Origin of the sequence: Nocardioides sp. SYSU D00038 (genome assembly GCF_016924665.1) — a bacterium.
In the GTDB taxonomy this organism is placed as follows: Bacteria; Actinomycetota; Actinomycetes; order Propionibacteriales; family Nocardioidaceae; genus Nocardioides.
In genome coordinates this window covers 225,119-282,789 of record NZ_JAFFJT010000005.1, presented here as the reverse complement: position 1 = coordinate 282,789, position 57,671 = coordinate 225,119, and the positions used below count along the sequence as shown (strand labels likewise).

Sequence of the window (57,671 nt, the reverse complement as noted above, 5' to 3'; positions counted from 1 at the left end):
GGTGCTCGACGGCAGCGCGCAGGACGTCCGGCTCAGCGGCGAGGACTTCCGGTTCCTGCTCGGCCCGCTGCCCAGCGACTGGTTCACCATCGCGAAGGTGCGCTGAGCCGGGCTAGGACAGCACCAGCACCAGGTCACCGCCGTCGACGGCCTGGGTGCCGCCGAACGCCACCCGCTCGACGGTGCCGTCGACCGGGGCGGTGATCGAGGCCTCCATCTTCATCGCCTCGATGGTCGCCACGGTGTCGCCGGCCGAGACCTTGGCGCCCTCCTCGACCACGACCGTCACCACGCCCTGGAACGGCGCCGCGACGTGCCCGGGCTTCGAGGTGTCGGCCTTCTCGGCGACGGCGGCCTCGGCGGCGACCGAGGTGTCGCGCACGCTCACCGGGCGCATCTGGCCGTTGATCAGCGCCATCACGGTGCGGAAGCCGCGCTCGTCGGGCTCGCTGATCGACTGCACGCCGAGGATCAGGGTCTTGCCCTCGCTGAGGGTGACCTCGTGCTCCTCGCCGTGCCGCAGGCCGTAGAGGTAGTCGAGGGTCGGCAGCACGGAGATGTCGCCGTAGGTCTCGCGCGACTCCAGGAACGCCTTGGTCGGGCCCGGGAACAGCAGCTCGTTGAGGGTGGCGCGGCGGTCGGTGCGCAGCCCCTCGGCCTGCTCGGCGGTGAGCTCCTCGGCCGGCGGCGTCCAGCTGCGGCCCTCGAGGGCCTTGGTGCGGAACGGCTCGGGCCAGCCGCCGGGCGGGTCGCCGAGCTCGCCGTTGAGGAAGCCGATCACCGAGTCGGGCACGTCGAAGCGGCCCGGGTCGGCGGCGAACTCCTCGGGGTCGGCCCCGAGGCCGACGAGCGAGAGCGCGAGGTCGCCGATCACCTTCGAGCTCGGGGTCACCTTCGGCACCCGGCCCAGGATGTCGTTGGCCGCGGCGTACATGTCCTCGACCTGCTCGAACTTCTCGCCGAGGCCCAGCGCGATGGCCTGCTGGCGCAGGTTGGAGAGCTGGCCACCGGGGATCTCGTGGCGGTAGACGCGGCCGGTGGGCGAGGGCAGGCCCGACTCGAACGGCGCGTAGACGCGGCGGGTCGCCTCCCAGTAGGGCTCCAGCGCGTTGACCGCGGCCAGGTCGAGGCCGGTCTCGCGGTCGCTGTGGTCGGTGGCGGCCACCAGCGCCGAGAGCGGCGGCTGCGACGTCGTGCCGGCCATCGAGGCGGTCGCGGCGTCGACGGCGTCGACGCCGGCGTCGATCGCCGCGAGCAGGGTACCGAGCTGGCCGCCGGTGGTGTCGTGGGTGTGCAGGTGCACCGGCAGGTCGAAGCGCTCGCGCAGCGCGGTGACGAGCGTGCGCGCGGCCGGTGCCCGGAGCAGGCCCGCCATGTCCTTGATCGCCAGCACGTGGGCGCCGGCCTCGACGATCTGCTCGGCCAGCCGCAGGTAGTAGTCGAGCGTGTAGAGCTGCTCGCCGGGGTCGGAGAGGTCGCCGGTGTAGCAGAGCGCCACCTCGGCCAGCGTGGTGCCGGTGGCCCGCACCGCCTCGATGGCGGGGCGCATCTGCTCGACGTCGTTGAGCGCGTCGAAGATGCGGAACACGTCGAGCCCGGTGGCGGCCGCCTCCTCCACGAAGGCGTGGGTGACCTCGGTGGGGTACGGCGTGTAGCCGACGGTGTTGCGGCCGCGCAGCAGCATCTGCAGGCAGATGTTGGGCACCGCCTGGCGCAGCGCGGCCAGCCGCTCCCAGGGGTCCTCGCCGAGGAAGCGCAGCGCGACGTCGTAGGTCGCGCCACCCCAGGCCTCGAGCGACCACAGCTGCGGCGTGGTGCGCGCGACGTGGGGCGCGACCAGCAGCAGGTCGCGGGTGCGCACCCGGGTCGCCAGCAGCGACTGGTGGGCGTCGCGGAACGTCGTGTCGGTCACCGCCACCTCGGTCTGGGCGCGGAGCTGCTGGGCGAACTCCTCCGGACCGAGCTGGAGCAGCAGCTGGCGGGTGCCGTCGGGGGCGGGGACGTCGAGGTTGGTGTCGGGCAGCTTGATCGCCGGGTCGATGGTCACCGGTGCCCGGCCGTGCGGCTGGTTGACCGTGACCTCGGCGAGGTAGCGCAGCAGCCGGGTGCCGCGGTCGCCGTGCGCGCGGGCGCTGAGCAGCTGGGGGTGGGTCTCGATGAACGACGTGGTGACGTTGCCGCTCACGAAGTCGGGGTCGGCCAGCACGGCCTGGAGGAAGGCGATGTTGGTGGAGACGCCGCGGATGCGGAACTCCGCGACCGCGCGGCGGGCCTTCTCGACCGCCTTCTCGAAGGTGCGGCCCCGACAGGTCAGCTTGGCCAGCATCGAGTCGAAGTGGGCCGAGACCTCCGCCCCGGTGTAGACGGTGCCGCCGTCGAGGCGGATGCCGCCGCCGCCGGGGGAGCGGTAGGTGGTGATCGTGCCGGTGTCGGGGCGGAAGTTGTTGGCGGGGTCCTCGGTGGTGATCCGGCACTGCAGGGCCGCGCCGCGCAGCTGCACGGTGTCCTGCGACAGCCCCAGGTCGGCCAGCGTCTCGCCGGAGGCGATCCGCAGCTGCGACTGCACGAGGTCGACGTCGGTGACCTCCTCGGTCACCGTGTGCTCGACCTGGATGCGGGGGTTCATCTCGATGAAGACGTAGTTGCCCTGCGGGTCGAGCAGGAACTCCACGGTGCCGGCGTTGCGGTAGCCGATCTCGCGGGCGAACCGCACGGCGTCGGCGCAGATGCGCTCGCGCAGGTCGGGGTCGAGGTTGGGCGCGGGGGCGATCTCGACCACCTTCTGGTGGCGCCGCTGCACCGAGCAGTCGCGCTCGAAGAGGTGGATCACGTTGCCCTCGCCGTCGGCGAGGATCTGCACCTCGATGTGGCGGGGGTCGACCACGGCCTGCTCGATGAAGACCGTGGGGTCGCCGAAGGCGCCCTCGGCCTCGCGCATGCAGGTCTCGACGGCCTCGCGCAGGTGGGCGGGGTCGTCGACGCGGCGCATGCCGCGCCCGCCGCCCCCGGCGACCGCCTTGACGAAGAGGGGGTACGGCAGCGCCTCGGCCGCCGCCACCAGGGCGTCGACGTCGGTGGAGGGCTCGACCGAGGCGAGGGTCGGCACACCGGCGGCCTTGGCGGCCGCGATCGCGCTGGCCTTGTTGCCGGTGAGGGTCAGTACCTCGGACGTGGGGCCGATGAAGGTGATGCCGGCGTTGGCGCAGGCCTCGGCCAGCGCGGGGTTCTCGGAGAGGAAGCCGTAGCCGGGGTAGACGGCGTCGGCGCCGGCCCGCAGCGCCACGGCCACAATCGCCTCGGGGTCGAGGTAGGCGCGCACCGGGTGCCCGCGCTCGCCGATCTCGTAGGCCTCGTCGGCCTTGAGGCGGTGCTCGGACCAGCGGTCCTCGTAGGGGAACACCGCCACGGTCCGGGCGCCCACCTCGTAGGCCGCGCGGAAGGCCCGGATGGCGATCTCGCCCCGGTTGGCCACGAGCACCTTGGAGAACATGGGCGTCACCGTACCGACGTCCGGGGCCTCCGCCGGTGTCGCGCTCCTCACACGAGACGGAACTGCTCGACCAGGTCGGGCAGCGCCTGCGCGGCGACGGACTCCGCGACGTCCTCGGGGACGTCGAGCACGGTCACCCGTTGCGGTCCGCCGGCGGTGGTGGCGACCAGCGTGGTGAGCCCGACCCGGCGCTGCCACCAGGTGGCCCGCAGGTTCCAGCCGATGACGTGCTCGGTGTCGAGCACCGTGCGCCGGCGGTCGAGCGAGCCGGACCGCGCGACCAGGTGGCCGTCGACCAGCGCGTGCCCGAGCGAGCGCGCCCGGTCGGCGGCCAGGCCGGCGGCGACCGGGAGCACCACCAGACCGGCGAGCCAGGCGGGGGCGGCGCCCAGCGCCACCGCGACGACCGGCAGCGCCGCCAGCCCTGCGGCGCCGCCGAGCGCGCGCGTCCACCGCCGCCGGGTGGCGGCCGGCCCGTGGGCGGTCAGCCGCGCGGTGAGCGGGCCGCGGGTGCCGAGCACCCGCGCGGCCACGCGGTCCACGACCTCGGCCGGTGCCGAGGGGGCGAGCACGTCGCTGTCGGTGCCGCCCAGCCCGGTCACGACGGCGCGCAGCCGGGCGGCGCGGGCCGGGCGCAGCAGCAGCGGCTCCGAGAGGGCGACCCCGGCGACCCGCTCGTCGTCGAGCGAGGTCTCGCGGGTGGTGAAGAGCCCCCGGCGCACGTGCCAGGCGCCGCGACCGTCGGGCGGGGTGACGTGGCTGAGCCGGAAGCCCCAGTTGGCGACCAGGTAGCCGACGACCGCGAGCACGGCGACCAGCACGAGCAGCACCACCGCGACCAGCGGCACCAGCACCGCGAACGGCAGCCCAGGCACCGCGTCGGCGACCTCGCGGGGGTCGAGCGACCGCCACACGTCGAGGACCTGCAGGCCCTGGGCCAGGACACCGAGACCCGCGGCGCCGATCACCACACCGCTGCCGGTGAGCGGTGCGTAGCGGGCCCACCACGGGTCGAAGCCGAGCACGTCGGGCCCCTCGGCGACTGGGACGACGTCCGCCGGCCGGTCCGCCCCGGGTGCGGCCGGCGTAGCGGCCCCGGCGCGCAGCAGCACCCCGCGCAGCTCGCGCGCGTGCCCGACCGGCAGGCCGTCGAGGTCGAGCTTCTCCTCGTCGCGCTCCGAGGCTGTGCCGGTGCCGACGCGGAGCGTGGTGAGCCCCAGCAGCCGGTGGATCGGCGAGCTGGTGAGGTCGACGGTGCGCACCCGCTCCAGGGGTGCCGAGACCACGTGTCGGTTGAGCAGCCCGCGCCGGAGCTCCACCCGCCCGGCGTGGATGCGGTAGGACGTCGTCAGCCACCGCAGCACGCCCAGCCCCACCGGGAGGGCGACCCCGACCAGGTGCCACGAGCCGGAGCCGGACATCCCGCCCGCCACGAGCAGGCCGAGCAGCACCGGCAGGAACCGCACCAGCTCGCGGATCGGGTGCACCAGCAGCATCCGCGGGTCGAGCCGCTGCCAGGGGGTGCCGACCGGGCCGGCCGCGGGGGGTGGGGCCGGTGTGCTCACGTGGCGTCGCCCTCGACCGCGTCGGCCTTGCGGGTCAGGTCGTCGACGAGCGCCCGGGCGACGTCGCGGTCGAGCCCCTCGATGGCCAGTGCGCCCGCCGCGGACGCCGTGGTGACCGTGACGGTGGCGAGCCGGAACAGGCGCGCCAGCGCGCCCTCGGCGTGGTCGACGGTCTGGATCCGCGACATCGGCGCGATCCGCCGCTCGCGCGCCCACCAGCCGGTCTGGGTGTAGACGGCGGTGTCGGTGACCTCCCAGCGGTGCACGAGGTAGCGCCACTGCGGCACCCCGACGGCGTACGCCGCCAGCAGCAGCCCGACGAGCGCGACGGCCCACCACGGCACCGGCACCCAGCCCATCGCGACGGCGACGGCGAGCACCGCGGTGACCACCACGGCCTCGACCGCCGCGACGCACCACCACAGGGTGCGGGCCCGGGGGCTGACCCGGTGCCGGGGGTCGCGCAGCGGTGCGGGCGGGCCGGCGGGGTCCATGGGGGCAATCTACGGCCCGCGAACCAACCGGTCCGGCGCCGCATCACACCCCACGACACACCGCATGCGAGGACGAGGAGTCGAACGATGCAGCGAGCACGCACCCCGGTGGCCACCCTGGCGACCAACCTGGCGACCACCCTGACGGCGGGACTGGCCGTCGGCCTGGCCACGGTTGTGACGTGGACGGTGGCGGCGTCGCCGGCTGAGGCGGCGGTCGTCACCTGCCAGGGACAACGCGCCACGATCGTCGGCACCCCGCGGGCCGACCTGATCACCGGCACGTCCGGGCGCGACGTGATCGCCGCCCTCGGTGGCGACGACCGGGTCGACGGCCGGGGCGGTGACGACCTGGTCTGCGGTGGCCGGGGGGCGGACCGCCTGCTGGGTGGTCGCGGCGCGGACCGCCTGCTCGGCGGCCAGGCCAGGCTCGGGTTCGACCGCGGCGGCGCGTTCCTGGTGCCCGACGTGCTGGTCGGCGGACCGGGGGACGACCGGCTCGACGTCGGTCGCGACCGCCGCGCCGACGCGGGCGACGGGAGCGACCGGCCAGGCTGGACCGGCATCCTCGACTACTCCGCGGCGCCCCACGACGTCGTCGTCGACCTCGCGGCCGGCCGGGTGACGGGGGTCGGCACCGGCACCGACACCCTGGTGCGGCGCTCCGGCATGCAGGTGCGCGGCTCGGCCCACGACGACACGCTGCTCGGCAGCGTCGGGGACGACTGGCTGGTCGCGGGCCGCGGCGACGACCACGTCGACGGCCGGGCCGGCGACGACCAGCTGGTCGCCGAGGACCTCCGTGACAGCGCCGCCGACGACGACGTCGTGCTCGGTGGACCCGGCGACGACGAGCTCGAGTCGCGGCGGGGCCGCGACGAGCTGCGCGGCGGGGGCGGCGACGACTCGCTGCTCGCGTGGTCGCGGCTGCCCGCGGTGGTCCACGGCGACGAGGGCGCGGACCAGCTGGTGGTGACGCTCACCCGCAGCCCCGGCCTGGTGGCGGACGGCGGTCCCGGCTCGGATCGGCTCGAGCTCGACTCGCCTGCCGGCCTCCCGGTCGCGCAGCTGCCCGGCCCGGTGGTCACCGTCGACCGCGGCGCCGGCCAGCTGCGCCGGTCCGGCGGGGTCGTCGGTGCGATCGCGGGTGCGGAGCGGTTCCACCTCTCCGGCGACATGGCGTGGGTCTACCTCGGCACCGACGCGGTCGACGACGTCGAGGGCGGCCTCGACCACGGCCTGCGCGCCCTCACCTACGGCGGTGACGACGTGGTGTGGGGCACCCACGGCGACGACTACGTCGACGCGGGAGGCGGCACCGACCGGGTCACGACGTACGGCGGCACCGACACCTGCCTGGCCGCCGAGGTGCGCTCGGGGTGCGAGGTGCTCAGCCCGCCCGCCGGGTGACCAGCAGCAGGTAGGCGCCGCCCGCGAGCAGCGCCCAGAACGCCGAGCCGACGCCGGCGACCGTGAGCCCGGAGGCGGCGACCACGAAGGTCAGCGCCGCCGACTCGCGGTGGTCGGTGTCGGCGAGCGCGGAGGCGGTCGCGTTGCCGAACGCGCCGAGCAGCGCCAGGCCCGCCACCGCGGCCACCAGCCCGGTGGGCGCTGCCACCGCGACCGCGGCGACCGCGGCCGCGAACGGCGCCATCAGCAGGTACGTCGTACCCGCGCTCACGCCCGCCACCCAGCGTCGGGCGGGGTCGGGGTGCGCCGACGGGCCGGCCGAGATGGCCGCCGACAGCGCGCCGAGGTTGATCGAGAAGGCGCCGAGCGGGGCGGTCGCGACCCCGACGGCACCCGTGTAGGCGAGCACGGGGCGCACCGGCGCGACGTAGCCGAACGACTTGAGCACAGCGGTGCCGGGGATGTTCTGGCTGGTCATCGTGACCAGGTAGAGCGGGAGGCCGATCGCCACCAGCGTCGGGACGTCGAGCTGCGGTGTGGTCCAGGTGAGCACGGGGGACAGGTGGCCGTGCTCGACGTCGGTCAGCGACCCCGACACCACGATCACGACCAGCGCGGTGGCGAACGCCGCGGGCACCGCCCACTGCCGGAAGAACCGCTGCCCGAGCGCCCACACCGCGATCACCGGGGCGATCGCGGCCGGCTCGTCGGGGAGCGCGACGAACGGCGCGAGGCAGAGCTGAAGCAGCACGCCGGCGAGCATCGCGTTGGCCAGCGACGAGGGGATCGCCGCCACCCAGCGGCCGAGCGGCGCGATCAGCGCGGTCAGGCCGTAGAGCACGCCGGCGAGCGCGAACGCGCCCACCGCGGTGGGCCAGCCGCCCTCGGGGGTGGCCGCGCCGGCCAGCAGGGCCGCGCCCGGGGTGGACCACGCCATCGTGACGGGCTGCCTGGTCAGCCACGAGAACAGCGCGCAGCCGACGCCCATCGTGACCGTGACGACCAGCAGCCCGGATGCTGCCTCGGTGGCGTCGGCGCCGACCGTGCGCAGCCCGGTGAGGACGACCGCGAAGGAGGAGGTGAAGCCGACGACCGCGGTGATGACCCCGGCCAGGACCGTCGGCGTCCAGCCCTGGGAGGTCGTGGTGTCAGTCCTTGAGCTCACAGATGACGGCACCGTTGGTGACGGTCGCGCCGACCTCGGCCTTGAGGCCGGTGACCGTGCCCGCCTTGTGGGCCTTGAGCGGCTGCTCCATCTTCATGGCCTCCATGACCACGACGACGTCGCCCTCCGCGACCTGCTGCCCCTCCTCGACCGCGATCTTGACGATCGTGCCCTGCATCGGACTGGTCACGGCGTCGCCGCTGGCCGCGGCACCCGCCTTCTTGCCGGCCGCCCGCTTGGGCTTCCTCGACCCGCCCGCGGAGCCACTGCCGAGCGTGGCCAGGCCGGCGGGGAGGACGACCTCGACCCGCTTGCCGCCCACCTCGACCACGACCTGCTGGCGCTCGCCGGCCTCCGGGGCCTCGGCCACGTCGCCGGCGTAGGGCTCGATCTGGTTGTCGAACTCGGTCTCGATCCACTGCGTGTAGACGTCGAAGGAGCCTCCCCCCGTGTTGTCGCCCGACGGGTTCGACGGGCCGACGTACGCCGGGTCGCGGACGACCGCGCGGTGGAACGGCAGCACGGTCGGCATGCCGTCGACGACGAACTCGTCGAGCGCGCGTCGCGAGCGCTCCAGCGCCTGGGTGCGGTCGCGGCCGGTGACGATCAGCTTGGCGACGAGGGAGTCGAAGGAGCCGGGGACGGTCTCGCCGTTCTCGTAACCGCCGTCGAGGCGGACGCCGGGGCCGCTCGGCGGGCTCCACGCCGACAGGGTGCCGGGGGCGGGCATGAAGTTGCGCCCGCCGTCCTCGGCGTTGATGCGGAACTCGATGGAGTGGCCGCGGATCTCGGGGTCGTCGTAGCCCAGCTCCTCACCGGCGGCGATGCGGAACATCTCGCGCACCAGGTCGATGCCGGTGACCTCCTCCGACACGCAGTGTTCGACCTGGAGGCGGGTGTTGACCTCGAGGAAGGAGATGGTGCCGTCCTGGGCCACGAGGAACTCGCAGGTGCCGGCGCCGTGGTAGCCCGCCTCGCGCAGGATCCGCTTCGACGACTCGTAGAGCTCGGTGAGCTGCTCGTCGGAGAGGAACGGCGCGGGCGCCTCCTCGACGAGCTTCTGGTTGCGACGCTGCAGGGAGCAGTCGCGGGTGGAGACGACCACGACGTTGCCGTGCTGGTCGGCCAGGCACTGGGTCTCGACGTGGCGCGGCTTGTCGAGGAACTTCTCGACCAGGCACTCGCCGCGGCCGAAGGCGGTGACGGCCTCGCGCACCGCCGACTCGTAGGCGTCGGGGATCTCCTCGAGCGTGCGGGCGACCTTGAGGCCGCGGCCGCCGCCGCCGAAGACCGCCTTGATCGCGACCGGCAGGCCGTTGGCCTTCGCGAACTCCACGACCTCGTCGGCGTCCTTGACGGGGTCCTTGGTGCCGGGGGCCAGCGGCGCCTGGGCCTTGTCGGCGATGTGCTTGGCCCTGGCCTTGTCGCCGAGCGCCTCGATCGCGGCGGGCGGGGGCCCGATCCAGGTCAGGCCGGCGTCGATCACGGCCTGGGCGAACTCGGCGTTCTCGGCCAGGAACCCGTAGCCGGGGTGCACCGAGTCGGCACCGGAGGACTCGGCCACCGCGATGATCTTCGCGATGTCGAGGTACGACTCGGCGGGTGTGGCACCGCCCAACGAGTGGGCCTCGTCGGCGAGCCGGACGAAGAGCGCGTCGCGGTCGGGGTCGGCGTAGACGGCGACGCTGCCGATGCCGGCGTCCTTGCAGGCCCGGATCACACGGACGGCGATCTCGCCCCGGTTGGCGATGAGGACCTTCTGCAACGGCTTGCTCTCCGGCACCTGCGCACACTCCTGGCTCTGCGGTCGACGTCCGCATCGCACCCTAGCGGCCGCTCGGGACCCCGTCCTCGGGGGGCGAGGGTGGCGTACGTCATAGGGCGCCACCCGGAGGCAGGCCCGGGCCGCTAGCGTGCGGGGGATGAGCGCTGTCGCCCCGCCCCTGCCGCCGCGGCGGCTCCGGTTCATGAACGAGGACGACACCCGCCTCGTCGACACCGGGGCGCTGCTGGCCCGCACGCTCTACGCGCACGGCCTCGGGGCCGGCCACCGCCTCCTCGACGTCGGCTGCGGCTACGGCCGGCTCGCGATCGGCCTGATGAGCACCGGCTACGAGGGCCGCTACAAGGGCTTCGACATCCTGCCGCTGCAGGTGCGCTGGTGCCGCCGCCACCTGACCCCGGCCGACGACCGCTACCGGTTCCGCCACCTCGACGTGCACAACGCCCGCTACAACGCCACGGGCACGATCGAGGCTGCGGCCGTGCGGTTCCCGGCGCGCGACGAGAGCCACGACTACTGCGCCCTGTTCAGCGTCTTCACGCACTTCTACGCCGACGACGTCCGCCGCTACCTCGCCGAGATCCGCAGGGTGCTGGTGCCCGGTGGCCGCGCGGTGACCACCTGGTTCGTCTGGGACGACGCTCGGCTGCCGGCCATCACCGCCGAGAGCTCGGCCTACCCGATGGTGCACGTGCTCGACGAGGTCACCCGCTACGAGACCGAGTCCGACCCGCTCAAGGCGATCGCCTACCGCGAGGACTTCGTGCGTGAGCTGGTCCGTGGGGCGGGACTGGAGGTCGAGACCCTGGTGCGCGGCCGCTGGGCCCACGACGGCCCGGATCCCGAGCAGTTCCAGGACCTGCTGGTGCTGCGCCGGCCGCCGCTCGGCACGGCGACCCGGATCCGGCGCCGGCTCGGCCGCCTGCGACGACGGCTGGTCCGGGCGGGCCGTGGTTAACAATCGCTAACCTGCGGCGCTAGCATGCGGCCATGACGCCGTTCGAGCTGTCCCGCGAGCACGAGGAGTTCCGTCGCAGCGTCCGCGAGTTCGCGGAGACCCGGATCGCGCCGCACGCGGCGACCTGGGACCGCGAGCACCACTTCCCGGTCGAGGTGGTGCGCGAGATGGGTGCGCTCGGGCTGTTCGGCCTCACCGCCCCCGAGGAGTACGGCGGTGCGGGGGAGGACGGCGACTTCACCAGCCTGTGCGTGGCGATCGAGGAGATCGGGCGGGTCGACCAGTCGCTCGGCATCACCCTCCAGGCCGGCGTCGGCCTCGGGATCAACCCGATCCTGACCTACGGCACCGAGGAGCAGAAGCAGACCTGGCTGCCCGCGCTGGTCGCGGGCGAGCAGCTGGCGGGCTTCGGGCTCACCGAGCCCGGCGCGGGCTCCGACGCCGGTGCCACCCGCACCCGCGCCGAGCTGGTGGGCGAGGAATGGGTCGTCAACGGCGCCAAGCAGTTCATCACCAACTCCGGCTCCTCGATGACGTCGCTGGTGACCGTGACCGCGCGCACCGGCACCCGCGACGACGGCCGCCCCGAGATCTCCGCGATCATGCTGCCGTCCGGGACGCCGGGCTTCACCGTCGAGCCCGCCTACGACAAGCTCGGCTGGCACGCCTCCGACACCCACCCGCTGTCGTTCACCGACGCGCGGGTGCCGGCCGACCACCTGCTCGGCGAGCGCGGCCGCGGCTACGCCCAGTTCCTGGCGACGCTCGACGACGGCCGGGTCGCGATCTCGGCCCTGTCGGTCGGCTGCATCCAGGCCTGCCTCGACATGGCGGTGCAGTACGCCGGCGAGCGGCAGACCTTCGGGGGCCCGATCGGCCGCAAGCAGGGCGTCGCGTTCCAGGTCGCAGACCTCGAGGTGATGCTCCAGGCCAGCCGGATGCTGACCTACCGGGCCGCGGCGATGAAGGACGACGGGGCGCCGTACCAGCAGTTCAAGCAGGCGGCCTCGGTGGCCAAGCTCTACGCCACCGAGTCGGCGGTGACCGCGACCCGGATCGCCACCCAGGTCTTCGGCGGCTACGGGTTCATGGAGGAGTACCCCGTGGCCCGCTTCTACCGTGACGCCAAGGTGCTCGAGATCGGCGAGGGGACGTCGGAGGTCCAGCGGATGCTGATCGCCCGCGGTCTCGGGATGCCGGTGGAGTAGCGCGCCCGCGGCTCGTCGGGCTGCCGGCGGGGTACTGCCGACCATGACACGGGAGCGCATCCTCGCCATCGTCCAGGCCGGCGGAAGCGGAGGCCGGATGGACGTGCTCACCCGTGAGCGGGCCAAGCCCGCGCTGCCGTTCGCGGGCGTCTACCAGCTCGTCGACTTCCCGCTCTCCAACCTCGCCCACTCCGGCATCAGCGACGTCTGGCTCTCCCTGCAATTCCAGGGCGCGACGCTCGAGGACGAGGTCGCCAACGGCCGGCCGTGGGACCTCGACCGGACCACCGGCGGGCTGCACGTGCTGCTGCCCGAGGAGGGCACCGGCACCCTCGACGAGGAGGGCTTCGCCCGCGGCAACGCCGACGGGCTGTTCCGCATCCGGCAGCGGATCGCCGACGCCGCGCCCGACGTGGTGCTGGTGCTCAGCGCCGACCACGTCTACCGGCTCGACTACACCGACGTGGTCGCCACCCACCGCGAGCACGACGCCGAGTGCACGCTGGTCGTCAGCCGGGTGCCGCTCGAGCGCGCCTCCGACCACGCGGTCGTGGAGCACGACGACGACGGACGGGTCACCGGTTTCGCCTACAAGCCCGACGAGCCGGCGTCGGACGTGGTGGCCACCGAGGTGATCGCCTACGACCCCGCGGTGCTGGTGGAGGTGCTCGAGGAGCTGCACCGCGAGGTGGGCGCCGACGCGCCCGCCGGCGACAGCGGGCTCGGCGACTTCGGCGACCACCTGGTGCCGCGGCTGGTCGAGCGGGGCCGCACGGTCGTGCACCACCAGCCCGGCTACTGGCGCGACCTCGGCCAGCCGCACCTCTACCTCGAGGCCCACCGCGACCTGCTCACCGACGACCTGGGCGTGCTCTCGGAGCCGGGCTGGCCGATCCTCACCCGGCAGCCCCAGCGGGTGCCCGCCCGGGTGCACGCCGGGGCGACCGTCGAGGACAGCCTGGTCAGCCCCGGCAGCCGGGTGCACGGCACCGTGCGGCGCAGCGTCCTGGGGCCGGGCGTCGTGGTGGAGGCCGGGGCCGAGGTGTGCGACAGCGTGGTCTTCGCCGACGTGGTGGTCCGCGAGGGCGCCGCGGTGCACTGGGCGGTGGTCGACACCGGCTGCGAGGTCGGCGCCGCGGCCGTGGTGGGCGAGCCGGGGACCGACGCCACCCGGGATCCCGACCGGGTCACCCTGGTCGGCCGCGACTCCACGGTGGGCCCGGGCGTGACGGTGGCCGGCGGGAGCCGGCTCGAGCCGGGGTCGAGCGCGTGACCGGACTCGACGGCGTCGAGGCCGTGGGCAAAGGGGAGTAGGTTGCCGGGCGTGCGACGTTCTCGGAGACGTACGGCACGCGTGACCGCAGCGGCGGCCACGCCGTTGGCCCTGCGGGCGCTGCTGGCCGCCCTGCTGGTGGTCGCCTCGGCGGGCTGCGGGGTCACCCGCGGCGAGGACACCCGCGACCTGCTGATGATCATCCCCAACGCGCCCGGCGGCGGCTACGACCAGACCGGGCGCGAGGCGGCGAAGGTGATGGAGGACGCCGGCATCACCGGCGGCTCGTTCACGGTCGACAACGTCGAGGGAGCGGGCGGCACCAACGCCTTCACCGAGATGCTCGGCGACGCGGGCGACGAGCACACGGTGATGACCGTGGGCCTGGGTGTCGTCGGGTCGCTCTACTCCTTCGGCAACGACGCCCGCCTCGGCGACGCCACCCCGCTGGCCCAGCTCATCAGCGAACCCGAGGGGGTGCTGGTGCCGGGAGACTCACCGTTCCGCACCATCGACGACCTGGCGGACGCCTGGCGCGCCGACCCGTCCGGCATCGCGGTCGGCGGGGGCTCCTCGCCCGGCGGGCCCGACCACCTCTTCCCGATGCAGCTCGCCGACACGCTCGGCATCGACGCACGCGAGGTCAACTACGTCTCCTACGACGGCGGCGGCCCCCTCACCAGCGCGCTGCTGGGCGCCAAGATCGACGTCGGCTTCTCCGGCCTCGCCGAGTTCACCCAGCAGATCGCCGACGGCGAGCTGCGGGTGCTCGCGGTCTCGGGCGAGGACCGCCAGCCCCAGCCCGAGCTGGCCGACGTGCCCACTCTGGTGGAGAGCGACATCGACCTGGTCTTCCTGAACTGGCGCGGGATCCTGGCGCCGCCCGACATCAGCGACGAGCGGCGCGAGGAGCTGATCGGCTACCTCGAGAAGATGCACGAGACCGAGGCCTGGCGCGAGCAGCTCGAGGCCTACGGCTGGACCGACGACTTCAAGACCGGCGAGGAGTTCGAGGAGTTCCTCGCCGAGCAGGACGAGCGGGTGTCGAGCACCCTGGAGGGGCTGGGACTGCTGTGAACGAGCCGACCGTCGAGCAGGCGCCCCGGGTCGACCGGGCGCAGTACGTGCTGGCCGCGGTGCTCGCCGCCGTCGGCGTGTACACGCTGGTCGACGCCCGCGGCCTCAACGTCGGGTTCGGCGACCCCGTCGGCCCGCGGATCTTCCCCTACGTCGTCGGCACCGGCATGGTCGTGCTGGCGGCGCTGCTGGCCGTCGCGACGGCCCGGGGCGACGTGGCGCAGGGCGAGGAGGGCGAGGACGTCGACCTCACCTCGCCGGCCGACTGGGTCACCGTCGGCAAGCTGGTCGCCATCCTGGTGCTCAACCTGCTGCTCGTGAACGTGGTCGGCTGGGCGATCACCGGGGCGCTGCTCTTCGCCGGCTGCGCCTGGGCGCTCGGCAGTCGGACCCTGGTGCGGGACCTGCTGGTCGGAACGGTGCTCTCGGTCGGCTCCTGGTACTTCTTCTACGTCGGGCTCGACGTGCCGCTGCCCCCCGGCATCCTCGACGGGATCCTCTGAGGCCGCCGCCGTGGACAACCTGCAGCTCCTCCTCGACGGCTTCCAGAGCGCAGCCACCCCCACCAACCTGCTCTACGCCGCGCTCGGCGTGCTGATCGGCACCTTCGTCGGCGTGCTCCCGGGGATCGGCCCGGCCATGGCCCTGGCCCTGCTGCTGCCGCTGACCTACGGCCTGGAGTCGACCCAGTCGCTGATCATGTTCGCCGGCATCTACTACGGCGGCATGTACGGCGGGTCGACCACCTCGATCCTGCTCAACACCCCGGGTGAGTCCGCGTCGGTGATGACCGCCATCGAGGGCAACAAGATGGCCAAGCGCGGCCGGGCGGCACAGGCGCTGGCCACCGCCGCCATCGGCTCGTTCGTGGCCGGGACCATCGGCACGGTGCTGGTCGCGCTGTTCGCGCCGGAGATCGCCGACCAGGCGGTCCGGATCGGTGCGCCTTCGTACTTCGCGATCATGCTGCTCTCGCTGGTGCTGGTCACCGCGGTGCTCGGCGCGTCGCGGCTGCGCGGCTTCATCGGCCTGTTCATCGGGCTCACCATCGGACTGGTCGGCCTCGACCTGTCCACCGGGCAGGCGCGGCTCACCGGCGGCATCACGCAGCTGGTCGACGGGGTCGACATCGTGGTGGTGGCGGTGGGGTTGTTCGCCATCGGGGAGTCGCTGTGGATCGCGGCCCACCTGCGCCGCCAGCCGCTCGACGTGATCCCGGTCGGACGTCCCTTCATGGGCCGCGAGGACTGGGGCCGGTCGTGGCGCCCGTGGCTGCGCGGCACCGCCATCGGCTTCCCGTTCGGCGCGCTGCCGGCCGGCGGCGCGGAGACCCCGACCTTTCTCTCCTACGTCACCGAGAAGCGGCTGGCCCGCGACCGCGACGAGTTCGGGCAGGGGGCGATCGAGGGCGTCGCGGGTCCCGAGGCCGCCAACAACGCCAGCGCCGCCGGGATGTTCGTACCGTTGCTCGCACTCGGGCTGCCGGTCACCGCCACCGCCTCGATCCTGCTGGCCGCGATGAAGACCTACGGCATCCAGCCCGGGCCCTCGCTGCTGGAGGACCAGGCCGACCTGGTCTGGACGCTGCTGGCCAGCCTGCTCATCGGCAACACGCTGCTGCTGGTCATCAACCTCCCGCTGGCGCCGCTGTGGGCGCGCCTGCTGCAGGTGCCGCGCCCGCAGCTCTACGCCGGCATCTTGTTCTTCGCCTCGCTCGGCGCCTACGCCGTCGACCAGAACCCCTTCGACATCGCGCTGCTGCTGGTCTTCGGCGCCGTCGGCTTCGCCGTGCGCCGGTTCGGCATCCCGATGCTGCCGCTGATCCTCGGCGTGATCATCGGACCGCTGATGGAGGTGAAGATGCGCGAGGCGCTCGACATCTCCGACGGCCACCTCAGCGGCCTCTTCGACGAGGGGCTCGCGATCGGCGTCTACGTCCTCGTCGTGCTGGCCGTCGTGGTGCCCGTGGTCGTCGACCGGGTGCGCTCGCCACGCACGCCCCACGACCAGCCAGGAGCGACGACCGAGCGAGAGGTGCCCCGATGACGATCGTGGTGGGCTACGTCCCCAACCGGCACGGTGAGGCCGCGCTCGATGCCGGGCTGGCCGAGGCCCGGCTGCGCGGTGGCGACGTGGTCGTCGTCAACGCCACCCGTGGCGACGCACTGGTCGACAGGCGCCACCTGGGCGACGCCGCCGCCGCCGAGCTCGAGGCGCGGCTGGCCGGCCTCGACGTCCCCACCTCGGTGCGCCGGGTGCTGGGCGCCGACGTGGCCGAGGAGGTGGTGCGGGTCGCCGACGAGGTGGGCGCGGCCCTCGTCGTGATCGGGCTGCGTCACCGCAGCGCCGTCGGCAAGGTGCTGATGGGCAGCGTCGCCCAGCGGGTGCTGCTCGAGGCCCGTTGCCCGGTGCTCGCGGTCAAGGCGGGCTGAGCCGGACCGGATGACGGGTCCGGCCCCGCGCCTGCCGTAGCCTCGTGCGCATGCCCGACCGGTTCCAGCGTCTCCTGCGCGAGGCAGGACGCTTCATCGCCGTCGGCGGGGCGGCCACCCTGGTGGCCCTGTTCCTGTTCAACCTGCTGGTCCACGGCTTCGGCTTCGGGTCGCCGCTGCGGCACAACCCGTTCGTCGCCTACGTCGTCGCCAACACGGTGGGGATGTTCGTCAGCTACCACGGCAGCCGCAGCTACGCCTTCCGCGACCGGACGTCGCGCTACGCCGACGGCGGCATGACCGCCTACGCCGTGATCAACTTCCTGACCATGCTGCTGCCGATCGCCTGCCTGGGCGTGAGCCGCAACCTGCTCGGCCTCGACGACCCGGTCTCCGACAACCTCGCGGCCAACGTGATCGGCGGCCCGCTCGGGCTGATGGCCCGCTTCTACCTGTTCCGCACCTTCGTCTTCCACCGGCCGATCGCGATCACCGAGATCTACGACGAGCCCGACCCGAGCGCCGACGACGTCACCGCCCAGGCCTGACCGGCCGGTCCGGCGCCCGGAGGACGCTCAGCGGTTCCAGAACGACGGCCAGGCATGACCCAGCCGTCCGGCGAGGTCGCGCAGCAGCGGCAGGCTGACGCCGACCACGGTGTGGTGGTCGCCCTCGACGCGGGTCACGAACGCCCCGCCGTACCCGTCGATGGTGAACGCGCCGGCGACGTGGAGCGGCTCGCCGGTCGCGACGTAGGCCTCCACCTCCGCGTCGGAGAGGTCGGCGAAGTGGACGGTGGTCGACGCCGTGTCGGCGGCCTCGGCGCCGGTCGCGGTGTCGACCAGGCAGTGACCGCTGTGCAGCACCCCGCTGCGCCCGCGCATCGACCGCCACCGCCGGGCGGCCTCCTCGGGGGTGCCGGGCTTGCCGTGGGCGTCCCCGTCGAGCTCGAGCACCGAGTCGCAGCCCAGCACCAGCGCGGCCGCCGGCAGGTCGTCGCGCGCGGCGACGGCGCGGCACTTGAGCCGGGCCAGGCCCAGCGCGAGGTCGGCCGGGGCGAGACCGGTCAGCTGGTCCTCGTCGACGCCCGACACCACGACCACCGGCTCGACGCCCGCGGCGCGGAGGGTCGTGAGCCGGGCGGGGGACTGGCTGGCCAGGACGAGCGTGGTCACGCCTCGCAGCCTAGGAGGCCCCCGGAGCCGGGACCTCCAGCGCCTCGCCGAAGGTGCAGCGGGCCAGCACGTCGAGGCTGGCGGACTCGCCGAGGTGCTCGGGGGCGTGCATCGACAGCATCACGTTGATGAGCATGCCGTGGGCCACGAAGTCGCGGGCGACCTCCTCGGGCCACCCGGTCTCGAGCACGGCTGCGAAGATGCCGGCCATGCAGGCCCGGCTGTGCGCCGCGATCTCGGGCACCTGGCCGGCGGAGAAGCCGTGCATCATCACCTGCAGCAGGTCGCGGTCGGCCATCAGCTCGTTGTAGGCCTCGCCGAGCCGGATCGCGTCCTCCTCGCTGTCGGGGTCGAACGGCCGCTCGGCGATGACCGTCTCGAACGCATCGCGGATCCGGCCGACCGACCGGTCCAGGACCTCGAGGAACAGGTCGAGCTTGGTGCCGAAGATGCGCACGACGTACGGCTGCGAGACGCCCGCCTCCTTGGCCACCGCGTCGGTGCTGGTGCCGTGGTAGCCGCCGCGGGCGAAGGCCCGGGTGGCGGCGTCGAGCACCAGCTCCCGGCGCTCGTCGGCGGACATCCGGGTGGTGGAAGCGGCGGGTGGCGGGGTCACGGTTGACAGGTTATCACTCGATTACTTATTGTCCTGGTGTAAGTAATCATTCAATGCCTTCTTTGTTGGAGCCGTGATGACCGTCCTCGACCCGCCCCGCCCCGCTGGCCGTCCCGCCGACGCACCCGCCCGCCGCTCCCGCCGGCGCCCGGTGGGCCTCGCCGTGCTCGCCGCCTCGCTCCCGATGTTCATGGCCACCCTCGACAACCTGGTGATGACCACTGCGCTGCCGGTGGTCCGGGTCGACCTCGGGGCCACGGTCAGCCAGCTGTCGTGGTTCCTCAACGCCTACACGCTCACCTTCGCCACCTTCATGCTCCCCGCGGCGACGCTCGGCGACCGGCTGGGCCGGCGGCGGGTGATGCTCGCCGGCATCGCCGTGTTCACCCTGGCCTCGGTGGCCTCGGCGCTGAGCACCTCGGCGGAGGCGCTGATCGCCGCCCGGGCGGTGCAGGGCCTCGGGGCGGCCGCGATCATGCCGCTGTCGCTGACCCTCCTCGCCTCCGCCGTCCCGGTCGCCATGCGCGGCGCCGCCATCGGCATCTGGGGCGGCGTCTCCGGCCTGGGCGTCGCCCTCGGCCCCGTGGTCGGCGGCGCGGTGGTCGAGGGCGTGAGCTGGCAGGCGATCTTCTGGCTCAACGTGCCGGTGGCCCTCGTCGCCGTCCCGCTGCTGCTGACCTCGGTGTCCGAGTCGCGCGGCACCTGGCAGCGCCTGGACCCGGTCGGCACCCTGCTGCTCGGCGGCGCGGTCTCCCTCGGCATCTGGGGGATCGTCCACGGCAACGACGACGGCTGGACCTCCGCCGGGGTGCTGGTCCCGCTGGTGGTCTCGGCGCTGCTGGTGCCGGCGTACGTCGTCTGGGCGCGCGGCCGCAGCTGGGCCACCCTGCCGCTGCGGCTCTTCGCCTCGCGCGGCTTCTCGGTGGCCAACGTCGTCGGCCTGACCTTCACCCTCGGCATGTTCGGGGCGGTGTTCCTGCTCTCGCAGTACCTCCAGGTCGTGCAGGGCTACTCCCCGCTCGAGGCCGGGCTGCGCACGCTGCCGTGGACCGCCGCACCGATGGTGGTCGCGCCGATCGCCGGCGCGCTGTCGGGCCGGGTGGGGGTGCGGGCCCTGCTGGTGACCGGGCTGGTGCTCCAGACGGTGTCGCTGGCCTGGTTCGCGTGGCTCACCGAGACGGGCCAGGACTACCCGGCGTTCGTGCCGGCCCTGGCGCTGGCCGGCATCGGCATGGGCCTCACCTTCGCGCCCAGCGCCACCGCCGTCCTCGACGGGCTGGCGGACGCCGACTTCGCCACCGCCAGCTCGGCCAACTCCACCATCCGGGAGTTCGGCGTCGCGCTCGGCGTGGCGGTGCTGACCGCCGTCTTCCTCGGCAACGGCGGGCAGCTGACCCCGGTCGGCTACGACGGCGCCGTGGGGCCCGCCCTGCTCACCGGTGCCGGCGCGGTCGCCGTGGCGGTCGTCGCGGCGCTGTTCGCACCGGGGCGACCCGCTCCCTCGAGGGACTGAGGGTCAGGCAGCTGCGCGGCGCGTCAGCGGGGCAGCCCGCTGGCGCGCCAGCCGCCCTGGCCGTGCGGCAGCGTGCGCCGGGCCGCGCGACCGGGGTGCGCCCACTGCGAGCGGGCCGGGCGGGCCGGCGCCTCGTCCCCGCCCAGCGCCGCGAACACCGCCACGATCGCCGCGACCTCCTCCGGCGTGGTGTCGGGGGTGACGACGCGGAGCAGGGGCTGGGCGTCGGGGGTGTCGGTCACGTCTGCCTCCTGCAGGTCACGTGGTGTGGGGTCGTCGCTCGCGGTCCGGCCACCGCAGGCTAGGGGTGCGCCGAGCCGGCGCTGCGGCCGCTCCTCCGCTTCGCTCCCCCGCAGCAGTACCGCCGGCTCGGCGAGATCCCGCTGCTCGGGGACGCTCCGCGCCCCCTCACAGCGGGATGTTCCCGTGCTTCTTCGGGGGCAGCGTCTCGCGCTTGGTGCGCAGCAGGCGCAGCGCCCGGACCACCTCGAGGCGGGTCTCGTGCGGGGTGATGACCGCGTCGACGTAGCCCCGCTCGGCGGCGATGTAGGGGTTGGCCAGCGTGGTCTCGTACTCGTCGATCAGCTCGGCGCGCTTGGCCTCGACGTCGCCGCCCTCGGCCTCGATCTGGGCCAGCGTCTTGCGGTGCACGATGTTGGCCGCGCCCTGGGCGCCCATCACCGCGATCTGCGCGGTGGGCCAGGCGAGGTTGATGTCGGCGCCGAGGTGCTTGGAGCCCATCACGTCGTAGGCACCGCCGTAGGCCTTGCGGGTGATCACGGTGACCAGCGGGACGGTGGCTTCGGAGTAGGCGTAGATCAGCTTGGCGCCCCGGCGGATGATGCCGTTCCACTCCTGGTCGGTGCCGGGCAGGAAGCCGGGTACGTCGACGAACGTCAGCACCGGGATGTTGAACGCGTCGCAGAAGCGCACGAACCGAGCGGCCTTCTCGGAGGCGTCGATGTCGAGCGTGCCGGCGAACTGCATCGGCTGGTTGGCCACCACACCCACCGAGCGGCCCTCGACCCGGCCGAAGCCGACGATCAGGTTGGGCGCGAACAGCTCCTGGACCTCGAGGAACTCCTCGTCGTCGAGCACGGCGGTGATCACGTCGTGCATGTCGTAGGGCTGGTTCGGCGAGTCGGGGATGATCGTGTCGAGCGTGCGGTCGAGGTCGGTGACCTCCGCCTCGGCGACGTCGTCGTACGCCGGCACCTCGTCGAGGTTGTTCTGCGGCAGGTAGGACAGCAGCGCCTTGACGTACTCGATCGCGTCGTCCTCGTCGGCGCCCATGTAGTGGGCGTTGCCCGACCTGGTGTTGTGGGTGCGCGCGCCGCCGAGCTCCTCCATCGAGACGTCCTCGCCGGTGACGGTCTTGATCACGTCGGGGCCGGTGATGAACATCGCCGAGGTCTGGTCGACCATGACCGTGAAGTCGGTGACCGCGGGGGAGTAGACGTGGCCGCCGGCGCAGTTGCCCATGATCATCGAGATCTGGGGGATCACGCCCGAGGCGTGCACGTTGCGCCGGAAGATCTCGCCGTAGAGGCCCAGCGACACCACGCCCTCCTGGATCCGGGCGCCGGCCCCCTCGTTGATGCCGATGATCGGGCACCCGGTCTTGATGGCGAGGTCCATCACCTTGGTGATCTTCTCGCCGTAGACCTCGCCGAGCGAGCCGCCGAAGACCGTGAAGTCCTGGGAGAACACGCAGACCTGCCGGCCGTCGATGGTGCCGTAGCCGGTCACCACGCCGTCGCCGTAGGGGCGGTTCTTCTCCAGGCCGAACGCCGTCGACCGGTGCCTGGCCAACTCGTCGAGCTCGACGAACGAGCCCTCGTCGAAGAGCAGCTCGATCCGCTCGCGGGCGGTCTTGCGCCCCTTCGCGTGCTGCTTCTCCACCGCCTTGGCCGAGCCGGCGTGGACCGCCTCGTCGAGGCGGCGGTCGAGGTCGGCGAGCTTGCCGGCCGTGGTGTGGATGTCGATCTCCGTCGGGACGTCGGTGCCTTCGCCCGGGTGTGCGCTCACGTGTGCTGGCCTCCTTGGTCGATCGTGCGCCAAGGTAGTGCACGTGACGACCCCGCCCGACGGCCGCCCACCCCTTGACGTGGCGCGGCTGGCGGCGGCCGAGGGGTCGGTGGAGGTGGTGGCCACCGCGACGTCGACCAACGCCGTGGTCGCCGAGCGGGCCCGGGAGGGCGCCGCGGACGGCCTCGTCGTCGTCGCCGAGGAGCAGACCGCGGGTCGCGGTCGCCTCGACCGCACCTGGGAGGTGCCGCCCCGTGCCGCGCTGACGTTCTCGGTGCTGCTGCGACCCACGGCCCCGCCGGCGCGCTGGCCGTGGCTGCCGCTGCTCACCGGCCGGGCGGTGGCCACCGCCCTGCGCGCTGCCGGGGTCGAGGCGGGGCTCAAGTGGCCCAACGACGTACTGGTCGGAGACCGCAAGATCGCGGGCATCCTGCTCGAGCGGGTCGAGACCCCGCAGGGCCCGGCCGCCGTGGTCGGCATCGGCCTCAACGTCGCTCAGGACGCCCCCGAGCTGCCGGTCGCGACCGCCACCTCGGTCGCGCTCGAGCTCGGACGCGGGGCCGACCGCACCGACCTCCTGCTCGGGCTGGTGGCCGCGCTGCGCGGCGGCTACGCCGACTGGCAGGCCGGCGGCGACGCGGGCGCCGAGCGGCTGCGCGCGGCGTACGCCGCCGACTGCGTGACCCTGGGCCGCGACGTGCGCGTCGAGCTGCCCGGCGGCGACGCCCTCACCGGGCGGGCCGTGGGTGTCGACGCGGGCGGGCGGCTGGTGGTCGAGCACGCCGGCGGGAGCACCGCGGTGGCGGCCGGCGATGTCGTCCACGTGCGGGCGCAACAGTGACATGATGCGGCCGTGGCCATCTCACAGAAGCTGCTGAACGAGGGCGAGAAGGTGCTGCTGAGCATGCGCCAGCACCCCAAGGCGCTGTTCCCGCCGCTGTTCGTGCTCGTGCTGCTGCTGGCGGTGGGCGTCGCGGTGCAGGTGCTGATCGACCAGGAGGTCGTCACGCTGGTGACCTGGATCGTGCTCGGCCTCGCCATCGCCTGGTACGTCGTGCGCCCGTTCCTGCTCTGGCTCACCGCGGTGCACGCGATCACCGACCGGCGGATCATCACCCGCTGGGGGATCCTCACCCGCCGGGGCCACGACATCCCCCTCAAGCGGATCAGCGACATGTCGATCGAGATCAACCTCATCGACCGGCCGTTCGGCTGCGGGACGCTGATCATCACCAACGCCTCGACCGACGGCAACGTGCACCTCCACGACATCCCGCGCGTCGAGCAGACCAAGCTGCTGATCCACAACCTCGTCAACGACATCCAGGACCCGTCCCCCCGGGCCGATGAAGGGGTCTGAGCCCCCGGCCTCGAGCCGCGCGGACCAGGCCGACGACCTGCAGCGCGCCATCCTGCGCGACGAGCCCGTCTACGACGCCGCGCAGGTCGCCGCCGAGACCGGCGTCGACCTCGAGCAGGCCCGGCGGCTGTGGCGGGCGCTCGGCTTCCCCGAGTCGGGCAACGCGGTCGCCTACACGGAGAACGACGTCGAGGCGTTGCGCTCGGTGGCGGGCTGGATCAGCACCGGCCTGCTCGACGCCGACCTGGCGGTCAACCTCAGCCGCGCGGTCGGGCAGACCATGGCCCGGCTGGCCGACTGGGAGGTCTCGGCGCTGGTGCACCGGGTGGAGGAGATGCAGCCCGGCCCCGAGGGCGCGGGCGAGCGCCTCGAGCTGGCGACCCGGATGGTGGAGGAGTTCGCGGCGCCGTTCGAGCAGATGCTGGTCTACGTCTGGCGCCGCCACCTCGCGGCCGTGCTGACCCGGATCAGCGGGCTGGCCGACGACGAGGACCTCCACACCAGCAACCTCACGGTCGGGTTCGCCGACATCGTCAGCTTCACCGCCCTGTCGAACCAGATCCGCCAGGACCGGATCGGCGACCTGGTCGAGCTGTTCGAGGCGCGCTGCGCCGACGTGGTCGCGACCCAGCACGGCCGGGTGATCAAGAGCATCGGCGACTCGGTGCTGTTCGTGAACGACGACCCCGTGCGCGGCTACGACACCGCCGAGGGGATCATCAACGTGATCGGGCGCGACCCGCGGATGCCCGACGTCCGGGTCGGCCTGGCCACCGGCTCGGTGGTGCTGCGGCTCGGCGACGTCTTCGGCCCGCCGGTCAACCTCGCCTCCCGGCTCACCGCGGTCGCCCGGCGCAACCGGATCATCATCGACGCCGAGACCGCCGGCCTGCTCCCGGCCGACCAGTTCGAGACCCGGCCGCTGCCGGCCCGGCCGGTGCGCGGCTTCGGGCTCGTCGAGCCGGTCGCCGTCCGCCGGGCCTGAGCGGTCGCTGACCGGTTCCGGCCGTCCCGCCTGCGAGGCGGGGAACGGCGCCGTCCGAGCGACACCGTCTGGCAGCAACCTGCCACTGTCAATTTCGGGCGTGCCTCTTCCGTCGCCCGGGCCCGGTTCCTACGGTGAGCGGGTGCTGCAGGTGCAGGAGATCAGGATCGACCCGGAGAACCGCCGGGCGTGGCGCGGCGACGAGGAGGTCCGCCTCTCGCGCAAGGAGTTCGACCTGGTGCACGCGCTGATCGCTCGCGCGGGTGACATCGTCACCCGCGACGAGCTGATGCGCGACGTCTGGAAGACCACGTTCTGGACGTCGTCGAAGACGATCGACGTCCACTTGGGCTGGGTGCGCCGCAAGCTCGGCGACGACAGCCGGCGGCCGCACCTGATCACCACGATCCGCGGCCAGGGGCTGCGGTTCGAGCGCGAGGCGCCCGCCTGACGGCGGCCCCCGAGGGCCCCGCCGGGCCACCCCCTAGGCTGACCGCGTGAGTGCGAGCCAGGCCCCCACCGTGGCCGTGATCGGGGGCGGCCAGCTCGCCCGGATGATGGCGCAGCCCGCGATCGCGCTCGGGCTCCCGCTGCGGCTGCTGGCCGAGGCCGAGGGGGTCTCCGCCGCCCAGGTGGTGCCCGACCACGTGATCGGCGACCACGCCGACCTATCGACCCTGCGCCGGGTCACCGCGGGTTGTGCGGTCGTCACCTTCGACCACGAGCACGTGCCGACCGAGCACCTGCGCGCGCTCGCCGCCGACGGCCTCGCGGTGCGGCCCGGCCCCGATGCGCTGGTGCACGCCCAGGACAAGGCCGTGATGCGCGAGCGGCTCGGCGCGCTCGGGTTGCCCTGCCCCCGCAACGCGGTGGTGACCACCCCCGAGGAGGTCGCGGCGTTCGGCTTCCCGTGCGTGCTCAAGACGACCCGCGGCGGCTACGACGGCAAGGGGGTCTGGGTGGTCCGCGACGCGACCGGCTGCGCCGAGCCGTTCCGGGTGGCCGCCGAGACCGGGGTGGCGATCCTGGCCGAGGAGCTCGTGGAGTTCCGCCGCGAGCTCTCCGCGCTGGTCGCCCGCTCGCCGAGCGGCCAGGCGGCGGCGTACCCCGTGGTCGCCTCGACCCAGCTCGACGGCATCTGCCACGAGGTCGTCGCCCCCGCCCCCGACCTCGACCCCGCGCTGGCCGGGCAGGCCCAGGAGGTCGCACTGCGGATCGCCGGCGAGCTCGACGTGACCGGCATCCTCGCGGTGGAGCTGTTCGAGACCGTCGACGGGCGGATCCTGGTCAACGAGCTCGCCATGCGACCCCACAACACCGGGCACTGGACCCAGGACGGCGCGGTGACCTCGCAGTTCGAGAACCACCTCCGCGCGGTGCTCGACCTGCCGCTCGGGTCGCCCGCGCCCCGGGCGCGCTGGACGGTGATGGTGAACATCCTCGGCGGCCCCGACCCCGAGGTGGGCCGGCTGTGGGACGGCTACCCCCACGCGCTGGCGCGAGACCCCCGGCTGCGCGTGCACCTCTACGGCAAGGAGCAGCGCCCCGGCCGCAAGGTGGGCCACGTCAACACCTACGGCGACGACCTCGACGACTGCCTCGAGCGGGCCCGCCACGCGGCCGCCTGGTTCCGCGGCGACCTCGGCAACGAGAGTGAGTGAGAGATGAGTGAGCAGCCCCGCGTCGGGATCGTGATGGGCTCCGACTCCGACTGGCCGGTGATGAAGGCCGCGGCGGAGGCGCTGGCCGAGTTCGACGTGCCCCACGAGGCCGACGTCGTCTCGGCGCACCGGATGCCCGAGGAGATGCTCGACTACGGGCGGCAGGCCGCAGGCCGCGGGCTGTCGGTGATCATCGCCGGCGCCGGGGGAGCCGCCCACCTGCCGGGGATGCTCGCGGCGGTGACGCCGCTGCCGGTGATCGGGGTGCCGGTGCCGCTGAAGAACCTCGACGGCCTCGACTCGCTGCTCTCGATCGTGCAGATGCCGGCCGGCGTGCCGGTGGCGACCGTCGCGGTCGGCGGCGCCCGCAACGCCGGGCTGCTCGCCGTCCGGGTGCTGGCGGCCACCGACCCCGCCCTGCGGGACCGGATGGCGCAGTTCCAGGACGACCTGCGGCGTGCTGCCCAGGAGAAGGGTGCGGCGGTGCGCAACGACCTGGCGCCGCGCCGGCTCGGCTTCTGATGGCGGCGCCGGCGGCGCCCCGCACGGGACGGCTCGTCGGCCTCGACGTCGCCCGCTGCCTGGCGCTGCTGGGCATGGTCGCCACCCACGTCCTCGACGCTCGCGACCCCGACGGCACGATCAGCGCCGCCCAGTGGCTGGCCGGGGGGCGGGCCTCGGCCCTGTTCGCCGTGCTGGCGGGGGTGAGCATCGCGCTGGTCACCGGTCGCCGCGAGCCGGTGCGCGGCCGGGCCGGCTGGGCGCTGCGCGGCGGACTCGTGGTGCGCGCCCTGCTGGTCGCCGGGCTGGGGCTGCTGCTCGGCATCCCCGACTCCGGGCTCGCGGTGATCCTCACCTACTACGGCGTGCTGTTCCTGCTCGCGCTGCCGTTCACCGGGCTCCGCACCGGACCGCTGCTGTGGTTGGCCGTCGGGTGGGTGCTGGTGGCGCCGGTGGTCTCCCACCTGCTGCGCCCCCACCTCCCCGAGCGCGGCGTCGAGAGCCCCCAGCCCGACCAGCTCGGCTCGCCCGGTCGGCTGCTCTCCGAGCTGCTGCTCACCGGCTACTACCCGGCGCTGCCGTGGCTGGCCTACGTCCTGCTCGGGCTGGCGATCGGGCGCGCCGACCTCGCCAGCCGCCGGGTGCAGGCCCTGCTCGCCGGGGTCGGCCTGGCGGTGGCGGTCGCCGCCACCCAGGTCTCGCACGCGCTGACCCGGCAGGCCGACGTCGTCGCCGGCCTCCTGCGCGACCGGCCCGACCTCGACGGCGGGCCGGCGCTGCTCGACGAGATCTCCACCGGCATGTACGGCAACCCCCCGCGCGACGGGTCGTCCGACTGGCTGCTCGTCGTCGCGCCTCACAGCAGCACGCCGTTCGACCTCGCCCAGACGATGGGCAGCGCGGCGCTGGTGATCGGGGCCTGCCTGCTGGTCGTCGGCACGCTCGGGCGGGTGGCGACCCGGGCCACGGCGATCGTCTTCGGCGCCGGCACGATGACGCTGACCCTCTACAGCCTGCACGTGCTGCTGCACACCGAGGACGTGTGGCCGCCCGACGACGCCGCCGGGTTCGGCCGCCACGTGGCGGTGCTGGTGGTGATCGGTGCGGTGTTCGTGGCAGGCGGGCTGCGCGGGCCGCTGGAGCGGCTCGTGAGCGCGGCGGCCGGCGCCGTCAGCCGGCGGCTGGCCGGCGCGCGCCCGTCGTAGCGGACCTCAGCCGCGGCGCCACTCGATGGCGGGGCAGGTGTCCATCGTCATCGCGACGCCCGCCGCCGTCGTGCGCTCGAAGGCGTCGTGGTCGACGACGCCGAGCTGGAACCAGACCCCCCGCGCTCCGATCGCCACTGCCTGGTCGGCGAACTCGCCGGCCGCCTCGGACCGGCGGAACACGTCGACCACGTCGACGGGGAACGGGATGTCGGCGAGCGTGGGGTAGGCGAGCTCGCCGAGCACGGTCAGCTCGCCGTCGGCCGAGGGGTGCACCGGCACCACCCGCTTGCCGCGCTGCTGGAGCAGCTCGGCGATCGAGTACGCCGTGCGCGCGGGGTCGCCGCCCAGGCCCACCACGGCCCAGGTCTCGCACTCGTCGAGCATCATCCGCACCGCGCCGGGGCTCTCCACCATGCCTCGAGCGTAGGCAGCACCTGGTCGCCGAGGTAAAAACCGCGACGGTCGCGCATGCCGCGCCGTACCCGGGGTACGCCACCGGTGCCGGGGCCGCCCGAACACCCCCCATCCGGGCGGCTCCGGCACGGCCGCCGTCGTATGTCCCGCTCGCGGCACGGGTATCGGAACGGCATGGCTACGAACTTCGACCCGTCCACGCTGCGCTACACGGTCCCGGGGATGAGCGACGACGACGCCAAGCGGGTCGTCGCCCTGCTCCAGGAGCGGCTGCACGCGGCCAACGACCTGCACCTGACCCTCAAGCACGTGCACTGGAACGTCGTCGGCCCCCACTTCATCGCCGTCCACGAGATGCTCGACCCCCAGGTCGACGCGGTGCGCGGCTTCGCCGACGACCTGGCCGAGCGGATCGCGACCCTCGGCGCGTCGCCGATCGGCACCCCGGGCGTGCTGGTCAAGGAGCGCACCTGGGACGAGTACTCCATCGGGAGGGCCACGACCCAGGAGCACCTGTCGGCGCTCGACCTCGTCTACCAGGGCGTGATCTCGAGCTACCGCGACGGCATCAAGGAGCTCGACGAGCTCGACCTGGTCACCCAGGACATGTTCATCTCGCAGACCGAGCAGCTGGAGCTGTTCCACTGGTTCGTCCGGGCCCACCTCGAGGACAAGGGCGGAGCGCTCTCCACCGAGGGTGCCACCACCGAGGCCGAGGCGGTCGCCTCCGCCGGGGACTCCTGAGCCGCCCGCTCCACCAGCACCTCTCGACCAGTCCCTCGCCGGCCCGCCGGCGGGGGACTAGTCGATTTCCTGACCGAAAGGACGATGATCCCGACCGCTCCCCGCTGCCAGTGTCGAGTGCACAGATGTTCACGTGACTGCACTGATGGGGGTGTGGATCATGCCATCGACGTACGCCGACGCGGTGCTCCCCGCGCTGGACAGCCGGACGTCCGAGGGCTCCCTCGACGAGGGACGTGCGGCCGAGACCGCGCGCCTGTTCGCGCTGGCCAGGACCGCGCCCGCGGGCGAGCGCGAGCAGCTCGAGAACGAGATCATCGCGACCAACCTGCGGGTCGCCCACGCGATCGCCCGCAGCTACCGCAACCGCGGCATCGCCGACGACGACCTCGACCAGGTCGCCGGCCTGGGCCTGGTCAAGGCCGTGCGCGGCTTCGACCCGACCCTGGGCCACGACTTCCTGGCGTTCGCGGTGCCGACGGTTCGCGGGGAGCTGCGCCGCCACTTCCGCGACGCCGGCTGGGCGATCCGCCCGCCGCGCCCGGTGCAGGAGACCCAGGCGAAGGTGACCGCGGCGCAGGCCGTGCTCGCCCAGGAGCTCGGCCGCGCCCCCCGGCCCGCCGAGCTCGCCGAGCACCTCGGCCTGCCCCACGACCTCGTCGTCGACGCCCTCGGCGCCAGCGGGCTGTTCCAGCCCGTCTCCCTCGACGTGCCCGGCGACGGAGCCTCGCCGACCGACACCTGGGGTGAGGTCGACCCGGCGTACGCCCTCACCGAGGACCTGGTCTCGCTGAGCCCGCTGGTGCACGAGCTCACCGACCGCGAGCGCCGGATCATCGAGCTGCGCTACTTCGCCGACGCCACCCAGGCCCAGATCGGCGCCGAGCTCGGCGTCAGCCAGGAGCAGGTCTCGCGCCTGCTCTCCCAGATCCTCGGGCGCCTGCGCCGCCAGCTCGCCGCCGCCTGACCCGTCGGTGGTCGAGGAAGTCGCGCTGGCGACTGTCTCGAAACCCCCGCCGGCCGACCGCCCTCCCGTCCCCACGGGATGCGGGCACGCGTCTCGCCGACCCGGCGCTAACTAGCGCCGGCTCGGCGAGAACGGGGGTTGCTCGCGCGTGGTTGCGGCAGGGCGTTCGTCCCACCGGGTTTCGAGACGGGACTCCGTCCCTCCTCAACCAGCGGTGGGCGGGCGTCAGAAGATCTCGGGGAGCTCCGAGGCTCGGCCGGTGAACGACGCGGGGCGCTTCTCGCGGAAGGCGGCGACGCCCTCCTTGCCGTCGGCCACCGAGGTGTGGAAGACGCCGAGGGACTCGGCGAGGTGGGCGTCGAGGGGGTGGGGGGCGCCGGCGCCGCGGAGCAGGAGCTGCTTGGCCAGGCCGAGGGCGACGGGGGAGCGGCCGCGCACGAAGGAGCGAGCCAGGTCGAGGGCGGCCGGCACCAGCTCGTCGGGCTCGTGCACCGAGCGCAGCAGACCTCCGGCGAGGGCCTGGTCGGGGGTGAGGATGTCGGCGGAGTAGATCCACTCCAGCGCCTGCTGGAGCCCGACGAGGCGGGGCAGGAACCAGGTCGAGCAGGCCTCGGGCACGATGCCGATCCGCCCGAAGACGAACCCGATCCGGGCGGCGGTCGAGGCCAGCCGGAGGTCCATGGCCAGGGTCATGGTGGCGCCGATGCCGACGGCGGGGCCGTTGACGGCGGCGAGCACCGGCTTGGGCAGCGCGTGGATCGCGAGGGTGACCTTGCCGCCGGTGTCGCGGATGCCGTCCTGGTACGGCGCCTCGGCGTACCGCTCGCGCAGCTCGGCCGGGGTCGGGCGCAGGCTCTCGTCGAGGCCGAACACGTTGCCCTCGGCGGAGAGGTCCATGCCGGCGCAGAACGCCCGGCCGGCGCCGGTGACCACCACCGCGCGGATCGCGTCGTCGTGGGCGTCGGTGGTGAAGAACCGCTCGAGCTCGCGCGCCATCGTGAGGTCGAAGGCGTTGAGCTGGTCGGGGCGGTCGAGGGTCAGCAGCGCCACCCCGTCGTCGTCGACGACGCAGGTGAGGGTCTCGTAGGTGCTCAGCGGGGCAGTCCCTTCGGGGTGCACAGGCTCTTGCCGATGCTGTCGGTGTCGTCCTCGATGATCTTCTGGAACATCTCCGGGGCCCGCTCGGGGTCCCAGTTGACCGCCAGGTCGGCGATGGGGACCACGCAGGTGAGGCCGGAGTCGCCGTCGACGCGGGTCATCGCCATCGCCCACAGGCCGGCGCGCATCGCGCTGGTTCCCTCGCCGAAGGCGAAGAAGTCGGGCGTGGAGTGGGTCAGCTGCCACCAGCGCACCGGGTTGAGCACGGTCCACGGCGACATCACCTTCGCACCGACGGCCGAGACCACCTCACGCTGGCGGCGCACCCGGTCGATGTCGCCGAGGGCGGCGGTCTTGCGCGACCGCGCGTAGCCGAGCGCGACCTTGCCGTCGACCTCCTGGCAGCCCTTCTTGATGTTCAGACCGGCCTGGGCGTCCTTCATGTCGCGGCGCGGGCAGATCTCGATGCCGCCGACCGCGTCGACGACGCCGACGACGCCGCCCATCCCGATCTCGACGTAGTCGTCGACCCGGATGCCGGTGTTGCTCTCGATGGTGCGCACGAGCAGCTGCGGGCCGCCGAAGGCGTAGGCGGCGTTGATCTTGTTGGTGCCGCGGCCGGGGATGTCGACGATGGAGTCGCGGGGCAGCGAGAGCAGCACGTTGGGGCCGCTGCCGGTGTGGAGCAGCATGATCGTGTCGGTGCGCTGGCCCTCGGCGTCGCCGGTCGCGAGCTCGCGGCGCTCCTTCTTGCTCAGGCCGGCGCGGGAGTCGCTGCCGACCAGGAGGTACGTGGTGCCGGGCTGGTCCTTCGGGCGGTCGCCGTCGGGCTCCCACGCCACCTTGTTCACGCTGGTCCAGGCATGGATCGGCGTGCCGACCGTGAACGCCACCCACAGCAGCAGCAGGACCAGCAGGTAGCGCAGGCGGAACCGGCGCCGCGGCCGGGAGGGGCCGTCGTCGGGGTCGCCGGGGCCGGGGGAGGGTGCGATCGGCGGCGGGGTGGGACGCACCGGCTCGCGCGGCTGGGTGCGCATCACCCGCGTCTCGTCGGGCCGCGGGTCGCGGGGTCGCTGCTGCGCCGGCCGGGTGGGCGGGGGCTGCTCCGGGGGTGGGCCGCCCTCGCCGTAGAGCCAGGAGTACTCGGGTCCGTCCTCCGGACCGTCGTTCCGGGGACGGTCTGCCATGCGGGTGACGCTACCGTGCACGGCATGACCGGAGCCGACGAGGACCTCGGCACGCTGCCGCCGTCGTACGGGCGGGTGTCGCTCGGCGTGGTGATGTCGCGCAGCGAGGCCAACCTGCTGGGCAACATCCACGGCGGTGAGATCGTCAAGCTCGCCGACTCCACCGCCGGCGCCGTGGCCCAGCGCCACAGCGGGGGCCCCGCGGTCACCGCGGCGCTCGACGAGATGGCCTTCCTCGAGCCGGTGCACGTCGGCGACATCGTGCGCACCTTCGCCCAGGTCAACTGGGCCGGGCGCTCCTCGATGGAGATCGGCTGCCGGGTCGAGGCCCAGCCGTGGGACGACCCGTCGGCGCCGCCCAAGCACGTCGCTTCGGCGTACTTCGTGTTCGTGGCGGTCGACCCCGACGGCCGGGCCCGGCCGATCCCCGGCCTCCAGCCCGAGAGCCCCCACGAGGTGCGCCGCCAGCACGAGGCCGAGATCCGGCGAACCCACCGCCTGGCGAGCCGCGCCGAGATCGAGCAGAGCCGCTCCGGGGGCTGACCGGCGCGTCGTCCGGCCTGTGACGCCTGTGACTGGTGATACTGGGCGGGCTGAGTCTTCCCCCTCTTCCCTCAGCACGGAGTCGAACCAGTGACCCACCACGGCTCGCGCAGCAACCCCCAGGACCGGGCCGCCCGGATCCGGTTCCGGCGGGCGCTCGCGCTCATGCTCATGACCCTCGTCCTGCCCGGGTCGGCGCAGGTCGCTGCCGGCAACCCCCGCGTCGGGCGGATCGCGATCCGCACCTGGTTCGTGCTGGTGGGGCTGCTGCTCGTGGGCGTGCTGGTGGCCCTGGTCAGCCGCGACTCGGTGTTCGCGATGGCCTCCGACACCACGCTGCTGCAGGCCGTCCGGCTGGTCCTGATCGGGCTGGCGATCGGCTGGGCGGTGCTGTTCATGGACGCCTGGCGGCTCGGCCAGCCGCTGAGCCTGGCCCTGGGCCACCGACGCGCGATCGTGGGCGTGAACGGCGTGCTGTGCCTCACCGTCGCCAGCGTGCTGCTCTTCGGCGCCCACCTGGTCGGCGTCCAGCGCACCTTCATCCAGGCGACCTTCGGCGCCACCGACGTCAGCGACTCCGCCGACGGCCGCTACAACGTGCTGCTCCTCGGCGGCGACTCCGGGGCCGACCGGTGGGGGCTGCGCCCCGACTCGCTCACGGTCGCGAGCATCGACGCGCGCACCGGCCGCACGGTGCTGATCGGCCTGCCGCGCAACCTCGAGGACTTCCCCTTCCGGCGGGGGAGCGTGATGGCCGAGCAGTTCCCCGACGGCTTCGACTGCGACGGGTGCTACCTCAACGGCGTCAGCACCTGGGCGCAGGACAACGCCGAGCTGTTCCCCGGCTCCGACAACCCCGGCGTGGACGCCACGGTGATGGCGGTCGAGGGGATCACCAAGCTCGACATCAGCTACTGGGCGATGGTCAACCTGCGCGGCTTCGAGGACCTCGTCGACGCCGTCGGCGGGGTCACCCTCACCGTGCGCCAACCGATCCCGGTGGGCGGCCTCGGGTCCGACGTGACCGGCTACATCGAGCCGGGCCGCCGCAAGCTCGACGGCGCCGAGACCCTCTGGTTCGCCCGGGCGCGCGAGGGCTCCGACGACTACTCGCGGATGGCCCGCCAGAAGTGCGTGATGAGCGCGATGCTCGACCAGGTCAGCCCCCAGGTCGCGCTGCGCAACTTCAAGGAGATCGCCGAGGCGAGCTCGGCGATGATCTCCACCAACCTGCCGGCCAGCGAGCTCGACCGGTTCATGTCCCTCGCGCTCAAGGCCAAGGCCCAGCGGATCGCCTCGGTCTCGCTCGTGCCGCCGCTCATCGACACCGCCGACCCCGACGTCCGGCTGATGCGCCGCACCGTCGCCGAGGCGATCGCCAAGGCCGAGGGCGAGGCCCCGGCACCGAGGAAGGCCGGCAAGCCCCGCCCGGACACCGTGGTCACCGGGGGCTCGCTGGGCTCGCGCGACGAGGGGTACGCCGCCAACCACGCCGAGGACCTCGCCTCCGCCTGCTGACCGGTCCTGCACGGGCGGCCGGGCCCGCCGCCGACCGGGTGGGGGCGGCCCCGCCTAGGGTGGTGCGCGATGACCACCACCGTCCTCGCCGTCGACGGCAACTCGCTGCTCCACCGCGCCTTCCACGCGTCGGCGGCCAGCGGGTTCCGCACCCGCGACGGCCGGCCGGCGTGGGCGGTGCGCGGCCTGCTCTCCCAGCTGGTGGCCGCCGTCGACCGGGTCTGCGCCGACGTGGTGGTGGTCGGCTTCGACGACCCCGCCACCAGCCTCCGGCGTGAGCAGTGGCCCACCTACAAGGCGCACCGCCAGCCCAAGCCGGACACCCTGCTGAGCCAGCTGGCGCTGGCGGTCGAGGTGCTGCGGGAGCTGGGCGTCGTCGTCGTGGTGCCGCCCGGCCTCGAGGCCGACGACGTGCTCGCCAGCGTCGCCGCGCAGGCGCCGGCCCTGGGCGCCCGGACCGTGCTGGCCACCTCCGACCGCGACGCGTTCGCGCTCGTCGACGAGCACACCCGGGTGCTGCGGATCCTCAACGGCGGCGTCGACGCCTCGCCGCTGCTCGACCCCGCCCGGCTCGAGCTGGTCACCGGCGTCCGCCCCGAGCAGTACCTCGACCTGGCCGCGCTGCGCGGCGACGCGTCCGACAACCTCCCCGGGGTGCCGGGCTTCGGGGCCAAGACCGCGGTGCGGCTGCTGGCCGCGCTCGGCACCGCCGAGGCGGCGTTCGCCGACGCCGCCGACGGAGGGAAGCGGTGCCGCGAGGCCATCGGCCCGGCCCGCACCCGGGCACTGACCACCCCGGAGGCCCGGGAGCGCTGGGAGCTCAACCGTCAGGTGATGACCATGCACCGCACCGCCGAGCTGGGCCTCGATCCCGCGGCCGGCACCGGCACCCTGCCGCTGCCCGACGAGGTGGTGCGGGCCGTCTACGGCCGCCACGACCTGTTCGTGCCCGCGGCGCTGCGGGCGCTCACCCTGGCCGAGCCGGAGCGGCCTCGGGCACCGGTCTCGGTCGAGCCCCACTGGCGCCCGGCTCCGGCGCGCCGGGTCGAGCCGCTGCCGCGGCTGCAGCCGGCCTACGTGCAGGACACCCTGTTCTGAGCGCCGGGTTCTGAGCGCCGGGTTCTGAGCGCCGGGTTCTGAGCGCTGCCCGGCCCCTCCTAGGGTGGAGGCCGTGACCCCGCCGCCCGAGACCCCCCGCATCGCGGCGGTCGTGGTCACGTTCAACCGGCTCGGCCTGCTGACCGGGCTGGTCGAGCGGTTGCGCGAGGTGCCGGAGCTGGCCGAGGTGCTGGTCGTCGACAACGCCTCCACCGACGGCACGGGGGCGTGGCTGGCCGCCCAGGACCGCATCGAGGCGCGCACCCTGCCGGAGAACGTCGGCGGCGCCGGCGGCTTCCACGAGGGCCTGCGCTGGGCCGTCGAGCGCGGGGCCGACCTGGTCTGGCTGATGGACGACGACGGGCTGCCCGAGCCCGACTGCCTGTCGCGACTGCTCGCCGACCGGCGCGACCTGGAGTTCTGGGGGCCGCTGGTGGTCGCCGACGACGACCCCGGGCGGCTGGTGTTCCCGATCCGGCGGCCCGGCACCGCGACCGTGCTGCGCACCGTGGCCGAGGTGACCGCGGCGGTCGACGACCCGCCGTACGTCGGCGACGTGGTGATCCCGTTCAACGGCGTGCTGGTCACCCGCGACCTCGTGGAGCGGATCGGGCTGCCGCGCGCGGAGTTCTTCATCTGGGGCGACGACGTGGAGTACCTGTGGCGGGCCCGCCGGGCCGGCGCCCGGGTGGCGACCCACACCGGCGCGCTCGTGGCCCACCCGGCGACCGACGCCCTCGGCTCGCCGATGCTGCGCGGCCGGGCGACGTACAACCACAGTCCCAGCGACCTCAAGCACTACTGCATGGCCCGCAACAACCTGGTCAACCTCCGCGACTACCACGGCTGGCCGCACGCGCTGGCGTTCGTGGCCAAGACCGCCTGGTTCTACGCGTTCACCCGGCCCAGCCCGGCCCGGCTCTGGCTGAGCGCGCGGGCGATGTGGGCCGGCGTGCGCGGCGACTTCACCGGCCACCGGAGGTTCCTGCGGTGAGCGAGACCGTCGCCGTCGTGGTGGTCACCCACAACCGGGCCGACCTCCTCCAGGGCATGCTCCGCGGCCTGGCCGCCCTCGACCCCGCTCCCGAGGCGGTCGTGGTCGTCGACAACGCCAGCACCGACCACACCCCGCAGGTGCTGGCCGAGGCGACCGTGCCGGGCCTGCGGGTGGTGCGCTCGGAGGAGAACCTCGGCGGCGCCGGCGGCTTCCGGCTCGGCGTGCGCACCGCCTACGACGAGGGCTGGGACCGGCTCTGGCTGATGGACGACGACGTGGTGCCCGCCCCCGACTGCCTCGGGGTGCTGCTGGCCACCGACGAGGACTGCCTGATGGCGGTGCGCGAGGACCGGGCGGGCCGGCTGGTCGAGAAGGCCGCCACCCGGTTCGACCTGCGCAACCCGCTGGCCGTGCGCCCCAAGACCGGCATGGTCGAGACCGAGTGGGGCAGCCGGGAGGCGATGCCCGAGCGGGTCGAGCTCGAGAACGTCGCCTTCGAGGGCTTCATGGTGCGCCGGCGGGTGGTCGAGCGGGTCGGGCTGCCCGACGCGTCGTACTTCATCTTCTACGACGACGTCGACTACGCCATCCGGGCCCGGCGGGCCGGGTTCCGGATCTGGGCGGTGCGCGACGCGGTGCTGGTGCGCCAGCTCGACTTCGACCAGCAGCACGACCTGGCCGGCTGGAAGGGCTACTACATGTACCGCAACCTGTTCGCCGTGCACCTCAGGTACGGCGAGAACCCGCTCGTGCGGCTCAAGCCGTGGCTGGTCACCGCCGCGGTGGTGCTGCTCAGCCCGTGGCGCGGCGGACGGGCCGAGGCGCGGAACGTGATCCGGGCCATGCGCCACGCGCGGGGAATGCGCTCGGTGCCCGGCGCTTCCGTAGACTGACCCATCGTGTCTGCTACCCCTGACCTGCTCGTCGTCGGCTCCGGCTTCTTCGGACTCACCATCGCCGAGCGGTGCGCCGCCGAGCTGGGACTCAAGGTCCTGGTCCTCGAGCGGCGCCCCCACCTCGGCGGCAACGCCTACAGCGAGATCGACCCCGAGACCGGCATCGAGGTCCACGTCTACGGCACGCACCTGTTCCACACGTCGAACAAGAAGGTGTGGGACTACGTCAACCGGTTCACGACGTTCACGAACTACCAGCACCGGGTCTTCGCGAAGTACCAGGGGCAGGTCTACTCGTTCCCGATGAACCTGGCCCTGATCAACCAGTTCTTCGGCCGCAGCCACACCCCCGACGAGGCCCGGGCGCTGATCGCCGAGCAGGCCAGCGAGATCGCCACCGAGGACGCCACGAACCTCGAGGAGAAGGCGATCAGCCTGATCGGGCGGCCGCTCTACGAGGCGTTCGTGAAGGGCTACACCGCCAAGCAGTGGCAGACCGACCCCACCGAGCTGAGCGCCGACATCATCACCCGGCTCCCGGTGCGCTACACCTTCGACAACCGCTACTTCAACGACACCTACGAGGGCCTGCCCACCGACGGCTACACCGCCTGGCTGACCCGGATGGCCGAGCACCCCAACATCGAGGTGCGCACCGACACCGACTTCTTCGACGTGGCCGACCAGTACAAGGGCACGGTCCCGATCGTCTACACCGGGCCGGTCGACGAGTACTTCGGCAACTCCGAGGGGCGGCTGTCGTGGCGCACCGTCGACCTCGAGCGCGAGACCGTCGACGTCGACGACTTCCAGGGCACCGGCGTGGTCAACTACAACGACGCCGACGTGCCCTACACCCGGATCCTGGAGTTCAAGCACCTCCACCCCGAGCGCACCTACCTGCCGGGCAAGTCGATCGTGGTCCACGAGTACTCCCGGTTCGCCGAGGAGGGCGACGAGCCCTACTACCCGATCAACACCGCCGAGGACCGCGCCAAGCTGCTGCGCTACCGCGAGCTGGCCAAGAAGGAGCCGAAGGTGCTCTTCGGCGGCCGCCTCGGCACCTACAAGTACCTCGACATGCACATGGCCATCGGGTCGGCACTGTCGATGTTCGAGAACAAGCTGAGGCCGCACTTCGCCGACGGGGTGCCGCTGACCAGCGGAGGAGTGGACGGATGACGGTCACCACCAGCGGCGGGCCCACCCGGCAGCGGCTGCTGCAGCGGCAGGTGCTGCCGCTCGACAAGGACTTCGACGTCCTCGCGCTCTACGTCGACCCCGAGGAGGCCCGCCTCGACGCCGACCGCTACGAGGTCGGCGGCAACCGGGCGGCCAAGGACCTCAACAACGCCGCGATCCGCCAGTCGACCTCGACCGGGCGCACGATCCACCCCGACCAGATCGAGTCGCGCACGGCGCTGCGGGTGCGCTCGGGCGAGCGGCTCTCGTTCGGCACCTACTTCAACGGCTTCCCGGCCAGCTACTGGCGCCGGTGGACGGTCGTCGACCGGGTCACCCTGACCGTGCGGATGCGCGGCCACGGCGCCAACGTGATCGTCTACAAGTCGATGGCCAACGGCCGCTCCCAGCGGGTCGACTCCGCGACCACCGACGAGCGCGGCGAGGGCACCTTCACCTTCGAGCTCTCGCTGGTGCCGTTCGTCGACGGCGGTTGGTACTGGTACGACGTCGTGGCGGGCGACGACGACGCGGTCGTCGAGTCGGCCGAGTGGACCGCCGAGGTCCCGGAGGACCGCGCCGAGCACGGCACCGTCGACATCGCGATCACCACGATGAACCGGCCCGACTTCTGCGCCAAGCTGCTCGGCCAGATCGGCTCCGACCCCGACCTCGCGCCGTACCTCGACGAGGTGCTGGTCATGGAGCAGGGCACCCAGAAGGTCGTCGACTCCCCGGAGCTGCCGAAGGCGCAGGCCGCGCTCGGCGACCGGCTGCGGATCATCGAGCAGGGCAACCTCGGCGGCTCGGGCGGCTACGCCCGCGGCCAGCTCGAGTCGGTGCGCAAGGGCACCGCGACCTACGCGATGATGATGGACGACGACGTCGTCTGCGAGCCCGAGGGCATCATCCGGGCGGTCACCTTCGGCGACCTCGCCCGCCGTCCCACGATCGTGGGCGGCCACATGTTCAGCCTCTACTCCAAGTCGCGACTGCACAGCTTCGGCGAGATCGTCCAGCCGTGGCGCTTCTGGTGGCAGACCCGCCTCGACGGCTACAGCGACTGGGACCTCGCCGCCCGCAACATCCGCTCGGCGCGCTGGCTGCACAAGCGGGCCGACGTCGACTTCAACGGCTGGTTCATGTGCCTCATCCCGCGCGTGGTGATGGAGGAGATCGGGCTCTCGCTGCCGCTGTTCATCAAGTGGGACGACGCCGAGTACGGCCTGCGCGCCAAGCAGGCGGGCTACCCCACGGTGACGTTCCCCGGTGCCGCCGTGTGGCACGTGCCGTGGACCGACAAGAACGACGCCCTCGACTGGCAGGCCTACTTCCACCACCGCAACCGTCTGGTCGCGGCGCTGCTCCACTCGCCGTACCCCCGGGGCGGCCGGCTGCTGCGCGAGAGCCTCAACCACCAGATCTCCCACCTCGTGGCGATGCAGTACTCGACGGTCGAGATCCGCCACCAGGCCCTCGAGGACGTGCTGGCCGGGCCGCAGGGCCTGCACGCGGCGCTGCCCGGGCGGCTCGCCGAGATCCGCGAGTTCGTCAAGGCGTTCCCCGACGCGCAGCTGCAGAAGGACCCGGACGTCTTCCCGCCGGTGCGTCGCGAGAAGCCCCCCAAGAAGGGCAAGGACGGCACCGAGGTGCCCGGCCGGCTCAGCCAGCTGATCACCGCCGGCCTGGCGCCGATCCGCCACCTCACGCCGGTGCGCCGGATGTCGCGGGAGTTCCCCGAGGCCGAGATCGCCGCCATGGACGCCAAGTGGTACCGCCTCTCGCGCTACGACTCCGCCATCGTCTCGATGAACGACGGCACCTCGGCCGCGCTCTACAAGCGCGACCCCGACCGCTACCGCGACCTGCTGCGCCGCACCCTGGAGATCCACGACCGGCTGCGGCGGGAGTGGCCGCGGCTGGCCGCGGAGTACCGCGCCCAGCTGCCGGCGATCACCAGCCCCGAGGCCTGGGACGAGACGTTCCGGCCCTGGACCACCGGCGGGGATGACTGAGGCGCAGCCGGTGCGCGTCGTCGACGCACCGCTGCTGCCCGCCTCCCACGACCAGGGCCTGGTCGAGGTCTTCCGGCGCCGCTACCTGCTCAAGCTCCTGGTCCGGCGCGAGATCACCGCGCGCTACTCCGGGTCGTTCCTCGGGATGCTGTGGTCCTACATCAACCCGCTGAGCCAGTTCGCGGTCTACTACTTCGTGATGGGGGTGCTGTTCAACCTCCACGAGGACATCCCCAACTTCCCGCTGCACATGTTCTCGGCGATCATCGTCGTGCACTTCTTCACCGAGACCTTCGCGGCCGGCACCCGCTCGATCATGCGCAACAAGGCGCTGGTGCGGAAGATGGCGATGCCACGGGAGATGTTCCCGGTGGCGAGCATGCTGGTCTCGCTGTTCCACGTGCTGCCGCAGGTCGTGATCCTGGTGATCGCCGCCGTCGTCTCGGGGTGGACCCCCGACGCCGTCGGCATGATGTACGCGCTGCTGGCGATCGCGGTGATCATGCTGCTCGGCACGGCGCTGGCGCTGATGTTCAGCGTGGCCAACGTCTTCTTCCGCGACTTCGGCAGCTTCGTCGGCATCCTGACCATGTACGTGCGGTTCGGCGTGCCGATGATCTACCCCTTCACGATGGTCGAGGAGCGGTTCGGACGCTTCGCCGACTACTACCTGCTCAACCCCATCGCCGACGCGGTGCTGCTCTTCCAGCGGGCCTTCTGGGTCGGCACCTCGCGGGACGTGTCGCGCGAGGAGATGATCGTCGACCACATGCCCGACGGCCTGCTGATGCACGGCATGGTCGCGCTGGGGGTGTCGGCGGCGCTCCTCGTGGTGGCGCAGCTGGTCTTCACCCGGCTGGAGAACAAGATCCCGGAGCGGCTGACGTGAGCCATCCCGCCGACACCTCGATCGTGGTCGAGAACGTCACCAAGTCGTTCAGCCTGCGCTACCAGCGCACGTTCAAGCAGCTGACGGTGGCCAAGCTCCAGGGCCGCGAGACCAACAAGCGGTTCAAGGCGCTCGACGACGTGTCGTTCAGCGTCTCGCAGGGCGAGTCGATCGGCCTGATGGGCCTCAACGGCTCCGGCAAGTCCACGCTGCTCAAGCTCGTGCAGGGCGTGATGCGCCCCGACAGCGGCCAGGTGCTGACCCGCGGCCGGATCTCCGGCCTGATCGCCACCGGCGCCGGCTTCCACCCCCAGCTCACCGGTCGCGACAACATCTACCTCAACGCCGCGGTCCTCGGCATGGGGGAGCAGGAGACCCGGCGCAAGTTCGACGACATCGTCGAGTTCGCCGACGTGGGGGAGTTCCTCGACAGCCCGGTCGGCAACTACTCCTCCGGGATGTTCGCCCGGCTCGGCTTCGCGGTCGCCGTGCACGTCGACTGCGACATCTTCCTGGCCGACGAGGTGCTGGCCGTCGGCGACCAGCCGTTCAAGAAGAAGTGCATGGCCCGGATGGAGGAGATCCGCAAGAGCGGGCGCACGCTCTTCTACGTCAGCCACGCCGCCGGCTCGGTGCGCAAGATGTGCGACCGGGTGATCGTGCTCGAGAAGGGCCGGGTCGGCTTCGACGGCGCCGTCGACGCGGGCATCAAGTACGTCAAGTACGACAGCGACGAGGAGCAGAACCCCGACGAGGAGCTCGGCGCGGACATCTGACCGCGCCCCCTCGCGTTCCGCTCCTGCCCGTCGTGCGGCACACGGTCCGGGCCGGGCCGACCGGGCGCTGCCGCACGCCCGGAGCCGGTTGACAAATCTCGATCTCGTCGGCGTGTCGACTGGAAATTACAGGTTTGTAGTTACTCAGATCCTCTTCACAGCGCCTGTGACGCGTGTGAAAGTTGCTACTCGTGTGACCTTCCCCCACACCACATGGAGTAGCCGGATGCCCCCGCGAATCAGCCGCTACGTCACCCTGTGCCAGCAGCTGCTGGTCCTCGGTGTCGTGGTCGCCGCGCTCACGCCGGCCGCCAACGTCGTCTCGCTCGACGTGGTGCGCCCGCAGCAGCAGACCCCCGCCACCGCCGGGCTCTCGTCGTACGCCGCCGCGGCGCTCACGCCCGTGCTGGTGCCCGAGCAGCCGGTGGAGCCCACCGTGCAGGAGTTCGCGCTCACGCCCGCCGACGCCGCCTCCGGCGCCCTGTCCGGCGCCGCCGGGAAGCGTGCGGTCGCCCCCGAGCGCTCGGTGGCCAAGAAGGTGGCCCGCGCGGGCCGCACCGAGATCACCTCCCGCCCCCAGGCCGTGACCGGCTACGGCGCCGTCGGCGTGACCTGGGCGCCGGGCGTCGAGCTCGACGACCACGACGCCACCTTCCGGGTGCGCACCCGGGACGGCGGCCGCTGGTCGCAGTGGCAGGAGATGGAGTACCACGACGACCACGGGCCCGACCCCGACAGTGCCGAGGCCCGGCACGCGCGGCCCGGCACCGACGAGCTGCTCGTCGGCGAGGTCGACGACGTGCAGGTCGCGGTCTCGACCCCGAGCGGCGAGGTGCCCGACGACCTGCGGCTCGCGGTGGTCGACCCGGGCGAGGCGGCCGCCTCGCAGGAGGAGGAGCCGGCGATCGACACCGGCGCGCCGACCGCGGGCGACGAGACCGACGGCACCGCCGACGGTGCCGGCAAGGCCCCGGTCGGCAGCGCCGCCCGCGCGGGCGACGACGCGGTCGCGCTGCAGCGGTCGCTGACCGCCCCCCAGCCGCGCATCTACTCCCGCGCCCAGTGGGGCGCCAACGAGAAGCTGCGCGACGGCCGGGCGCTCCACTACGGCACGATCAAGGGTGGCTTCGTCCACCACACCGTCAACGCCAACGACTACACCGCCGAGCAGGTGCCCGGCATCATCCGCTCCATCTACGCCTACCACGTGAAGTCCCGGGGCTGGAGCGACGTCGGCTACAACTTCCTCGTCGACCGCTTCGGCCGGATCTGGGAGGGCCGCTACGGCGGCGTGACCAAGGCCGTGGTCGGGGCGCACACGCTCGGCTACAACGACTACGCGTTCGCGATGTCGGCGATCGGCAACTTCGACGTCGCCCAGCCGCCCACCGCGATGGTGCAGGCCTACGGCGCCCTGATGGCCTGGAAGCTGGCGCTGCACAACGTCGCCGCCGGCGCCCGCAACGTCAAGATCGGCAGCAAGACCTTCTCCCACGCGATCATGGGCCACCGCGACGCCGGCTCCACGGCGTGCCCGGGCCGCTACCTCTACGCCAAGCTCCCGACCATCCGGTCGCTGGCCGACGGCGCCCAGAACGGCACGCCGGTGCCGACGCCGCCGTCGACGCCGAGCACGCCCGGGACGCCGACCGTGTCGTTCACGGGCCGCACCTGGAGCTCGGACCTCGTGGGCTCGGCCCACCCCGACATCGTGCTGCGCCGCGCCTCGGACCAGAAGGCGGTCATCGTGCCGACCGGCGGTGAGAGCGCGTTCCGCAGCGGCCAGGTGAGCCGCACCGGCTGGGCCGGCGCGCGCAAGGTCATTCCCTCGGCCGACCTCACCGGCGACCGCGTCGCCGACGTGGTGGTCATCGACCAGACCGGCACCCACAAGGTGCGGCCCGGTCGCGGCGGCGGCAGGTTCGGCAGCGCCCGGCCGCCGGCGCGCAACCTGGCGGGGCACGACCTGGTGACGGCCGTGGGCAACCTCGACGGCCGAGGAGTCGCCGACCTGGTGGCCCGCGACCCGCGCTCCGGGAAGCTCCGCGCGTTCCTCGGCAACGGCAGGGGTGGCTTCGTCCGCAAGCCGCTCGGCAGCCGCTGGAACCGCTACCGCAGCATCGTCGCGACCGGCGACGTCACCGGGGACGGCCGCGTCGACGTGCTGGGCCTCGACAAGTCCGGCCGGCTCTGGCTGCACCGCGGCCTGCCCGGTCCCAAGCTGGGCGCCCGGGCCGCGGTGCCGGGCTCGTGGGCCGGCTACGACACGGTCACCGGCTACGGCGACTTCACCGGCGACGGGCGCGCCGACCTGTTCGTCAGGGAGCGCAGGAGCCACCGGGCCTACGTCGTCCCCGGCCGCGGCAACGGCACCTTCGGGGCCCGGATCGGCCCGTTCAAGCGGTTCCGCGGCGTCACCTCGCTGGTCGGCGTCGAGCGCCTGGTCAGCCGCACCGGTCCCGACCTGGTCGGTCGCAAGGGCGGCGCGCTGGTGACCTTCGCCAACCGCGGCACCCGCGACCTCGGCTTGCCCGTGGTCACGAACGTCGGGCTGCGCAACTCCGCCGTCGTGCTCAACGCCGGCGACTGGGACGGCGACGGGCACGGCGACCTGCTCACGGTCTCCTCCCAGACCGGCAACCTCCAGCTCCGGCGGGGCGACGGCCGCGGCCGGTTCGCCACCGGGCAGGTGATCGGGTCGGGGTTCGCCGGCGCCACCGGCCTGCTGGTGACGGGCGACGTCAACCGCGACGGCCGCCCCGACCTGCTCGGTCGCCGGGCGGGCAGCACCGGCTGGCAGGTCTGGCCCGGCAAGGGCACCGCGAAGGTCGGCACGGCGTACGCCGTCACGCTGAAGACGCCCACCCGGCCGTCCGGCTACACCTGGCTCACCGACGTCAGCGACCTCAACGGCGACGGGCGCGGCGACCTGGTCGGCCGCACCAGCGCGGGGCTGCTCTACGCCATCCCGCGGACCGCCACCGGCTTCGGCCAGCGGCGCCTCCTGGGCGAGGGCTGGGGAGGCTACGACCGGGGCGCCTGACCCGGTGCTCGGACTCAACTGAACAGCAGCGAACGTCCCTGGGTCACGCGCGTGGGAAGCGGGCCGTGCAGCGCTCGGCGATCTCGATCGTCTCGAGCCGATCCGGTCCGGCGCCGGACACCAGGACGAGGGAGCCGCCCTTCGCGAGCGGCTCCACCAGGGAGGCGACACCCGGTGGGGAAGCCGGGTTCGCCTCCGACAGGAGGCGGCCGCCGTCGGTGAGGAGACTCCCGGCGGCGGCCGTGCTCCACAGCTCCCCCTGCGTGACCCCGCCATCGGGGCCCAGCACCGCGACGTCGCCCTCGGCGGGCGGGTCCCACGGCACGAACGAGTCGGGCTGCGACCACACCTCGACGCCGACGTCGTGGACGCCGGCGGGCAGCGGGTCGGCGAACCGGACGCCGAGCGGCAGCAGCGAGCAGGCCAGCACCGGCACCTGCGGGGCGCGGCCGGCCCACCGCTCGACGCCGGCCGGTCCGCACACGACCGCGTGGGGCGCGGCGCCCGGCACCTCGCGCTCGAGGCGGTCGTCGAGCACGACCGACATCCCGGAGAGCCAGGCCGCGCCGAGGAACACCGGGCCCAGCCAGTGGGCCGGCAGGTCCACGCGCAGCAGGCTGCCGCGCTCGAGGTCGTGCTCCTCCACGAGCAGCGAGGCGGTCTTGGCCACCCAGTTGGCGTAGGTCGCGACCGAGAGCTCGGTGCGCTCCCCGGTCGCCTCGTCGTACCAGGTGACCAGCGGGCGGCCCGGCGCGCGGCGCAGCAGGTCGTCGAGCAGGGCGGGGAACGTCGTCACACCCGTAACCGTAGAGCCGCCCCGGGGTCTCTAGGGTGGCCCCCATGAGCGCCGTCCCCGGAGCGATCGACCACTTCCACGCCGTCATCCCCGCGGGAGGTGCCGGCACCCGGCTGTGGCCGGTCTCGCGGTCGGCCGCGCCGAAGTTCCTGAGCGACCTGACCGGCAGCGGCCGCACGCTGCTCCAGGAGACCGTCGACCGGCTCGCCCCGCTGGTCGACGACCGGTTCCTCGTGGTGACCGGCCGCGCCCACCGCGACGCCGTGGCCGAGCAGACCCGGCTGCCGGACGCCGCGATCCTCGCCGAGCCGTCGGCGCGCGACTCGATGGCCGCGATCGGCCTGGCCGCCGCCGTGCTGGAGCGGCTCGACCCCGACGCGGTGATGGGCTCCTTCGCCGCCGACCACGTGATCGCCGAGCCGGCGGTCTTCCGCGACACCGTGCGCACCGCCGTCGAGGTGGCCCGCGAGGACTGGCTGGTGACCATCGGCATCGAGCCGACGTTCCCCTCCTCGGCGTTCGGCTACGTGCACCTCGGCGACCCGCTCGCCGGGCACGCCGGCGCGTTCCGGGTGCGGTCGTTCGTGGAGAAGCCGTCGCCGGTGGTGGCCGAGGGCTACCTCGCGAGCGGGGAGTACCGCTGGAACGCCGGCATGTTCGTCGTCCGGCCGCGGGTACTGCTCGACCTGCTCGCGGCGAGCGACCCCGACTTCGCGGCGGCGCTGCGCGCCCTCGCCGGCGACCTCGACCGGCTCGAGGAGGTGTGGCCCGAGCTGCCCCGCATCGCGCTCGACCACGCGGTGGCCGAGCCGGCCGCCGACGCAGGCCGGGTGGCCACCGTGCCCGCGTCGTTCGGCTGGGACGACGTCGGCGACTTCGACTCGCTCGCCGCGCTGCTCGGCGCCGGTGACGACCGCGCGGTGCCCGTGGTGCTCGGCGACCCGGCGCTGGTGCGCGACGTGCACAGCACCGGGCTGGTCGTGCCCGGCTCGGGTCGCCTGGTGGCGGTCGTGGGCCTCGACGACGTGGTGGTCGTCGACACCCCCGACGCGCTGCTGGTCACGACCCGCGCCCACGCCCAGGACGTCAAGGAGGTCGTCGCCGACCTCAAGCAGTCGGGTCGCGCCGACCTGACCTGAGCCGGCCGGCCCCGCCGGTCGGCGCGGTCAGGCGCCGCCGGGCTCCGGGGAGTCGGTGTAGGGGTACTTCTCCATGAAGTCCTCGAGCGCCGCGCCGCTGGGCTCGGAGCAGAACTGCACGATGCCCTTCTGCTTGCTCGCGTCGGTCTCGCCGTCGCCGCCGGCCGACCAGTGGGTCAGCGCGATGTGCATGTCGTCGGGGAACGCCTTGCCGTCGTCGTCGGTCCAGGGCACGGCCTTGAACTTGAAGCGGTAGTTGGACTCGCCCGGGAACTTCTTGGCCAGCCCCTCGATCGTCGTGAGCATGCCGCTGTCGTCGGCCGCGGTCTCGTCGTACCAGAGGATCGTGTAGCCGTGCTCGAGGTTGTGCACCAGGTTGCCGAGCTCGGGCCGGTCGTCGGTGGTGTAGAACTTCCGCGCCATCGGGTCCCACTCGTCGTAGTGCTGACCCGAGGTGGGCGGCACGTCGGGGTAGTCGATCGGCGTGCCCTGCTGGACGTGGTCCTGGATGCCGGTGGCCTCCCGCTCCTCGATCTCGCCGCACACCGAGGCGGGGGCGCCGATCGAGCTGAGCTTCTGGTTGCGGAACTCGCGCAGGTCCCACCAGTCCTTGACCGGACGGTAGGCGGCCACCGCCACGATGATGACGGCGACGGTCAGCATGACGCCGACGATGGCGAAGCTGCCCCGGCGGTCGGCCCGGCGCTGCTTCTTGCGGATCTCGTCGATGACCGCCTGACGGTCGGACTTGGCGGACTTCTTGGCCACGGCTGGGAGTTCCTCGGGGGTCTGGTGCGGGATGGGTGCGGGCACGGGACGAGGCAGGCTGCCCCGACCCGTCGGCAGATTCTACGGAGTCGCGGGGCGGATCCGTGACCCGACGGTCGGATCCGCGTCGCCGGCGGCCGTCGGGACCACCTCCCAGCCGTGCGCGAACGCCAGCGCCGCGAGCCGGCCGTCGCCGTCGGGGAGGGGTACGACGAGGGCGTCGCCCTCGGCCGTGGCGACCACGCCGAGCGCGGTCGCGAGGGCGGCGGCGAGCTCGTCGGTCGCCGCCGGTGCTCCGAAGGGGGTGCGGTCGGCCGGCTCGCCCCGCAGCGCGCGGACCACCGCCTCGCGCGCGCCCCAGCCGAACAGGTCGGCGCCCTCGGGGCGTACCAGGGCCACGGCGCCGGGGCCGGGGTCGCCGGCCGGCAGCACCAGGTCGGCGCGACCGCGAACCACGGCGAACGGCCGCGCGCCGAGCTTGCCGGTGGCGAGCTCGGCCGCGCCGGCGAGCTCGTCGGCGACCGCCGGGGCCGTGACGACCAGCTCGTTGCCGTGCGCGTCGTGCCGGCCGGCGTACTGCTCGGAGACGACGATCCCGGCGGCACCGATCGCGATGTCGGTCTGTCCCTCGCGCCAGGCGCGCCCGGCGGTGTCGCTGACCACGACGCCGACGGTGCGGCCGGTGCGCTCGTGGAGGGCCGCCCGCAGGCGGCGGGCCGAGTTGTCGGGGTCGAGCGGCAGCAGCACGACCGACCCCTGCTCGACGTTGCTGGCGTCGATGCCGGCGGCGGCCATCGTCAGCCCGTGGCGGGTGCGCGCGATCGTCGTCGGCCCACGACGGGCCACCACCCGCACGGTCTCGCCCGCCAGCGCCGTCTCGCGGTCGGTGCCGGCCACCACCCGGCCCTCGGCCTTGGCCACCACCTTGCTGGTCACGACGACGACGTCGCCGTCGGCGAGGTCGACCAGCGGTGCCAGCAGCGCCGCCAGGTCGTCACCCGCCCGCACCTCGGGCACCCCGTCGGGGGCGGTCACGACCAGGGCGGGCCTCACGACACCAGGCCGATCGCGGCGGCGGCCATCGCGGCGGTGGCGTCGTGGTCGGTCATCCACAGCGGCGCGGCGGCCGCGGCGAGGCCACCGGCCTGGAGTCGCGCGACCTGGTCGGCGTCGGAGGAGTCGACCAGCCAGCCGTCGAGGACGCCGCCGGCCGAGCGGGCGCCGTAGTGGAGCCCGACGCCGGCCGCGCTGACCTCGACGCCGATCGAGGTCAGCATCTGCTCGGCCATGCCGCGCACGTGGCTGGTGCCGATGATCGGCGAGAGGCCCACGACCGGCGCACGGGTGGCGGCGACCGCCTCGCGCACCCGCGGCACGCCGAGGATGGTGCCCACCGAGACCACGGGGTTCGAGGGCGGCAGCACCACCAGGTCGGCGTCGGTGATCGCGTCGACGACGCCGGGCCCCGCAGTGGCGTCCTCGAGGCCGACGAAGAGCACGGTCTCGGCCGGCACCGAGGCACGCAGCCGGATCCAGTACTCCTGGAAGTGGATCACCCGGCGGCCGCTGGGCGACTCCTCGTCGCGCACCGCGACGTGGGTCTCGACCCGGTCGTCGGTCATCGGCAGCAGCCGCACCCGGTCGCCGACGGTGGGCGCCAGCCAGCGCCGGCACAGCGCCTCGGTGACCTGGGAGAGCGGGTAGCCGGCGTCGAGCATCTGGGTGCGCACGAGGTGGGTCGCGACGTCGCGGTCGCCCAGGCCGAACCAGGTGGGCTCCACGCCGTACGCCGCGAGCTCGTCCTTGACCTTCCAGCCCTCGTCGCGTCGGCCCCAGCCGCGCTCCAGGTCGATCCCGTCGCCGAGGGTGTACATCACCGTGTCGAGGTCGGGGCAGACCTTGAGCCCGTGGACCCAGATGTCGTCGGCGGTGTTGGCCACGACGGTGACCCGCGCGTCGGGCGAGACGCCCGGGAGCGAGCCCGACGAGATGCCGTGGAGGAGGCCCTGGAGGAACTTCGCGCCACCCATCCCGCCGGAGAGGACGGTGATGTTCTCGAACCCGTGCTGCATGCCCACACTGTCTCGCACCGCCCCGTGGTGCGGCCGGGCGGTCCACGCGGGGGAGGGGCGGCACCGGTGCCCGCCGGGGCTATAGCAGACTCGGGCTTGACTTCCGGTGTACGACAGGCATGTAATTCCCACAGTGTCACTCGGCGTTTCGGAGAGCACAGCAGGGTCGGAAGCAACAACGTCAGGGTCGAAAGGGCGAATGCCGTGAGAGAACTCTTTCTCGTCACCGGGGACGCCGACGATGCGGGGTGGCAGGAGCGCGCACTGTGCGCTCAGACCGACCCCGAAGCGTTCTTCCCCGAGAAGGGCGGTTCCACGCGGGAGGCCAAGAAGGTCTGCCAGACGTGCGAGGTACGACAGGAGTGCCTGGAGTCGGCACTCTCCAACGACGAGCGCTTCGGCATCTGGGGCGGTCTCTCCGAGAGGGAGCGCCGCAAGCTGAAGAAGCGCGCAGTCTGAGCGGTCGCCCCCGCGCCCCCGGCGCGCAGGTCGACGGCTCCACCCCGTCACAGAGGATGCCCCGGCAGTCGCCGGGGCTCCTCTGTATTTGCGGGCGCGCGCCGGGCGGGGCGTCGTCCGGGCGTGTCCCGGGGGCTGGGTGGCGCCGGTAGGGTCGAGGATCGTGTCCACGCCACCCGCGCCCGCGCCCCGGGGTGAGCTCCGTGGGTGAGGTGGCGCTGCTGCTGGTCAGCCACGACGGCGCGCGCTGGCTGCCGCAGGTCCTGACGGGCATCGCCGAGCAGACGGCCCCGGTGGCGCACGCCGTCGCCGTCGACACCGGCAGCACCGACGGCAGCGCCGACCTGGTCGCGGCCGCCCCCGGCCCCCTGGGCGCCGCGCCGGTGGAGGTGCTGCCCGCCGACACCGGCTTCCCGGCCGCGGTGGCCCACGGGCTCGCGGTGCTCCGCGAGCGCGGCCTCGCGCCGGAGTGGGTCTGGATCCTCCACGACGACGCCCGCCCCGACCCCGGCGCGCTCGCCGCGCTGCTGGCCGCAGCGGCCGCGCACCCCGACGTCGACCTGCTCGGACCCCAGCTGCGGGAGTGGCCCTCGCTGCGCCGACTGCTCGAGCTGGGCGTCACGATCAGCGGCACCGGCCGCCGCGAGACGGGGCTGGAGCGGGGCGAGTACGACCAGGGCCAGTACGTCGAGCCACGGCCGGTGCTGGCGGTCAACTCCGCCGGCCTGCTGGTCCGGCGCAGCGTGCTCGAGGCGCTGGGCGGCTACGACGAGCAGCTGCCGGTCTTCGGGAACGACCTCGACCTGGGCTGGCGGGCCGCCGCCGCCGGTCACCGCACCCTGGCGGTGCCGGCCGCCGTGGTCTTCCACGCCGAGGCCGCCCACCGCGGCCTGCGGCGCACGCCGCTGACCGGCACCCACACCCACTTCCAGGAGCGCCGCGCCGCGCTGTGGACGCTGCTGGCCAACGGCCGGGCCCGGTCGCTGCCGTGGCGGGTGGTCCGGCTGGTCGTGGGCACGGTGCTGCGGGCCCTCGGCTTCCTGCTGGTGCGCGCGCCCCGGCAGGCCGGGGACGAGGTGGCCGCGCTGGCCTCGGTGCTCGCCTCGCCCGGCACCCTGCTGCGCGCCCGGCGGCGCCGCCGCAGCAGGCGCGGCGACCCGGACCCCGACGCCGTCGGCCGGCTGCTGGCCCCGTGGTGGCTGCCCTACCGGCACGGGCTCGACTTCGTCACCGACGTGCTCGGCGCGTTCAGCCAGCAGGCCGCCGACGTGGCCGACCGCCGCCGGGCCGCGGCCGCCCAGGCCGACCCGTCGTCGTTCGCCGCCCGTCGCGCCGAGCGGCTCGAGGCCGCGGCCGACGAGGACGAGATCGCCGAGACCGGGCTGGTCGTCCGGTTCCTCACCAACCCCGTCGCGGTGGCGCTCGCCGTGCTGGTCGCGCTCGCGCTGGTCGGCGCCCGCGACGCGTTCGGGCAGGTCGCCGGCGGCGGGCTGTCCCCGGCCCCGAGCGGGCTCGGGTCGTGGTGGTCGCTGCTGGTCGACGCCCGCCACCCGGTGGGGCCGGGCACGCCGGTGCCGGCCCCGGCGTACCTGCTGCCGCTGACGCTGCTCGCGCTGCCGCTCGGCGCCGACCCGGGCGTCGCCGTCTCGGCGCTGCTCGTGCTCGCGGTGCCGGTCTCGGTCTGGGGCGCGTGGCGGCTGCTGCGGGTCGTGGGCCGGCTGGCGACCGAGCAGGGCGCGCCGCGCTGGCTGATCCTGTGGGGCGCCGCGACCTACGCGCTGGTGCCGGTGGTCGCCGGCGCCTGGGGCGACGGGCGGCTGGGCCCGGTGGCGACCGCGGTGCTGCTGCCGTGGCTCGCGCACGCCGCGCTCGGCTTCGCCGACCCCGAGGCCGACCGCCGCTGGCGGGCCGGCTTCCGCACCGGCGTGCTGCTGGCGGTCGTCACGGCGTTCACGCCGCTGGCGTGGCCGTTCGCGCTGGTGCTGGGCCTGGTCGTGGTCACGACCGCGCTGCGGCTGATGCCGAGCCTGACCCGCGACCGCACCGTCTGGGGACCGCCCGCCACTGCGATCGGCCTGGTGCCGGTGCTGCTGCTGCCGTGGTGGCTGCCCGCCCTGGTCCACCGTGCCGCCGAGGGGCTGCTGCTCGACGCCGGCCGGCTGCCTGCGCCCCGGACCGCCGGGCTCGAGCTGGTGCTCGGCCGGGTGGGCGGCCTCGACGGGCCCGGCGCCCCGTGGTGGCTCGGTGTCGTGCTGCCCGTCCTCGCGCTGCTCGCGCTGCTGCCGCGCCGCTCCCGGGTGGGGGTGCTGATCTGCTGGGTGGTGGCCCTGGTGACCGTCGTGGTCGCCGCCCTCGCCTCCACCCTGACCCTCGACCTGGCCGCGGTCTCGGTGCCGCCGGGGCTCGGGGCGCTGCTGGTCGTCGTGCAGGGCACGTTCGTCGTCGCCGTCGTGCTCGGCACCCTCGGCCTGCTGGGCGGCTCGGCCCACCGCCGGCGCCGGCTGGTCGCCCTGCCGGCGCTGGTCGCGACCACCGCGACCCTCGCCGGGCTCGGCTGGTGGGTCGCCACCGGCAGCGAGACGCTGCACGACGACACCGACGCCGGCATCCCGGCGTACATGGTCCAGACCGCGACCGCCGGTGCCGAGCACGGCATCCTCGTGGTCCGCGGCAGCGTCGACGACGGGCTGACCTACGTCGTCCGCCGCGGTGACGGCGTCACCCTCGGCGAGGACGAGGTGCTCGCGCTGACCAGCGAGGACCGTCGGCTCACCGACCACGTCGCCGCGCTCACCGGTCGCCCGACCGAGGACGCGGTGCGCGACCTGGCCGGCGACGGCATCGAGTACGTCGTGCTGCCGGCTCCCGCCGACCCCGACGTCGCCGCCGTGCTCGACGGCGTGACCGGGCTGGTGCAGGCCAGCGCCGAGGACCGCGCGACCCGGGCCTGGCGGGTCGACGAGTCGCTGCCCACCGACGGGCGCGACCTGGGCGGGTCGACCTCGCCGCTGCGGCTGGTCCTGCTGCTGGTGCAGGCGGCGGCCGTGGTGACCGTGCTGGTGCTGAGCGCGCCGACGACCGACCGGGAGCGCCGGTGAGCGGCGGGCGCCGGGCGACGCGGGCCCGGGGCGGGCGGTTCGGGCTCGACGGCCTGCTCGCGCTGTTGCTGCCGGTCGCCTGCGCCCTGGCCCTGCTCGCCGTCCGGCCCGCCGACGAGCGCCCCGCGGCCGAGGAGTCGCCCGACCGGGTCGACCTGTCGTCGGTGACGGTGGCCTGCCCCGCCGGTGGTGGGGCGGAGTCGCGGGTGGCGGTGACGCCGCTCGGCGCCGGGCTCACCGGCGACCTCCGCGGCCGGGTCTCGGTCACCACGGAGGAGCAGGCCGCGGCCGGGGCCGGCGACGACCTCGAGCTCGCCTCGGGGCGGGTCGCCTCGGTGCCGGGCGGTGGGGGAGCGGTGCTGGTCTCGGCCGACGACGACCTGGCCCCCGCCCTGGTGGCCGGCCGGCACGCCGGCGCGCCGGTGGCGGCGACCCGCTGCGACGTACCCCGCGCCGACCAGTGGTTCACCGGCGTCGGCGCCGGTGCGACCCACCGCTCGACGATCGCCCTGGTCAACCCCGACCAGGGGCCGGCCGTCGCCGACGTGCGACTCCTGGCCCCCGCGGGACCGGTCGACGCCCCCGAGCTCCGGGGCGTGGCCGTGCCGGGGCGGTCGGTGCGGTTGCTCGAGCTCGCCGCCCTGGTGCCGCGCCGCGGCGACCTCGCCGCGCACGTCGAGGTGCTCCGCGGCCAGCTCTCCGCGACCGTGCTCGACACCGCCGACCAGCTCGGCCGCGCGGGGGCGAGCAGCGACTGGCTCGCCCCCCAGCCCGCGCCCGCGACCCGCTCGGTGCTGCTCGGCCTCACCCGCGGGGACGGCACCCGCACGCTCGTCCTGGCCAACCCCGGGGACAGCGAGGTGCGCGCCGAGCTCGCGGTCGTCACCCCCAAGTCGACGTTCGCCCCCGAGGGCGTCGAGGAGGTCACCGTCGCCCCCGGCTCGACCCGGGTGGTGGCGCTCGACGCGCTCCTCGGCCAGGCGGCCGACACCGGGGCGGTCGGGCTGGTCGTCGATGCCACCGGTCCGGTCACCGCCAGCCTGCGCCAGGTCGTCGACGACGACCTCTCCGTGCTGGTGCCCGGGCAGCCGCTGACGCAGGAGTCCGCCGTCGTCGTACCTCGCGCTCGGGCTGCCCGCCTGCACCTGGCCGGCGCCGCCACCCCCGGCTCGGTCACCGTCGCGGTCCACGCCGCCGACGGCACCGAGCTCACCAGCACCGAGGTCGAGGTCACCCCCGACACCGGCGCCAACGTGAAGCTCCCCGCCGGTGCCGCCCTCGTCGCCGTCACCCCCGCCCCCGGCCTGACCGGCCTCCTCGCCTCGGTGCTCGTCGTCGGCGAGGGCGCCGCCGTCGTGGGCCTCGTCGACCTTCCCCGCGACGCCCGCGTCCCCCGCGTCCGCCTCGGCCTCGACTAGCGGCCCGCCTCCCCGCTGGTCGGGGAAGGACGAAGTCCTGACTCGAGACCTGGTACGACGAGCGCCCTTCCTTGCTCGGGATTCGGCTCGCTCAGGGGCTGACTCGATGCGCCCGCGCGCCTAGCAGGCCGACGCTCGCTGTCAAGGATTCCCTGCGGCGCCTTCGGCGTCCTTGACCGCGAGCCTCGGTCGGCCTGCTGTACGGCGCACTGCCGGCACTCGCAAGCTCGCGCCGCCAGCATGCGCGGGCGCCCCTACCCCCGCTGGTCGAGGAAGGCGTGCAACGCCTGTCTCGAAACCCCCGTGAGCCCGGCAGCCCTCCGGCAACCACGGCGGGCGGCCCGCTTTCGCCGAGCCGTCGTTAATTGACGCCGGGTCGGCGCACCTCGATGTCGACAAGCGCCGGGTCGGCGATACCCCGACGCGCATCCGGTGGGGACGCAGGGTGTTCGGCCGGCGGGGCTTTCGAGACTGTCGCTAGCGCGATTCCTCAACCACCGGCGAGCAAGGTAACGATCGGGTCACAACCCCGAATCCCGTTGTGGACAACGCGAAAACGGGCCGGGGACTGTCGGTGGTCGGTGCTGGGGTAGAGGCATGACAGCGAAGGCCACACCCCACGGACGGCACCCCATCTCGCGGGCCGTCGCGGAGGTGCGGGACACGCTGGGCGACGTCGGGGAGCTGCCGCTGTGGAGCATGCCCGCCCCTGAAGCAGCCGAGACCCTCACCGAGCTCGCGAAACTCAAGAGCCAGGTCGCAGCCCTCGAGCTGCGCGTCGCGGGGCACGCCCAGAGCCAGAAGGTCGAAGCCGCCTCCGGCGCCACCAGCACCGCGGCGTGGCTGGCGGTCGCGACCCACGCCACCCGCCGAGACACCGCCCGCACCATGAAGCTCGCCGAGCTTCTCGACACCATGCCGACCGTCGCCCAGGCGTTGGCACGTGGTGACCTGCTGCTGGAGCAGGCCGAGGTCATCGCCGGCGCGATCGCCAAGCTGCCCGACGGCGTCGACCCGCAGATCCGTGATCAGGCGCAGGCCAAGCTGGTCGAGCTGGCCCAGCACCACGACGCCAAGGACCTCACGATCTTCGGCAACCGGATCCTTGACATCGTCTGCCCCGAGGTCGGCGAAGCAGCCGAAGCCGAGGCACTGGCTCGCGAGGAGCGCGAGGCCGAGAAGGCGTGCAAGCTCACCATGCTCGACGACGGCGAGGGTCGGACCCACGGCCGGTTCGTCATCCCCACCCTGCACGCCGAAGCCCTCAAGAAGGCGTTGTTCGCGCACGCGGCGCTGACCCACGAGAAGGTCACGTCGCAGTCGCTGGGCCAGGCGTTCTGCGACTACATCCTCCGCTACCCCGCAGACCGGCTTCCGCAGCGTGGAGGGGTGAACGCCACCGTGGTGGTGACCATCCCCGTGGCCGTGCTCGAAGGACGCCTGGCGGCGTGCGAGCTCGACACCGGCACCCGGATCAGCCCCGGCGCTGCCCGCAGGCTCGCCTGGGAGGCCGGACTCATCCCCGCCGTCCTCGACGGACAGTCCCAGGTCCTCGACCTCGGCCGCACCCGACGACTGTTCACCACCCCGCAACGCATCGCACTCGGACTCCAGCAGAAGACCTGCCGCAGCGAGGGCTGCGACCGACCCGCCTCCACCTGCGAGGCCCACCACAGGACACGCTGGACCGACGGCGGCAACACCGACCTCAAGGACGGCGTCCTCCTCTGCCCCACCCACCACCAACGCGCCCACGACCCGACGTACAACACGACCTACCTGCCCACCGGCAAGGTCCAGTTCCACAGACGCACGTGAGCCACGCACCGTGTGATCTCTTTCGGACCGCAACCACGACGGTCGACCCCAGCGAACCCGCCAGCCGCCGACGGCGCGCGCCCACCCACCGCGACCAGCCACGGCGAGCAACCCCATTGATCGTCCTGCGACCGCAACCCACCGCGCGCCCGGCAGCCGAACGCGCTGGCTGGCGCTCGCCTCACCAGGTCTCGCGACAGACCTCGTCCTGGAACCAGCGGCTGCCACAACCGCCGCCAGCTACCCCTCGTACCGCGGGTCCACGTCCTCGGCGTCGATGCCCAGCAGCTCGGCGACCTGCTCCACGAGGACCGTGAGCACCATCGCCTCGAGCTCGCTGCGGCCCTCGGCTCGGTGCTCGATGGGGCGGCGGAAGAGGACGATCCGGGTGGGGCGGGGGCCGGTGCCGCGGATCAGGGAGGAGAGGGGGACCTGGCCGGGGGTCCAGTCGTCGGGGATCTGGGGGGCGTCCTCGACGGCGTACTCCACCAGGCCGAGCCGGTCGCCCCAGCGGGCCTCGAGGTCGCGGACGACCGAGAGCACCAGGTCGTCGAAGCGCTGGGCCCCGGTGGGGGTCTCGGGACGCCCCGGCACCCGCGGCAGCACCCCCGGGCCGCGCATGCCCCGGCCGTGCCGGTCGCGGCGCCGGGCGGGCATCTCGGGGGGCACCCGAGAACCCTAGACGAGGGTGCCGCGTGGCGGCGGGGCGCTCGCGACGGCGCGGGGTAGCGTCCGGGTCGTGAGTCCTGCTCGTCGTTGTTCGCGTGCCGCGTGCGGCCGCCCTGCGATCACCACGCTCACCTACGTCTACGCCGACCAGACCGCCGTGCTGGG

Annotated in this window: 53 protein-coding genes (2 of these 53 running past the window's edge); 36 read left to right on the top strand and 17 right to left on the bottom strand. The window is 73.7% G+C overall.

Annotated elements, in window-relative coordinates; genetic code table 11:
- Positions 1-106, top strand: the end of a protein-coding gene (locus JT721_RS02240; RefSeq protein ID WP_205471245.1) for a SpoIID/LytB domain-containing protein. The gene continues 1,118 nt to the left of window position 1, outside the view; 106 of the gene's 1,224 nt are visible here — the last part of the coding sequence; its start codon lies off the left edge, out of view; its stop codon occupies positions 104-106.
- Positions 107-112: 6 nt separating this feature from the next.
- Here the strand turns inward: JT721_RS02240 and JT721_RS02235 are convergent, their stop codons facing one another.
- Genes JT721_RS02235 through JT721_RS02225 form a run of 3 tightly spaced genes read right to left on the bottom strand, consistent with a single transcriptional unit; the run spans position 113 to position 5,549 of the window.
- Positions 113-3,490, bottom strand: a complete 3,378-nt coding sequence (locus tag JT721_RS02235) for a pyruvate carboxylase (protein ID WP_205471244.1) — start codon at positions 3,488-3,490, stop codon at positions 113-115.
- 47 nt (positions 3,491-3,537) lie between these two features.
- Positions 3,538-5,055: a PH domain-containing protein gene (locus JT721_RS02230; protein WP_205471243.1), complete on the bottom strand. Its 1,518-nt coding sequence runs from the start codon at positions 5,053-5,055 to the stop codon at positions 3,538-3,540.
- Positions 5,052-5,549 carry a PH domain-containing protein gene (locus JT721_RS02225; protein WP_205471242.1) on the bottom strand — a complete coding sequence of 166 codons (498 nt, stop codon included), beginning with the start codon at positions 5,547-5,549 and terminating at the stop codon, positions 5,052-5,054. The genes JT721_RS02230 and JT721_RS02225 overlap by 4 nt, the downstream gene beginning before the upstream one ends.
- An 87-nt stretch (positions 5,550-5,636) precedes the next feature.
- Here JT721_RS02225 and JT721_RS02220 point away from each other — a divergent pair, with 87 nt between their 5' ends.
- Positions 5,637-6,959 carry a calcium-binding protein gene (locus tag JT721_RS02220; RefSeq protein ID WP_205471241.1) on the top strand — a complete coding sequence of 441 codons (1,323 nt, stop codon included), beginning with the start codon at positions 5,637-5,639 and terminating at the stop codon, positions 6,957-6,959.
- Here the strand turns inward: JT721_RS02220 and JT721_RS02215 are convergent.
- Together JT721_RS02215 and JT721_RS02210 are read right to left on the bottom strand one after the other, a co-directional pair.
- Positions 6,940-8,124, bottom strand: a complete 1,185-nt coding sequence (locus tag JT721_RS02215; protein ID WP_205471240.1) for a benzoate/H(+) symporter BenE family transporter — start codon at positions 8,122-8,124, stop codon at positions 6,940-6,942. The two genes, JT721_RS02220 and JT721_RS02215, sit on opposite strands and share 20 nt — an antisense overlap.
- Positions 8,108-9,907, bottom strand: a complete 1,800-nt coding sequence (locus JT721_RS02210; protein WP_307827847.1) for a biotin carboxylase N-terminal domain-containing protein — start codon at positions 9,905-9,907, stop codon at positions 8,108-8,110. Before JT721_RS02210 ends, JT721_RS02215 begins: the two co-directional genes overlap by 17 nt.
- A 139-nt stretch (positions 9,908-10,046) precedes the next feature.
- Between JT721_RS02210 and JT721_RS02205 the strand changes: the two genes are divergently transcribed.
- The 8 genes from JT721_RS02205 (at position 10,047) to JT721_RS02170 (ending at position 17,403) form a co-directional block, all read left to right on the top strand.
- Entirely contained in the window at positions 10,047-10,865 is an 819-nt protein-coding gene (locus JT721_RS02205) for a class I SAM-dependent methyltransferase (RefSeq protein ID WP_205471239.1), read from the top strand.
- A 32-nt stretch (positions 10,866-10,897) separates the two neighbouring features.
- A complete protein-coding gene (locus JT721_RS02200; protein ID WP_205471238.1) occupies positions 10,898-12,073 on the top strand; it encodes an acyl-CoA dehydrogenase family protein in 1,176 nt (391 codons plus the stop codon).
- A gap of 43 nt (positions 12,074-12,116) precedes the next feature.
- Entirely contained in the window at positions 12,117-13,346 is a 1,230-nt protein-coding gene (locus JT721_RS02195) for a glucose-1-phosphate adenylyltransferase family protein (protein WP_205471237.1), read from the top strand.
- 81 nt (positions 13,347-13,427) lie between these two features.
- Positions 13,428-14,423 carry a tripartite tricarboxylate transporter substrate binding protein gene (locus JT721_RS02190; protein ID WP_307827846.1) on the top strand — a complete coding sequence of 332 codons (996 nt, stop codon included), beginning with the start codon at positions 13,428-13,430 and terminating at the stop codon, positions 14,421-14,423.
- Entirely contained in the window at positions 14,420-14,926 is a 507-nt protein-coding gene (locus tag JT721_RS02185; protein WP_205471236.1) for a tripartite tricarboxylate transporter TctB family protein, read from the top strand. Before JT721_RS02190 ends, JT721_RS02185 begins: the two co-directional genes overlap by 4 nt.
- Before the next feature lie 10 nt (positions 14,927-14,936).
- On the top strand, positions 14,937-16,469 hold the full coding sequence (locus tag JT721_RS02180) for a tripartite tricarboxylate transporter permease (protein WP_205471235.1): 1,533 nt from the start codon (positions 14,937-14,939) through the stop codon (positions 16,467-16,469).
- Positions 16,466-16,855 carry a universal stress protein gene (locus JT721_RS02175; RefSeq protein ID WP_205471234.1) on the top strand — a complete coding sequence of 130 codons (390 nt, stop codon included), beginning with the start codon at positions 16,466-16,468 and terminating at the stop codon, positions 16,853-16,855. Before JT721_RS02180 ends, JT721_RS02175 begins: the two co-directional genes overlap by 4 nt.
- 50 nt (positions 16,856-16,905) lie before the next feature.
- Positions 16,906-17,403: a GtrA family protein gene (locus JT721_RS02170; protein ID WP_205471233.1), complete on the top strand. Its 498-nt coding sequence runs from the start codon at positions 16,906-16,908 to the stop codon at positions 17,401-17,403.
- Between the two features lie 27 nt (positions 17,404-17,430).
- On the opposite strand, the gene JT721_RS02165 is transcribed toward JT721_RS02170, so the two are convergent.
- Positions 17,431-18,030: a nucleoside triphosphate pyrophosphatase gene (locus JT721_RS02165; RefSeq protein ID WP_205471232.1), complete on the bottom strand. Its 600-nt coding sequence runs from the start codon at positions 18,028-18,030 to the stop codon at positions 17,431-17,433.
- A 10-nt stretch (positions 18,031-18,040) separates the two neighbouring features.
- A complete protein-coding gene (locus JT721_RS02160; protein WP_307827845.1) occupies positions 18,041-18,646 on the bottom strand; it encodes a TetR/AcrR family transcriptional regulator in 606 nt (201 codons plus the stop codon).
- Between the two features lie 76 nt (positions 18,647-18,722).
- On the opposite strand from JT721_RS02160, the gene JT721_RS02155 reads away from it, so the two are divergent.
- Positions 18,723-20,159: a DHA2 family efflux MFS transporter permease subunit gene (locus JT721_RS02155; RefSeq protein ID WP_205471231.1), complete on the top strand. Its 1,437-nt coding sequence runs from the start codon at positions 18,723-18,725 to the stop codon at positions 20,157-20,159.
- 23 nt (positions 20,160-20,182) lie between these two features.
- Here the strand turns inward: JT721_RS02155 and JT721_RS02150 are convergent, their stop codons facing one another.
- Positions 20,183-20,401, bottom strand: a complete 219-nt coding sequence (locus JT721_RS02150; RefSeq protein WP_205471230.1) for an acyl-CoA carboxylase epsilon subunit — start codon at positions 20,399-20,401, stop codon at positions 20,183-20,185.
- A gap of 166 nt (positions 20,402-20,567) precedes the next feature.
- The gene (locus tag JT721_RS02145; RefSeq protein WP_205471229.1) at positions 20,568-22,187 is read right to left on the bottom strand and encodes an acyl-CoA carboxylase subunit beta; all 1,620 of its coding nucleotides are present in this window, start codon (positions 22,185-22,187) and stop codon (positions 20,568-20,570) included.
- A gap of 43 nt (positions 22,188-22,230) precedes the next feature.
- On the opposite strand from JT721_RS02145, the gene JT721_RS02140 reads away from it, so the two are divergent.
- From JT721_RS02140 to JT721_RS02110, 7 genes are all read left to right on the top strand, one after another.
- Complete coding sequence (locus JT721_RS02140) at positions 22,231-23,028, top strand: biotin--[acetyl-CoA-carboxylase] ligase (protein ID WP_307827844.1); 798 nt, start codon at positions 22,231-22,233, stop codon at positions 23,026-23,028.
- 12 nt (positions 23,029-23,040) lie between these two features.
- Positions 23,041-23,547 (top strand): PH domain-containing protein, encoded by a 507-nt coding sequence (locus JT721_RS02135; protein WP_205471227.1) that lies wholly within the window; start codon positions 23,041-23,043, stop codon positions 23,545-23,547.
- The gene (locus tag JT721_RS02130) at positions 23,534-24,532 is read left to right on the top strand and encodes an adenylate/guanylate cyclase domain-containing protein (RefSeq protein ID WP_205471226.1); all 999 of its coding nucleotides are present in this window, start codon (positions 23,534-23,536) and stop codon (positions 24,530-24,532) included. Before JT721_RS02135 ends, JT721_RS02130 begins: the two co-directional genes overlap by 14 nt.
- A gap of 142 nt (positions 24,533-24,674) precedes the next feature.
- Positions 24,675-24,983: a winged helix-turn-helix domain-containing protein gene (locus JT721_RS02125; protein ID WP_205471225.1), complete on the top strand. Its 309-nt coding sequence runs from the start codon at positions 24,675-24,677 to the stop codon at positions 24,981-24,983.
- Positions 24,984-25,086: 103 nt separating this feature from the next.
- Positions 25,087-26,193: a 5-(carboxyamino)imidazole ribonucleotide synthase gene (locus JT721_RS02120; RefSeq protein ID WP_240339987.1), complete on the top strand. Its 1,107-nt coding sequence runs from the start codon at positions 25,087-25,089 to the stop codon at positions 26,191-26,193.
- 3 nt (positions 26,194-26,196) lie between these two features.
- Positions 26,197-26,715: a 5-(carboxyamino)imidazole ribonucleotide mutase gene (gene purE / locus JT721_RS02115; RefSeq protein WP_205471223.1), complete on the top strand. Its 519-nt coding sequence runs from the start codon at positions 26,197-26,199 to the stop codon at positions 26,713-26,715.
- Positions 26,715-27,899, top strand: coding sequence for a heparan-alpha-glucosaminide N-acetyltransferase domain-containing protein (locus JT721_RS02110; protein WP_205471222.1), 1,185 nt, complete (start codon positions 26,715-26,717; stop codon positions 27,897-27,899). The genes purE and JT721_RS02110 overlap by 1 nt, the downstream gene beginning before the upstream one ends.
- A 6-nt stretch (positions 27,900-27,905) precedes the next feature.
- Here the strand turns inward: JT721_RS02110 and JT721_RS02105 are convergent, their stop codons facing one another.
- Positions 27,906-28,316 (bottom strand): CoA-binding protein, encoded by a 411-nt coding sequence (locus JT721_RS02105; protein ID WP_205471221.1) that lies wholly within the window; start codon positions 28,314-28,316, stop codon positions 27,906-27,908.
- A gap of 174 nt (positions 28,317-28,490) precedes the next feature.
- On the opposite strand from JT721_RS02105, the gene JT721_RS02100 reads away from it, so the two are divergent.
- Positions 28,491-29,060 carry a Dps family protein gene (locus tag JT721_RS02100; protein WP_205471220.1) on the top strand — a complete coding sequence of 190 codons (570 nt, stop codon included), beginning with the start codon at positions 28,491-28,493 and terminating at the stop codon, positions 29,058-29,060.
- A gap of 133 nt (positions 29,061-29,193) precedes the next feature.
- Positions 29,194-30,027 carry a sigma-70 family RNA polymerase sigma factor gene (locus tag JT721_RS02095; protein WP_307827843.1) on the top strand — a complete coding sequence of 278 codons (834 nt, stop codon included), beginning with the start codon at positions 29,194-29,196 and terminating at the stop codon, positions 30,025-30,027.
- 225 nt (positions 30,028-30,252) lie between these two features.
- Here the strand turns inward: JT721_RS02095 and JT721_RS02090 are convergent, their stop codons facing one another.
- Complete coding sequence (locus JT721_RS02090) at positions 30,253-31,146, bottom strand: crotonase/enoyl-CoA hydratase family protein (protein WP_307827842.1); 894 nt, start codon at positions 31,144-31,146, stop codon at positions 30,253-30,255.
- The gene (locus tag JT721_RS02085) at positions 31,119-32,312 is read right to left on the bottom strand and encodes an LCP family protein (RefSeq protein WP_205471219.1); all 1,194 of its coding nucleotides are present in this window, start codon (positions 32,310-32,312) and stop codon (positions 31,119-31,121) included. The genes JT721_RS02090 and JT721_RS02085 overlap by 28 nt, the downstream gene beginning before the upstream one ends.
- Positions 32,313-32,336: 24 nt before the next feature.
- Here JT721_RS02085 and JT721_RS02080 point away from each other — a divergent pair, with 24 nt between their 5' ends.
- The 10 genes from JT721_RS02080 to JT721_RS02035 all read left to right on the top strand — a co-directional run bounded on the left by JT721_RS02080 (position 32,337) and on the right by JT721_RS02035 (position 45,269).
- Complete coding sequence (locus JT721_RS02080) at positions 32,337-32,855, top strand: acyl-CoA thioesterase (RefSeq protein WP_205471218.1); 519 nt, start codon at positions 32,337-32,339, stop codon at positions 32,853-32,855.
- A gap of 90 nt (positions 32,856-32,945) precedes the next feature.
- Positions 32,946-34,373 carry an LCP family protein gene (locus tag JT721_RS02075; protein ID WP_307827841.1) on the top strand — a complete coding sequence of 476 codons (1,428 nt, stop codon included), beginning with the start codon at positions 32,946-32,948 and terminating at the stop codon, positions 34,371-34,373.
- 69 nt (positions 34,374-34,442) lie between these two features.
- A complete protein-coding gene (locus JT721_RS02070; RefSeq protein ID WP_205471217.1) occupies positions 34,443-35,471 on the top strand; it encodes a 5'-3' exonuclease H3TH domain-containing protein in 1,029 nt (342 codons plus the stop codon).
- 73 nt (positions 35,472-35,544) lie between these two features.
- Positions 35,545-36,465 (top strand): glycosyltransferase family 2 protein, encoded by a 921-nt coding sequence (locus tag JT721_RS02065; protein ID WP_205471216.1) that lies wholly within the window; start codon positions 35,545-35,547, stop codon positions 36,463-36,465.
- A complete protein-coding gene (locus JT721_RS02060; protein WP_205471215.1) occupies positions 36,462-37,361 on the top strand; it encodes a glycosyltransferase in 900 nt (299 codons plus the stop codon). The genes JT721_RS02065 and JT721_RS02060 overlap by 4 nt, the downstream gene beginning before the upstream one ends.
- A 6-nt stretch (positions 37,362-37,367) precedes the next feature.
- Positions 37,368-38,546, top strand: coding sequence for a UDP-galactopyranose mutase (gene glf / locus JT721_RS02055; protein WP_374220854.1), 1,179 nt, complete (start codon positions 37,368-37,370; stop codon positions 38,544-38,546).
- On the top strand, positions 38,543-40,561 hold the full coding sequence (locus JT721_RS02050) for a glycosyltransferase (protein ID WP_205471214.1): 2,019 nt from the start codon (positions 38,543-38,545) through the stop codon (positions 40,559-40,561). Before glf ends, JT721_RS02050 begins: the two co-directional genes overlap by 4 nt.
- Positions 40,554-41,450: an ABC transporter permease gene (locus JT721_RS02045; protein WP_205471213.1), complete on the top strand. Its 897-nt coding sequence runs from the start codon at positions 40,554-40,556 to the stop codon at positions 41,448-41,450. The genes JT721_RS02050 and JT721_RS02045 overlap by 8 nt, the downstream gene beginning before the upstream one ends.
- The gene (locus JT721_RS02040) at positions 41,447-42,226 is read left to right on the top strand and encodes an ABC transporter ATP-binding protein (protein WP_205471212.1); all 780 of its coding nucleotides are present in this window, start codon (positions 41,447-41,449) and stop codon (positions 42,224-42,226) included. The genes JT721_RS02045 and JT721_RS02040 overlap by 4 nt, the downstream gene beginning before the upstream one ends.
- A gap of 226 nt (positions 42,227-42,452) precedes the next feature.
- Complete coding sequence (locus JT721_RS02035; protein ID WP_205471211.1) at positions 42,453-45,269, top strand: FG-GAP-like repeat-containing protein; 2,817 nt, start codon at positions 42,453-42,455, stop codon at positions 45,267-45,269.
- Between the two features lie 43 nt (positions 45,270-45,312).
- Here the strand turns inward: JT721_RS02035 and JT721_RS02030 are convergent, their stop codons facing one another.
- Complete coding sequence (locus tag JT721_RS02030; protein WP_205471210.1) at positions 45,313-46,065, bottom strand: TIGR03089 family protein; 753 nt, start codon at positions 46,063-46,065, stop codon at positions 45,313-45,315.
- A gap of 44 nt (positions 46,066-46,109) precedes the next feature.
- Between JT721_RS02030 and JT721_RS02025 the strand changes: the two genes are divergently transcribed.
- Positions 46,110-47,204, top strand: coding sequence for a mannose-1-phosphate guanylyltransferase (locus JT721_RS02025; RefSeq protein ID WP_205471209.1), 1,095 nt, complete (start codon positions 46,110-46,112; stop codon positions 47,202-47,204).
- A 27-nt stretch (positions 47,205-47,231) separates the two neighbouring features.
- Here JT721_RS02025 and JT721_RS02020 read toward each other — a convergent pair whose 3' ends face one another.
- The 3 genes from JT721_RS02020 to cofD form a co-directional block, all read right to left on the bottom strand.
- Positions 47,232-47,972 (bottom strand): DUF3105 domain-containing protein, encoded by a 741-nt coding sequence (locus tag JT721_RS02020; protein WP_205471208.1) that lies wholly within the window; start codon positions 47,970-47,972, stop codon positions 47,232-47,234.
- Positions 47,973-48,053: 81 nt separating this feature from the next.
- Positions 48,054-49,025: a coenzyme F420-0:L-glutamate ligase gene (cofE, locus tag JT721_RS02015; protein ID WP_205471207.1), complete on the bottom strand. Its 972-nt coding sequence runs from the start codon at positions 49,023-49,025 to the stop codon at positions 48,054-48,056.
- Entirely contained in the window at positions 49,022-50,044 is a 1,023-nt protein-coding gene (cofD, locus tag JT721_RS02010) for a 2-phospho-L-lactate transferase (protein ID WP_205471206.1), read from the bottom strand. The genes cofE and cofD overlap by 4 nt, the downstream gene beginning before the upstream one ends.
- Before the next feature lie 204 nt (positions 50,045-50,248).
- Between cofD and JT721_RS02005 the strand changes: the two genes are divergently transcribed.
- From JT721_RS02005 to JT721_RS01990, 4 genes are all read left to right on the top strand, one after another.
- Entirely contained in the window at positions 50,249-50,503 is a 255-nt protein-coding gene (locus JT721_RS02005; protein ID WP_205471205.1) for a WhiB family transcriptional regulator, read from the top strand.
- Between the two features lie 203 nt (positions 50,504-50,706).
- Positions 50,707-53,601, top strand: a complete 2,895-nt coding sequence (locus JT721_RS02000; protein WP_205471204.1) for a glycosyltransferase family 2 protein — start codon at positions 50,707-50,709, stop codon at positions 53,599-53,601.
- A complete protein-coding gene (locus tag JT721_RS01995) occupies positions 53,598-55,019 on the top strand; it encodes a DUF5719 family protein (protein ID WP_205471203.1) in 1,422 nt (473 codons plus the stop codon). Before JT721_RS02000 ends, JT721_RS01995 begins: the two co-directional genes overlap by 4 nt.
- 597 nt (positions 55,020-55,616) lie before the next feature.
- Positions 55,617-56,837: an HNH endonuclease signature motif containing protein gene (locus JT721_RS01990; protein ID WP_205471202.1), complete on the top strand. Its 1,221-nt coding sequence runs from the start codon at positions 55,617-55,619 to the stop codon at positions 56,835-56,837.
- A gap of 240 nt (positions 56,838-57,077) precedes the next feature.
- Here JT721_RS01990 and JT721_RS01985 read toward each other — a convergent pair whose 3' ends face one another.
- Positions 57,078-57,506, bottom strand: a complete 429-nt coding sequence (locus JT721_RS01985) for a metallopeptidase family protein (protein ID WP_307827840.1) — start codon at positions 57,504-57,506, stop codon at positions 57,078-57,080.
- A gap of 70 nt (positions 57,507-57,576) precedes the next feature.
- Here JT721_RS01985 and JT721_RS01980 point away from each other — a divergent pair, with 70 nt between their 5' ends.
- Positions 57,577-57,671, top strand: the start of a protein-coding gene (locus tag JT721_RS01980; protein WP_205471201.1) for a DUF3499 domain-containing protein. 280 nt of this gene lie beyond the right edge of the window; 95 of the gene's 375 nt are visible here — the first part of the coding sequence; the start codon lies at positions 57,577-57,579; the stop codon falls past the right edge of the window.

Coding starts and splice junctions, on each gene's coding strand:
- JT721_RS02235 (WP_205471244.1), bottom strand. CDS start 3,490: ATGTTCTCCAAGGTGCTCGTGGCCAACCGGGGCGAGATCGCCATCCGG.
- JT721_RS02225 (WP_205471242.1), bottom strand. CDS start 5,549: ATGGACCCCGCCGGCCCGCCCGCACCGCTGCGCGACCCCCGGCACCGG.
- JT721_RS02220 (WP_205471241.1), top strand. CDS start 5,637: ATGCAGCGAGCACGCACCCCGGTGGCCACCCTGGCGACCAACCTGGCG.
- JT721_RS02205 (WP_205471239.1), top strand. CDS start 10,047: ATGAGCGCTGTCGCCCCGCCCCTGCCGCCGCGGCGGCTCCGGTTCATG.
- JT721_RS02200 (WP_205471238.1), top strand. CDS start 10,898: ATGACGCCGTTCGAGCTGTCCCGCGAGCACGAGGAGTTCCGTCGCAGC.
- JT721_RS02195 (WP_205471237.1), top strand. CDS start 12,117: ATGACACGGGAGCGCATCCTCGCCATCGTCCAGGCCGGCGGAAGCGGA.
- JT721_RS02175 (WP_205471234.1), top strand. CDS start 16,466: ATGACGATCGTGGTGGGCTACGTCCCCAACCGGCACGGTGAGGCCGCG.
- JT721_RS02170 (WP_205471233.1), top strand. CDS start 16,906: ATGCCCGACCGGTTCCAGCGTCTCCTGCGCGAGGCAGGACGCTTCATC.
- JT721_RS02155 (WP_205471231.1), top strand. CDS start 18,723: ATGACCGTCCTCGACCCGCCCCGCCCCGCTGGCCGTCCCGCCGACGCA.
- JT721_RS02130 (WP_205471226.1), top strand. CDS start 23,534: ATGAAGGGGTCTGAGCCCCCGGCCTCGAGCCGCGCGGACCAGGCCGAC.
- JT721_RS02120 (WP_240339987.1), top strand. CDS start 25,087: ATGATGGCGCAGCCCGCGATCGCGCTCGGGCTCCCGCTGCGGCTGCTG.
- purE (WP_205471223.1), top strand. CDS start 26,197: ATGAGTGAGCAGCCCCGCGTCGGGATCGTGATGGGCTCCGACTCCGAC.
- JT721_RS02110 (WP_205471222.1), top strand. CDS start 26,715: ATGGCGGCGCCGGCGGCGCCCCGCACGGGACGGCTCGTCGGCCTCGAC.
- JT721_RS02105 (WP_205471221.1), bottom strand. CDS start 28,316: ATGGTGGAGAGCCCCGGCGCGGTGCGGATGATGCTCGACGAGTGCGAG.
- JT721_RS02100 (WP_205471220.1), top strand. CDS start 28,491: ATGGCTACGAACTTCGACCCGTCCACGCTGCGCTACACGGTCCCGGGG.
- JT721_RS02085 (WP_205471219.1), bottom strand. CDS start 32,312: ATGGCAGACCGTCCCCGGAACGACGGTCCGGAGGACGGACCCGAGTAC.
- JT721_RS02080 (WP_205471218.1), top strand. CDS start 32,337: ATGACCGGAGCCGACGAGGACCTCGGCACGCTGCCGCCGTCGTACGGG.
- JT721_RS02070 (WP_205471217.1), top strand. CDS start 34,443: ATGACCACCACCGTCCTCGCCGTCGACGGCAACTCGCTGCTCCACCGC.
- JT721_RS02050 (WP_205471214.1), top strand. CDS start 38,543: ATGACGGTCACCACCAGCGGCGGGCCCACCCGGCAGCGGCTGCTGCAG.
- JT721_RS02045 (WP_205471213.1), top strand. CDS start 40,554: ATGACTGAGGCGCAGCCGGTGCGCGTCGTCGACGCACCGCTGCTGCCC.
- JT721_RS02035 (WP_205471211.1), top strand. CDS start 42,453: ATGCCCCCGCGAATCAGCCGCTACGTCACCCTGTGCCAGCAGCTGCTG.
- JT721_RS02025 (WP_205471209.1), top strand. CDS start 46,110: ATGAGCGCCGTCCCCGGAGCGATCGACCACTTCCACGCCGTCATCCCC.
- cofD (WP_205471206.1), bottom strand. CDS start 50,044: ATGCAGCACGGGTTCGAGAACATCACCGTCCTCTCCGGCGGGATGGGT.
- JT721_RS01990 (WP_205471202.1), top strand. CDS start 55,617: ATGACAGCGAAGGCCACACCCCACGGACGGCACCCCATCTCGCGGGCC.